The following is a 55,327-nucleotide window of genomic DNA, read 5'->3' as shown; positions in this document are numbered from 1 at the left end:
CGAAGCGGGGAGGGGCTGGCGTCAATTGACGTTGACAAGCCTAGAAAAAATGAGCTCAGCTGCCATCTCACCGAGAGAAATCAGGGGATGATCTTTGTAACCCGCATTTTGTAACCGTGGTCTGACAAGGAGAAACAGAATTTGCTGTCGGTAATTCCCGGGGTTTGCTCCACGCATAGGGAGCGCATCTGCGCTACAATCCCGATCATGACACCACGTAGCAAACAACAGGAAGACGGCTCCGGCAATCAATGCGAGCGCGGGGGGTTTCAGCTCTTTCGTCAGAGACGGGCAAAAGAGCTGGGTCATCTCTTTATGCCATTGTTCGGGTTTGCTTTCGTGCGTGCTTTTAATGGTGCCACGCTGGCGTTTTCCGCTGAGGCGTTTGGGGTTGATGTCTGGCTTGGCCAGGATATTCTGAGCGCAACTATGATCGCCCTCTTTTTTCTGGGCATAGTTTTTGCTCGTAAACTCGCGCCTCTTTGGTCACATCGCCCTCTTGTAGGGGCTGCGACTATGGCTATGGTGATATCGGCTCTGGGGCAAGGATGGGGGGCCGCTCTCTCGCCGAACGTTGCCGCTCTCTTTGTTGTTCTAGGGGCTGCGGGGGGCGCCGTTTCCATTTTGCTGTGGGCTGAATTAGAAAGCTGCCTTAATACGCTGCGCATTGTTCTGTACGTCAGCGGTGCATTTCTCTTCGGAGATGCACTTGGATGGGTGCTGCAAGATTTGGAGGGTTTTCGGCGTGTGTTGGGGGTGGGGGCGCTTCCCCTTCTGTCGCTTGGGTGCCTGATAGCTTCATATCGCTCTATTCCTAACGACGAGAGGCCGCCGAGCGATTGGGGTACGTTGAAGTTTCCTTGGCGTCTCGTTCTGGTTCTCGGGGTCTACGAGTTTGTTTTGGGCTTCAACGAGGCGATGGCGCCAGCAGATGAGGGGGCTGCCTTCCTTTTGGGGGCCTCCGCGGCCGCCGTCCTGGTGTTTCTGACTACGTTCTTCCTTTCTCATCGATTTGACTTCGCCCAGATGTTTCGCACGCCCTTCCTTTTCGTAGCGTGCGGGCTGCTTGCTACGTTTCTTTCGATGGGCTCTCCTGGAACCTTCTCGATGTTTTTGGTTGCCTTGGGCTACAGCTTGATGTTTCTCCTGCTCACTATTCTTCTTTGCGATTTATCCCATCGTTATGGCATTTCCGTCCTTGTGCTTTGTGGTGTGGAAGAGCTGATGGCTATTTTCATGATCGCGGGCCACCGATGCGCGTTGGCTATGGAGGACGGCGCGCTGGTTGGTTTCGTTGACGAGTCTGCGCTTCGTGTAGCGCTGGTGGTTGTGGTTCTATTGGTTAGTGCCTGCACCTTGTTTGGGGAGCGACGCTGGGGATTGACGTTCTTTGGCGTCGGCGGTCTTTCTGCGGAGGCTGATGAGCGCGGTCGCTTTTTGGCGCATTGCGCATCCATGGCGGATGCATATCGTCTTAGTCCGCGTGAGAGCGAGGTGTTTCAGTTGCTTGCGTTGGGCAAGAGTCCGGCATCCATTGAGCATGAGCTTTGCATAGCCAACGGAACGCTTAAATCGCACACGCGGAGGATCTATCAGAAGTTCAATGTGCATAGTCGCGACGAGCTTCGGCGTCTTGTGGGCGAGCCTCCTCGTGGTTAGCGGTTCTCGGTGGTCGCGGGCTTAGAGCAAGGAGGCGACTTCGGTGACGAGTGTTCGGTGGTGCAGGTACTTTTATGGCTTGATGGGTTGCTCTACCCTTCTTCGCGCTCGAGGATGAGGTCGGCCAGGAAGCGGATGATGTCGTCGGATTCGAACATAGGCACACCGTCTACCACCAGGCAGGGCACCTGGCCTTTGCCGGCAATGCGAATGAGGTCGTCTTTCACGCCGGGCTCCAGGGTGTTGCGCATGGGCATGGCGATGTCCTCCTGCTCCATGTAGGCCAGCACTTTGTGGCAGTAGGGGCAGGTGGGCTTGTAGTACAGAACCATATTGTCGAAGTACATTGCGGCTCCTTTCGTGAAGGTGTAACGGCCGCCCGAGGCTGGTCATTTTTGGCTCACGGCGGGGCTTTTGTTTGAAATACGGCGTTTAAGGTCAAAAATGCTTTGAGGCGGTGCTTTTGCAGACGCTTATCAGTGTACTGAGGGTTCTCGAGCGCAAAAAGCGCAGGTCAGTTTTTTTGCTAGAGCGTTTAATTCGCGAATGTGGCCAATGAAGGCGCAGCTTCCATCGCGACTGCTAACCAAACCCCCGCCTCGAACGATTTTCGACCTTAATTGACCTTTTTCGAACCAAACCCCCGCCTCGCGGGGGTTTTGACCAAGATGGGGTGTCTGTGGCTGTTTAGCTGGCAGCATGGGAGGGTAAGGAGTTGAGAGAAGGGGAAAGAGGGAAAGGAGGGAAAGAGGGAAAGGAGGAAACGAGGGAAAGGAGGGAAAGGAGGGAAAGGAGGGAAAGGAGGGAAAGGAGGGAAAGGAGGGGAGAGGGTTTTGGGACGTAGGGTGGGGTGCGGGATGTGCACAGGGCGGGGCGCCGCGTGGGGCACCCCGGGCGGAGCGGCGCCATCCGTGGCAGAGCGGTACCGCCAGTTGCTACAGGGGGCACCGCCGGCCGTCGCTGCAGGGGGTGGCGCCGCTCGGCTCTTACGTTAGGCCTGCTGGTCAGGGTTGGGAGTACAATGGGGCGGTGAATGCAAGCTGCCCGCGGTGGCCGCCCGCCAGGCGCCCGGGGCGCGTTACGAAGGAGAACTGCTCCATGGCTAGGGTTTACAACTTTTCTGCCGGTCCGGCCGTACTTCCCGAGGAGGTGCTGCGCCAGGCAGCTGCCGAGATGCTCGACTACGACGGCACGGGCATGTCCGTCATGGAGATGAGCCATCGCTCTAAGCCCTTCGCGAAGATCATCGAGACCGCCGAGGCCGATCTGCGCGACCTTCTGGCCATCCCCGACAACTACCAGGTGCTGTTCCTGCAGGGCGGCGCCACGCAGCAGTTCGCCGCCATCCCCATGAACCTCATGCAGAACAAGGTGGCTGACTACATCGTGTCCGGCTCCTGGTCGAAGAAGGCCTGGAAGGAAGCGAAGCTCTACGGCACCGCTAATTGCGTGGCATCTTCCGAGGACGAGAACTTCTCCTACGTCCCCGACGTGGACGGCCTGACGTTCTCGCCCGACGCCGACTACGTGTGTATCTGCCAGAACGAGACCATCTACGGCACCACCTATCCGAAGCTGCCCGACACCGGCAACATCCCGCTGGTCACCGACGTCAGCTCCATGTTCCTGTCCGAGCCCATGGATGTGTCGAAGTTCGGCCTCATCTACGGCGGCGTGCAGAAGAACATCGGCCCGGCCGGCGTCACCATCGTCATCGTGCGCGACGACCTGGTGCGCGAGGACGTGCTGCCCTTTACGCCCTCCATCATGCGCTACACCACCCAGGTGGAGGCCAAGTCGCTGTCCAACACTCCGCCGGCCTACGGCATCTACATCTGCGGCCTGGTGTTCAAGTGGCTGAAGAACATGGGAGGCCTGTCCGTCATGAAGGAGCGCAACGTCGAGAAGGCCGCTATCCTCTACGATTATCTGGATCAGTCGAAGCTGTTCAAGGGCACGGCCCGCAAGGAGGATCGTTCGCTCATGAACGTGCCCTTCGTCACGGGCTCCGACGAGCTGGATGCCCTGTTCGTGGCCGAGGCGAAGAGCCACGGCATCGAGTCCATCAAGGGCCATCGCTCTGTGGGCGGCATGCGCGCCTCCATCTACAACGCCATGCCCAAGGCCGGCGTTGAGGCGCTGGTTGCCTTCATGGCCGAGTTTGAAAAGAACAACGGGTAAGGTATCCTGCTTTCAGCGAGAAAAGGGCGGCTTGCGGCTCGAAGAGTGCGCGCCGCCCTTCTTTGATGACCGAGAGGACGGGGTCATCGGCCCTTGCAGGGGGCGCGAGGCTTCTGTTCTGGCAACGGGAGAGCGCTGGAGCGCTCTTTCGGGAAGGCGGCGCATATGACGAAGAAGATCCTGGTCACGGAAGATTTGGTGCAGGAGGGCATCGACGCTCTGCGCGAGCGCGGCTACGAGGTGGACGTGCTGATCGACCCGTCGGCCGAGCAGCTGGTGGCGGCCATCGAGCCCTACGAGGCGCTGATTGTGCACCCAAACACCCGTGTCACGCCCGCATTGCTGGACGCGGCGAAGAACCTCAAGATCATCGGTCGCGCCGGCGTGACGGTGGACAACATCGACATCGACGCGGCCTCCGAGCGCGGTATTATCGTCTGCAACGCACCTACGTCCAATGTCATCAGCGCCGCGGAGCACACCATGGCGCTGCTGCTGTCGGCGGCGCGCCACATCCCCGCTGCCAGCGCCTCCATGCATCGCGGCGAATGGAACCGCGGGCAGTTCATGGGCACCGAGCTCTATGGCAAGACCCTGGCTATCTTCGGTTTGGGCCGCGTGGGCGGTCTGGTGGCCGAGCGCGCGGCGGCCTTCGGCATGAACCTCATTGGCCACGATCCCTACTGCTCGCCGGAGCGTGCGCTGCACCTGGGCGTCACGCTCTACGACGAGGTAGAGCCCGTGCTGGCCATGGCCGACTTCATCACGGTTCACCTGCCCCGCACGGTAGACACGCTGGGCATGTTCGGTGCCGACGAGTTCGCGGCCATGAAAGACGGTGTGGTGGTGGTGAACGCCGCCCGCGGCGGCATCTTCGACGTGAAGGCGCTGGCCGATTTCGTGGCTGCGGGCAAGATCAACGCCGTGGCCCTGGACTCCTTCGAGGTGGAGCCCTGCACCGACTCTCCGCTCCACGAGTTCGAGAACGCCATCCTCACGCCGCACCTGTCGCCCATGACCTTCGAGGCCCAGCGCCGCGCCTCCACGCAGATTGCCGACTACGTCAGCGCCGGCCTGGAGGGGGCCATGGTGGCCACGGCGGTGAACCTGTCGCCGCTGCCGCCCGAGGTGCTCGATTCCGTAGGCCCCTACGTGCCCGCCTGCAAGATGCTGGGGCACATGGTCAGCCAGATCCTCGACGGCACGCCCAAAACCCTGAAGGTAGAGCTGGCCGGCTCCATCCGCGACGCCGATCCGGCGCCCCTGGTGGCAGCCGTGCTCGACGGCGGCCTGTCCTATCGCCGCATCGGTTCCTTCACCGCAGCCAACGCTGAGTCCATCGCCGCGCGCCACGGCATCGCTGTCACCACTTCGGCGGTCCATGACGCCCAGGAGTACGCCTCCGCTGTGCGCATTGTGGCCGACGATGTGGAAGTGGCAGCCACCCTGTACGGCACTGACCATGCTCCGCGTATCGTATCGCTTATGGGCTACAAGATCGACATTGCCCCGGCCAAGTGCTCGCTGGTGTTCGAGTATGTGGACGCTCCCGGTCGCATCGGTGTCATCGGTACCATTTTGGGCGAGGCTGGCGTGAACATCACCACCATGCAAATTGGCACCAAGGCCGGCGAGGGCTGTGCACTGGTGTACATCAACGTTGAGGGCGATGTGGACGACGCGGTGCTGGAGCGCCTGCGCGGCGCCATCGATTTGCGCAACCTGTGGAAGATCGTGCTATAGGCACGGTCGATGGCCCGCTATAGTGCTTTTTTAACGGCGCCCAGGTGAGGGCGCCGTTTTGTTTTGCTATGATGCTTCCAGTCAATTTTAGAGAAAGAAGGAGACCCATGACTCGCAAGATTGCCATTTTTGACACCACCTTGCGCGACGGCGAGCAGTCGCCCGGCGCGTCGATGAATACCGAAGAAAAACTGGTCATCGCTCGTCAGCTCCTTCGCTTGAACGTGGACGTCATCGAGGCGGGTTTCCCCATTTCCAGCCCGGGCGATTTCGAGAGCGTGCGCCGCATTGCCGAACTGGCCGGCGATCAGGCTACGGTCTGCGCCCTCACCCGCGCGGTGGAGAAGGACATCGACTCGGCGGCCGACGCGCTCAAGTACGCCAAGCGGCCCCGCATCCATACGGGCATCGGCGTGTCGCCCTCGCACATGCGCGACAAGCTGCGCATCACCGAGGAGGAGTGCATCGAGCGCGCGGTGAAGTGCGTGAGCTATGCCAAGAAGTTCGTGGGTGACGTGCAGTTCTACGCCGAGGACGCCGGTCGTTCCGACTTCGCGTTTTTGGCCCGCGTCATCGAAGCCGTTATCGGCGCCGGTGCCACTGTGGTGAACATCCCCGATACCACAGGCTACTCGCTGCCCGAGGACTTCGGCGCCCGCATCAAGTACCTGATGGACAACGTGAAGGGCATCGACGACGTCACCGTCTCGGTGCACTGCCACAACGATCTGGGCATGGCCACGGCCCTGTCGCTGGCCGGCGTGCGCAACGGCGCCACGCAGATCGAGTGCACCATCAACGGCCTGGGCGAGCGCGCGGGCAACACGGCCATGGAAGAAGTGGTCATGGCCATGCGCATGCACGGCGACGAGCTGGACGCGCACACCGATATCAACACGCGCGAGTTCATCAAGGCCAGCCGCCTGGTCAGCTCCATCACCGGCATGAACGTCCAGGCCAACAAGGCCATTGTGGGCGCCAACGCCTTTGCGCATTCCTCTGGCATCCATCAGGACGGCGTGCTGAAGAAGCGCGATACCTACGAGATCATCGACCCGGCCGAGGTGGGCGTGGGCGCCAGCCAGATTGTGCTGACGGCCCGCAGCGGCCATGCGGCCCTGAAGCACCGCCTGGAGGAGCTGGGCTACAACTACGAGGGCGAAGAGCTCGATCGCCTGTACACCGCCTTCCTCGACGTGGCCGACAAGAAGAAGGAAGTCTACGACGAGGATCTGGAGGCGCTGGTCAACGAGCGCGACCGCGAGGAGACGGCCATCTACAGCCTGGACGGCGTGCAGGTGAGCTGCGGCTTCCCGCTGAAGCCCACGGCCACCGTTACGCTGAAGGGCCCCGACGGCATCGACAGCACGGTGTGCGAGTGGGGTACCGGCCCCATCGATGCCGTGTACAAGGCCATCGATAAGATCGTCCAGGTGGACAACGACCTGTCCGAGTTCGCCGTCACCGCCGTCACTCGTGGCATCGACGCTTTGGGCGAGGTGACGGTGCGCGTGAAGGCCGCCGGCGGGGAAGTGTACACCGGCCGCGGTGCCGACGGCGACATCATCGTGTCCTCGGCCAAGGCTTATCTGAACGCGCTCAACCGTCTGCTGGGGGAGAAGCGCTAGGGCACCTCCCGAATAACCTACGGGAAACCACCGAAAAGGGCGGCTTAGGCCGCTCTTTTCGTGTATCATGACGCGAAACGCATACCGAAGGGGGTTTCCATGGCAGACGAGAACAAGCTGGGCCGCAAGATCACCACGTTGCGCGAGGCCCATCACCTTACCACGCAGGACCTGGCCGACCGCTGCGGTTTCGAGGTTGAGACCGTGGAGCGTCTGGAGGCCGGCGAGGTGCCGGCGTCGCTGGCGCCGCTCATCAAGCTGACACGCGCCCTGGGCGTGCGTCTGGGCACGCTCATGGACGATGACGAGGCCTTCGGCCCCGCCTATATCGATGCCGAGCAGATGGCGGCCGTGGAGCAGACGCGCTCGCTGCAGACGGCCAAGGATGCCGGCGACTTGTCCTACTTCAGCTTGGCGGCCGGGCGTCCGTCGCGCCATATGGATCCCTTCGTCATTACCGTGACGCCCGCGGGCGAGACCAGCCACAAGCTCGATTCCCACGAGGGCGAGGAATGGCTCTACGGCATGGAGGGCGAAATCGAGATCGAGTACGGCAACGAGGTCTACGTGCTGGGGCCGGGCGAGTCCATCTACTACGACTCCATCGTGCCGCACCAGGTGCGCGCCCACAACGGCCAGAACGCAAAGTTCCTCGCGTGTGTCTACACCCCCTTCTAAGGAGCGGCCATGACTGAAGAAACGAACGCTCCCGTTCCCGGATCGCCAGATTACCCGCTGCACTCGGAGATGACCCTGGGGGCCTACCTGAAGATGCAGACGGAGGTTGACCCGGACCATGAGTTCGTGGTGTATCCGGACCGCGATCTGCGTTGGACCTATGCCGATTTCGACAAGCGCACCGACGACTTGGCCAAGGGATTGCTGGCCGTCGGCATGCGCCCCGGCGATCATCTGGGCGTTTGGGCCCGCAATATTCCCGACTGGCTGACATTCATGTACGCTAGCGCGAAGATAGGCGTGGTCATGGTCACGGTGAACCCCGTGTACAAGAGCCACGAACTGGATTACGTGCTGAAGCAGTCGGACATGAAGGCCCTCTGCGTCATCGACGCCTACCGCGACGTGGACTACCTGGAAATTATCCGCGGCCTGGTACCCGAGTCCACCGAGGTGCAGCGCGGCTTTCTGCGCAGCGCCGAGTACCCCTTCCTGGAGAATCTCATCTACATGGGCCCCGAGAAGCACCGCGGTTTCTACAGCGTGCCCGAGCTTCTGCTGCTGGGTCAGCACAAGCCCGACAGCTCGCTGGAGTGGGCCCAGGGCCAGTTCGACAACAACGACGTGGTCATGATGCAGTACACCTCCGGCACCACGGGCTTCCCCAAGGGCGTCATGCTCACACACCGTAACATCCTGAACAACGGCTTCTACATTGGCGAGGGCCAGAAGTTGGGGCCCGAGGATCGCGTGTGTCTGCCGGTGCCGTTCTTCCACTGCTTCGGCTGCGTGCTGGGCGTCATGGCCTCGCTCACGCACCGCTGCACCATGATTATCGTGGAGGACTTCGACGCGGGACTCGTGCTGCAGGCGTTGCACAAGGAGAAGGCCACGGCGGTCTACGGCGTGCCCACTATGTTCATCGCCGAGCTGAACCACCCTGACTTCGACTCCTTCGACCTGTCGCACCTGCGCACGGGCATCATGGCCGGCAGCCCCTGCCCGCCAGAGACCATGCGCGAGGTGATGGAGCGCATGAACATGCGCGACGTGACCATCTGCTACGGCCTCACGGAAACAAGCCCCGTGTTCACCCAAACCTCGGTGGACGACGACATCCCGCACAAGTGCGAGACCGTGGGCCGCGCCCATCCTCCCGTGGAGGTGCGCATCCTCGACCCCAACGACGGCCACATCTGCGCTCCCGGCGAGCATGGCGAGCTGTGCTGCAAGGGCTACAACGTCATGAAGGGCTACTACAAGATGCCCGAGGAGACGGAGAAGGCCATCGACGAGAACGGCTTCCTGCACTCCGGCGACATGGGCACCGTGGACGAGGACGGCTACTTCCGCGTCACGGGCCGCATCAAGGACATGATCATCCGCGGCGGTGAGAACATCTACCCGCTCGAGGTGGAGAACTTCCTGCTGACCATGCCCGGCGTGCTCGATGCCCAGGTGGTGGGCATCCCCGATGCCAAGTTCGGCGAGATCGTGGGCGCCTTCATCCGCGTGCGCCCCGGCTTCGAGCACCTGACTGAAGAGGCCGTGCGCGAGTACGCCATCCCACGCATCGCCCGCTATAAGGTACCCAAGCGCGTGTTCTTCGTCGATGATTTCCCCATGACCCCTTCTATGAAGGTGCAGAAGTTCAAGCTACGAGAAATGGCCGAAGAGCTGGTGAAGGCAGGGAAGTAGCGTCAACGTTTTCGGAGTTTAGGAAACCCAGCACGAGACCCCGCCGCGCGCTAACGCGGCGGGGTCTCTTTGCGTTCGCTTGCGGCCGGGTGCCGGGAATTGTTCTGGAATAGACGGTTTTGCATGCTAAGCCGTCTATTCCAGAACAGGAGATTCGGCAGGAGGTGCGTTTTCCCAGATGAGCCAGAAGCTGAGAGTAGCAAACGGGGTCATTCACCTGCTAAACCGTGCTTTTCAGAACATTTTTAGCGAACCGAGACACGGGCGCGGCAGCCAGGTTCCAGAATTGAGCGGTTTGGTTCTCCGATGAGCGCCAAAATCGGGCAGTTCGGTATCGGTGCTTGGCAAAACCCCAGGTCGGATATGCACCTCAATATTGAAGAGGGAACCAAACCGCTCAATTCTGGAACCCAAGGATGGATGCGATTGTGAATCCCGAATCCCAATCGCTCCGATTCTAGAGCCCCGAGTAGCCAAGGCAGAGTAGCGGGCGGGGGCGGTATCCCCGGAGGGCACCGTCTGAACACCAAAAAAGAAAAGCGCCCAAAGGGCGCCAGTTGAAAGCATGAGGGAGCGCAGCGCACGAGCGAAGCGAGCAGCGGAGCGGCGCGTGCCCGGAGCGGGATACCGCCCCCGCCCGCGGACCAGTGGAACAACCCGGAACAACCTAGCAACCGCGCGCAAGGCCGAAGGCCGAGCAAGCGGGCGCGGCCCAGATAGGACAGCCCGCTTAAAAGTCGCTGCGCTGCATGTTGAGGTAGTTGATGAGCTCGCTGCGCTTGTGGATTTGCATCTTGTCGTAGATGTGGCGGATGTGGGTGTTCACCGTGTAGGGAGACAGCACCAGCTTGTCGGCGATGGCCTTGGTGGTGTAGCCGCGGGCGATAAGCAGCAGCACGTCTTCCTCGCGGCTCGACAGGCTGAATTCCTTAGCGGCCTCGGCGCAGATCTCCTCGATCTCGCTTCGAGTAGGCGCCAGAGTGGTAAGCGCAATAATGCTGAACTCCTGCCGCACGAGGGGAATGATCAGAGCGGCCAGCAGGCACATGAAAGCAAGGGCTGTTTCGGGCGTGTAGGCAAGGGCGACGTCGGGCATGCTCTCGTAAGAAACCGCCAGAGTGTTGCCAAGGCACTTCCCCAGCCGCGCGAATCCGCAGGAGCAGGCGAAGCCCATCGAGGCGGTGACGTAGCCCTTGGTGATCAGAATGCCGAAGTACATGATCAGCAGGACTTCGAAGATGGAAGAGAGCCCGACGCCGATATCGAAGGCGCCCGCGTAGAAGTAATGGTCAGCCAGAAAAAGGGCGTAGGCGAAGATGACAGCCACGAAGAGCCAGGGATAGATCTTAAAAGCGTTGAGCTTGTCTTTGGCCAGGAATGCTGCGCCGCCAATGACGAGCATGAACAGCGCACCCAAAAGAATGCCGACGGTGAACGAATGGTCGGCGAAGGGCAGCTCTTCCCAGGGAATGATGGCAACCAGGAAGTAGCAGGCGGCCGTGGCGAACAGCGTGAGGAGCCCCACCATGAGCATGTTGCGCACACCGCCCATGGCGGCATTGCGCGGCAGCAGCACAGGGAAGGTTGTGCTGCCGTTGCGGCAGGCGGCGAAGAGCAGAGCGCCCGAGGCTACCAGAAGGAGGCTTGCAAACGGAGCGGTCAGCCAAGCCGGCAAGAAGTGGGCGACGGCGATAGAGCACAGCAGCGTGAGGCCGAAGGTGGTGCCGATGTGGCGGATGGAGAAGTTCGCTTTCTCGCAGGCGAAGCGCTCGCCCCATAGAATCCAGAAGATCGACTCGCAGGCGCCGAGGGCCACGACTAAGGTGTACCACAGAAAGCTGGGAACGTAATCGAAGGGGAGAGCGGCCAACGCAAAAGATCCAAGGGCCAAAGCCAGGGGAGCCGCCACGACGATGGGCATGCAAGACGAAAGGTGGCGCTTGCGTCCCAGAATGAGGGCGAAGGCGAAGGCGAACACGGCGGTCGCAAGCAAGTTGGTGAGCCATGAGTAGGTAACGCGATCATCCATCAGGTTCACGGATGTGAAAATGGAAGGAACGAACCAGAACACGTAGTGCCATGAGAGCAACAGGGCGAACCCTACATATTTGAAGAGGGGTCGGTCGAGGATGGTTCCTTGAAAAACACGGGGCACGGGGGACTGAATAGCAGGTTCGGCGGCGCTGGCATTCATGTATCTTCCTTCACGCTCAAGCTCGTTCGGATGGCTGGGGCGATTTCGGTACGCCAGGATTTCCCAATGCGATCATACCAGCCAAGTCTAGAGTTGAGTATAGGGTGGTGAGCCTCATCGAGGCATCGCACGTTTTTAAGTAGTGGCGGTTTACCCCCGTTTTTGCGATGGAAAAATGCGGTGTAGTTCTTGGAAGAGGGGCTCGCAAGAATTTAGGTAAGTGGGTTTTCGCAGACAACGAGTGATGGCGTCTTATTGACGGGTCGGCAGAATTCTCATCAGTTCAGTCGGTATTGCGGCGGGGGTCGCAAGAACCGGCGAAGCCCGGCGAAGGGCCGGGCGTCCTGAGAGAAAGGAAGCACTGTCATGTCGTTGCTTGCGAAAAGCAAAGGGGAAGTGACGTACAAGGATTTGACGTCGCTCCACAAGTGGGCCCTCGTGGTGCTCATTTCCATGGGCTCGTCGATCATTTACGCGCCTATGTATCTTAAGAATGTGTTCTACGATCCGCTGATGCAGGCCCTCGGCTGCACCAACGCCGACTTGGGCCTCATGGTGTCGGCCTACGGCATTGCCGCCATGATCTGCTACCTGCCCTCGGGCATCGTGGCTGACAAGTTCCGCATGCGCACCTTGGCCACGGGCGGCTTCTTGGCCACGGCCGTGCTGGTGGGCGTGTACGCCATGCTGCCGTCGGTCACCATCTGCCTGGTGCTGTTCGTGCTCATGGGCGTGACCTCCATCCTGGTGTGGTGGGGCACCCGCTTCAAGGTAATCCGTCTGTGCTGCGAGGAAGACGAGTACGCTAGCAAGATCGGTATCAGCTACTCCATCTATGGTGTTACCGGTCTGGTTATCGGCCTCATCAACGCTGGCATCATCGCTGCCATTTCCAACGTAGTGCAGGGCGTGCAGGTCATGCTTATCTTCCTGGCTGTCATCATTGCCGTGCTGGGCGTGGCCTCCATCTTCCTGATCCCCGACTTCAAGGGCGAGATCAACAAGGACGCCAAGCTGTTCAGCCTGAAGGAGGCCGTCGAGGCCATCAAGCACCCGGGCGTTATCTGGGCCTGCATCGCCTACTTCTGCGTGTACGCCGTGTACCAGGGCGCTACCTACACCACCCCGTACCTGACCCAGTGCTTCGACGCCGACGGCAACCTGGTGAACGTCATCGGTCTTATTCGTACCTATGGTATCGGCCTGATCGCCGGCCCCATCGTTGGCTGGCTGGCCACGAAGCTGAAGAGCCCCTCCAAGGTCATCCTCGGCGGCTTCATCCTGTCCATCGCCGTGCTGGTGGGCTTCATTCTCTTCCCGCATGATCCCGGTGCTGCCACCGTGGCCGCTGTGCTGGTTGTTGTGTTCGGCTTCACCACCTACGGCGCCTTCTCCATCGGCTCCTCGCCGCTGTCCGAGATCAAGATCCCGATGCGCATCTTCGGCACCGCTGCCGGTCTGCTCTCCGTCATCGGCTTCTTGCCCGACGTGTTCATCCACACCTGGTACGGCGGCATGATCGACGCCCAGGGCATCGACGCCTACACGAGCATCTTCGGCTTCGAGATCATGTTCGGCGTCATCGGCTGCATCTGCCTGATCATGCTGCTCCGCTCCATCAAGAAGCACTTCGGTACCGGCGAGGCGGGCACCCAGAATGCGGCTGAAGAGGCCGAGGCTGCCCAGATCGCTGGCGGCGAGGCCACCGTCTAGGCCCACCCCTGTATCGGCGCGGCGATCGACTCCAACCCCTCGGTTGCCGCGCCACCTTCCTCGGCAGTCCCTGCGCCTTAACCGCACGGGAGTCGCCTTTCGACCGCGAGCCGGTCGCGCCTCCGGCCCACCGGCTCCGCTTTCTCCGCACCGAGCATCTATTGCAAAGGAGTTGCGCCATGCCCAACAAGATCGACGTCCTTGCCCGCATTTGCCCGCAGATGAAGGCGGTGCTGGCCCGCGAGGACGAGCTGGCCGGCGACGCGAACGACACGAGCGCCGGGTTCGCCCCGATGCGCGAGAACTACGTGGCGGGACGTGCCTGGTGGAACGAGGGAGCGCCGAGCATGGCCGCGGTTACCGACGATGTCGTCGCCGGTCCCTTCGGCGACATTCCCATGCGTCGCTACGATCCGACGGGCGCTGCCACCGCGGCGGCTCACGGGAAGGGCGATGTTCAGCCGGCCATCATCTACGTGCACGGCGGCGGCTTCGTCCTGGGCAACTTGGACACCCATGACCGCATCTGCCGCATTCTGGCCGAGCGCACGGGCGTGCCCGTGGTGGCCGTTGACTACCGTCTGTCGCCTGAGGCCCAGTATCCCAGCGCCGTGCGGGAGGTGGCGGCGGTGGCCGATTTCTTGCATCGCGAGGGCGCGGCTTGGGGCATCGATGGCGAGCGCTTGGCTTTTGCCGGCGACTCGGGCGGGGCTCACTTGAACCTGGCGGCCACGCTGTACCTGCGCAACGAGGGCGGGGGAGCGGCCTTTGTGAAGTGCCTGCTTTTGTTCTACGGCTGGTTCGGTCTGACCGATTCCGCCTCCATGCGCCTTTTGGGCGGTCCCTGGGACGGCCTTGCCGAGGAGGATTGGCAGTTCTATCTGAACCTGTACGCCGCCGACCCGGCCGCTCTGGCCAATGAGCCCTACGCCAACCTGTTCCTGAACGATTTGACCCACGACGTGCCCGCTTGCTACATCGCCGCAGCGGAGTTCGACCCGCTGCGCGACGACTCGGCCTGCCTGGCCGCTATCTGCGAGCAGTACGGCATTCCCTGCCGCCACGAGGTGTTCGAGGGCGTCATCCACGCCTTCCTTCACTACACCAAGATGCTGGACGCCGCCAACGACGCGCTTGAGCACGGCGCCACCTTCTACCGCGAGACCTTGGGCCTGGCCTAAGACGTTCCTCGGGTTTTCCAGCGAGCGGCCCACGCCCCGCTGTAATCAAAGCCACTGACTATCTGAAAAGGAGAAGAACATGGATTTCCGACTCACTGACGAGCAGGAGCTGATTGTCGACAGCTATCGCGAGTACATGGAAAGCGAGAACTGGGAGACTTATTTCCACGAGTGCGACGAGAAACACGAGTATCCGCTTCGTTGGGTGAAGGGCTTGTGCGAGTTGGGCTTCGACCAGATCATGCTGCCCGAGGCCGAGGGCGGCCTGGGCCTTGATCAGCCCTGCGTGACCCTGATGGCCGTCTACGAGGTGCTGGGCCGCTACGGCGCCCCCACCTACGTGCTGTACCAGCTGCCCGGTTTTGAGACCATCATTCGCGAGGGCACGCCCGAGCAGATCGAGGCCGTGATGTGCACCTTGGGCTCTGGTGAGCAGATTTGGAACTCCGCTTGCACCGAGCCGGGCGCCGGCTCCGACGTGGGCGCCCTGTCCACCACCTACAAGCGCGAGAACGGCAAGATCTACCTGAACGGCACCAAGACCTTCATTACCTCCTCGGCTGGCGTGAAGTACCTGGTCATCATGGCGAAGAACGCCGATGACGAGTCGGTGTTCACCGAGTTCTTCGTGGATATGTCCAAGCCCGGCGTGAAGCTTTCGCCGCTGCCGAAGCTGGGTCTGCGCATGGACAGCTGCTGCGAGGTGTACCTGGATAATGTCGAGCTGGAAGAGTCCGACATCTTCGGCCAGGAGGGCAACGGCTTCATGCGCGGCGTGTCCGACTTCAACTTCGAGCGCTGGCTGGTAGGCGCCTGCGACTACGGCACCGCTATCTGCGCTTTCGAGGACGCCATGAAGCATGCCAACACCCGCATCGCCTTCGGCAAGCCCATCAGCCGCTTCCAGCTGAACTCTCTGAAGATCACCGAGATGTGCATCAAGCTGACCAACATGCGCAACATGCTCTACGAGGCCGCTTGGAACGCCGACAACAACGGCGGTAACTTCGACGCTGCGGCCGCCGCCATGTGCAAGTACTACTGCGCCAACGCCTCCTTCGAGGTGACCGATGACGCCATGCAGGTCATGGGCGGCATCGCCGTGGCCAGCGAGCATCGCATCAACCGCATCTGGCGCGACCTGCGCGTCGACCGCGTGTCCGGTGGCACCGACGAGATGATGATTCTGGCCACCGCCAAGGGTGCCTGCAAGAAGTACAAGCAGTAGTGGCGTTTGGCGAAGGGCTCGAAGCTCCTCGCCGGTCGGGGCTAGGGGGTTGAAGCCCTTCGCCCGTCGGGGCCACCGGGTATGCCGATTCGCTCAAACAGTCCTGGGCTCGCGCGAACAGCCCAGTGGGCTGTTCGGCTCGTGCGGAACTCGCTCGGTCGGCACACCCGGTGTCCCCTCTGAACTCTTCTCTTGTTGAACGGTTGCCTATTCGCATGGGCTTCCATCCCTAAGAAAGGAACTACCTATGTCTCTGCCTACTGAAAAGCCTTCGTTTGGCGTTCTCGATGATGTGAAGGTTGTCTTTGCGGCTATGGAGGAGGCTATTCCCCGTGCTTGCAACATCATGGCCGACTGGGGCGCCGATGTGACCTGGCTGGAGAACACCGGCTACGGTGACACCGTGCGCGATGCCAAGAACGCCGCTCAGGCCGAGCGCCGCAACTGCCGCTCTGTGGGTCTGAACCAGTTCACGCCCGAGGGCAAGGAAGTGCTGCTGAAGATGCTGAAGGACACCGACATCTTCTTCGAGTCCTCTAAGGGCGGCACCTGGGATCGCAAGGGCTTTACCGATGAGGATATGTGGGCCGTGAACCCGAAGCTCATCATCGTGCACTGCTCCGGCTTCGGCAAGTTCGGCGACCCCGACCGCGTGAAGCGCCCTGCCTATGACGGCACCGTGGGCCCCTACGCCGGCTTCACCTGCCAGAACGGCACGCCTGAGCAGCCCATGATCACCATGCCCTACTCCGGCGACTACATCAACTCCTACCTGCTCATTGCCGCTTCGCTGGCCGCCCTGCGCAAGGCCGAGCGCACCGGCGAGGGCGAGTCCATCGACTGGGCCATGTACGAGGGCATCATGTACATGAGCCAGTACTACCTGGTGGACTTCTTGAACGAGGGCATCAAGTGGCCGCGCGCCGGCGCCCGCAACCAGAACCTGTGCGGCATCGGCGTGTACAAGTGCGCCGACGGCTTCATCGCGCTCAACCTCTTCGGCATTCGCCAGAACAAGTGGATTATCGAGGAGCTGGGCCTGGGCGATCAGTGGGGAACCCCCGACCTGCCCGAGGACACCGCATCGCTGTGGCTGTCCATGCCCATCGCCGAGGAGTTCGAGAAGCGCTTGGAGGCGTGGCTTGCCGAGCGCACCAAGACCGAGCTGGAGGACATCCTGGCCGAGCATGCCATCGCCGCCCAGAGCGTCTACGAGTTCGAGGACATGGTGGCCGATCCGCACATGGCCGCCCGCGGCAACTTCGTGGAGTGGGAGACCAAGGACGGCGAGACCTTCAAGGGCCTGTCCCCGATGCCCCGCTTCGAGCAGACCCCGGGCCAGATTTGGCGTCCCATGCCCGAGCACGGCGGCGACACCGTGGATGTGCTGACGAAGCTCGGCTACACCCGCGAGCAGATCGACCAGTTGGCCGCTGACGGTGTGGTGAAGGTCGCCGAGTAGCTATTCGCAAACGAGAGCCGAGAGGAGGAGCAGGGCCATGGCCGATATTGTGGGAGACGATAATCTGCGGCTGTTGTGGGAGCGGTTGCGGGAAAGCCGCGGCGACGCCACGTTTCTGGAGTTCCAGAACCGCGACGGAGCGGTGACCACGCACAGCTACCGCGCCTTCGACGACGAGATCAACTGCACGGCCAACCTGTTCCTTTCCCTCGGCGTGCAGCCTGGCGAGACCGTGGCCGTGCAGATGCACACCTGCCCCGAGTTCATGCTGTGCCTGTTCGGTCTGGCGAAGATCGGCGCCATCGCCGTGCCCATGAACGAGCAGTACCTGAAGCCCGAGGCCGCCTTCGTGCTGGAGCGCACGGGCGCCACCTGTGCGGTGGTAGAGGCCGAGTTCGCTGGCTTGTACGCCGAGCTGTCCCAGACGGGCGACTACCTGCCCAAGGGACTGCTGATCGCCCGGGCCTCTCGCGGCAAGGCCGACTGGCCGGCCGCCGCGCGTCGGGCGCACGAGCAGGGAGGGGCCGTGCGCTGCTTCGATGCCGAGCGAGCGGCCCAGCCGGCCGTGCTGCGGGAGGAGCGGCCGCTGTCCTCGAACGACCCGGCCGAGATCATCTTCACCTCGGGTACCACCGCCGACCCCAAGGGCGTGGTGCTCACCCACGCGAACCTGCTGTACTCGGGCCTGTACGGCTGCTGGGAGACGTCGCTGGCTTCGCGCGACCGTCTGCTGACCACCATGCCCGCGTGCCATTCCAACTTCCAGCTGGCCGCGCTTACACCGGTGCTCGTGGCTGGGGCCACGCTCATCGTGGTGGAGAAGTACAGCGCGAGCCGCTTCTGGCAGCAGGTGCGCGATTACCGCGCCACCGTGGCCCAGTGCGTGGCCATGATGCTACGCACCATGATGGTGCAGCCGGTGCAGCCCGGTGAGCAGGACCACTGCCTGCGCGAGATGCTGTACTTCCTTTCCGTCACCGACGAGGAGAAAGAGGCCTTCGAGCGCCGCTTCAACGTGCGCCTCATGAACACCTACGGCTCCACGGAGACGGTGTGCTGGGTGCTGACCGACCCGCCCTTGGGCCCGCGTCGCTGGCCGTCCATCGGCCGGCCCGGCTTGGGCTACGAGGTGCGTATCATGGCCGACGACGGGCGCGAGGCCGCCGTGGGCGAAGCGGGGGAGATCCAGGTGAAGGGCGTGCCCGGCCGCACCATCATGGCCGAGTACTACCACGACCCCGAGGCCACGGCCCGCACGTTCACCGAGGACGGCTGGCTGCGCACAGGGGATCGGGGCTATCGCGATATCGACGGCTGGTTCTTCTTCGTGGACCGCAAGGCCAACATGATCAAGCGCGCCGGCGAGAACATCTCCACCACTGAGATCGAGAACGTGCTGGTGGAGCATCCCGCCATCGAGGAGGCGGCGGTGATCGGGGTGGACGACCCCGTGCGCGACCAGGCCGTGAAGGCCTTCGTGCTGCCGGCCGAGGGTGCCTCACTCGACGCCGAGGAAGTGCGTGCCTGGTGCGCCGAGCGCCTGGCCGCCTTCAAAGTGCCCGAGTTTGTGGAGTTCGTGGCCACCTTCCCGCGCACCTGTTCCCTGAAGATCGAGAAGAAGCTGCTGCGCTAAGCGCGAAGGAGGAGACCCATGAGTATCAGCACCGCTATCGTCGGCAAGGAATTCGGTCCCTTCGTGCGGGAGTATACCTTCCGAGACCTGGAGATTTGCGCGCTCGGCTGCAACGCGGCCTACGACGGCGTCACCGACCTGCAGTATGTGAACGAGCACGATGCGGCTACGCCATCGCTGAAGGTGCTGCCCATCTTCGGTGTGCCGCTGACAGTGCACGAGGAGATGACCCGCACCCTGGACTACGGCTACAACTACGACGGCTCGCTGCACTACGGCTTCGAGCTGCGGGTGCACGCGCCGTTCTTCATGAACGACCGCATTGAGACGTTTGTCACTCAAGATGCTCTGTACGACCGCGGCGAGGGGCGCGGTTGCCTGTCGAAGCAGACGGGCCGCTCCTACCGCTCTGATGGCGTGCTGGCGTGCGAGACCGAGACCTGGGACGTATGCATCTACGACGGCGGCTGGGGCGGCCCGAAGCCGCCGGCCGATCGCGTGGAGATGCCCGAAGGCGCGCCCGATGTCGTGGTGCGCGAGACCATGGCGCTCAACATGCCGCTTATCTACCGCCTCATGGGCGACTGGCACCAGCAGCACATCGACTTTGCCTACACCGAGCAAACGGGCCTGGCGCGGCCCATCGCCCATGGCGTGGCCCTGGGCGGCTTCTCCATGCGCCATGTGATTAGCGCGTTCTTCCCCGGTGAGCCCGAGCGCCTGCGTCGCTTCAAGACGCGCATCACCTCGCCGGTGCTGCCGGGCACGACGCTTGAGACCCGTATGTGGCAAGTGGGGGAGAAGGAAGTTCGCTTCCAGCTGGTGGACGCCGATGCCGACGAGACGGGCGCGAAGCCGCACCTAAACTACGGCATCGTCGAGTGGGAGTAGGGTTGCCGTCCTTTGGGTTTGCGAATCGCGGCGCTCTGGAAGGGCACACCCTTTCTCGCGTGAGCAATTCACGGATTGAAGGATGGTGCTGCCGCAAGAAGGTGGCAGGGTTCAACAAAACGGCTGCCCGATGACGGCAGTCGTAGACAAAGCTGCCATGAGACGTTGGCAGCAAGCGAGGCTGCCGCGATAGGCCGGCAGAAAGGAGCATCCCATGGCTTCGAACGTGAAAGCGGCAACGCAGGTGGTCAGCCCCCCGGCTGGCGAGGCGGGGGAGTGCGTGCGCGAGATGAGCGGCGAGATGGCCCAGCGCGTGAAGCGCACAGCCAAGAAGACCATGGACGACGTGGCCATGACGCCGTTTCTGCGCAAGATCACGCTCTTCTCGAGCGGGGGCGCCTTCCTCGACGGCTATGTCCTGTCGCTTATCGGCGTGGCCCTGACGCAGATTGTTCCGCAGTTCGGCCTTTCCGACGCATGGAGTGCCGCAATCGGTGCTTCGGTGCTGGTGGGCATCTTCGTGGGTACCATCGGGGGAGGTTATTTGACCGACCTTATTGGACGCAAGAAGATGTTCATCATCGATTTGGTGGCCATCGGGTTGTTCTCGCTGCTGAGTGTGTTCTGCACCGAGCCTTGGCAGCTGGTGGCCGCGCGCTTCTTCATCGGCGTGTTTGTGGGCGCCGACTATCCCATCGCTACCTCGCTTATTGCCGAGTTCACGCCCAAGAAGCATCGCTCGGTGTCCATGGGCATGGTGTCGGCGGCGTGGTATCTAGGCGCCACGGCGGCGGCCTTCGTGGGCTTTTTCCTGTACGGCGTCGAGAATGGCTGGCAGTGGATGCTGGGCTCGGCGGTCGTGCCCTGCGTGATCTTGCTGGTGGGGCGTCACGATATCCCCGAGTCGCCGTTATGGCTGCTGTCCAAGGGACGCGTGCGCGAGTCCGAAGAGGTAGTGGAGCGCGTGTTCGGCGAGGGCGTGGTGCTCGAAGTGGAGGCGCCCGAAGCCAAGACGAGCATTCTGGCAGTATTCCGCGGCGGCTACGGCAAGCGCATCGTGTACCTGGGTATTCTCACGCTGTGTCAGGTGGTGCCCATGTATGCTATCTACACCTTCGGCCCAGACATTATGAGTGCCTTCGGTCTGGGCCAGGGCGACGACGCCATCCTAGGCGAGGCCGTGGTGAGCCTCTTCTTCCTCATCGGCACCGTGCCCGCCATGTTCTGGCTGAATTCCCTGGGGCGCCGACCCCTGCTGATCAGGTCGCTGGCCCTGATGGCCGTGGGCCTGGTGATCCTAGGCGTGTTCCCCACGGCGCCGATCTGGGTGATCGTGTTGGCGTTCGGGCTGTACGCGTTCTTTAGCGGTGGCCCGGGCATTCTGCAGTGGCTCTATCCCAACGAGCTGTTTCCCACCGAGGTGCGCGCCACGGCCGTGGGCGTTGCCATCGGCATCTCGCGCATCGGCACCATCGTGTCCACCTACGGCACGCCGCTGTTCCTGGCCGCGTTCGGCGTAGGCCCCACCATGCTGGTGGCCGCCGCCTTGGTACTGCTGGGCCTGGGGCTCTCGGTTGCTATGGCTCCAGAGACCCGCGGCCAGTCCCTCGCCGAGGCCAGCCGCCTATAGGAAAAGGGCGCAAAGGGAAGCAGGGAAGCAGGGAAGCAGGGAAGCAGGGAAGCAGGGAAGCAGGGAAGCAGGGAATCCCCTCTAAGCCCCGAGAGGGGATGGAAGTTGTCGGGGAGGTAACGCGATAGGGGAGAATCCTGCTTGCGAGTGGCCAATCAAGGGCCCTTTTCCATTCTTGCGGGCAAAAAGGGCGCTTGATGGCCAAACAGCGTGCGATTTCCTTCAATTTCGGCAAAATGCAGAAAGCTTCTCTTGGAGCCTAACGTTTTGACCAGGCTTTATGTGTGGGCTGAAAAACACGGATGGAAAACGCCCTGCATTTGGCCAGAGAATTGAAGGAAAATGCGTTGTGCTTGGCCAGAAATCTCTTATTGACGCAAAGGCAATGGAAAACGGTCTCTAATTGGCCAATTTGTCTTCACGGGAATCCCTTGGCTCGGAGCGACTTCTCTACGCGACTTATCGTAGCCCATCAGGAGCGTAGCCGATATCTAGACGCACGTTCTGTCCAAATGAAAAAGTCAGCGCGATTGACCTTTCCATAAAAATAGGACGCTGACCTGCGTCAGCGCCCTAAATCGGACGCACTTTTATCCTATACGCCCTAATGCGCGCATGTTAGACGGGAATAGAGGGGATCCAAACATAAAGAAAGCCCCGCATTGCGGGGCTTTCTTTGCTGGAAGGCGGTGGCTTTTGCGGCGCGCCCTGGATTGCGAGCGCTGATCCGCGAGCATTGAGCATCGACGGATGCTCTGGCCGCAGCGGACGCCTGGTTTAGCGGCCGGTCCAGTGGGGGGCGCGCTTCTCGACGAAAGCGGCCGGGCCCTCGATGCCGTCGTCGGTCTTCTCCAGGAAGCGGTAGGCGGCGTCGGAGAAGCGCATGGCGTCCTCCTCGGACATCTGGTCGGCGGCGTGCACGATGAACTTGGTCCACTTCAGAGCCAGTGGCGCGTTCTTCAGGCACTCCTCGGCCAGCTCGATGGCGCGGTCGAGCACTTCCTCGGCGGGCACCACATAGTTGATGAGGCCGAGGGCCTTGGCCTCCGGGGCCTTGATCTTCTTGCCGGTGAGCAGCAGCTCCATGCAGTCCTTGCGGTTGATGTCGCGGGCCAGGCGCACGATGCCGCCCGTAGAGGCGATGATGCCCAGGCCGACCTCGGTGCAGCCGAACTTCGCGTTCTCGGCGGCCACCACCATGTCGCAGGACAGGGCGATCTCCATGCCGCCGCCGGCAGCCGAGCCGTTGCAGGCGCAGATGACGGGCTTGGAGCACAGGCGCGCGGTCAAGCCGCCGAAGCCGTGCTCGGTAACGGTCTGGCACTCGCCGCCCTCGGAAAGCTCGGAGAGATCCTCGCCGGCGCAGAACACCTTGCCGGTGCCGGTGACGATGATGGCGCGCACGGCGGCATCGGTCTCGGCGTGGTTCATGATGTTCTCCATGGCAGCCGAGGTCACGCCGTTCAGGGCGTTGGCTACATCGGGGCGGTTGATGCGGATGATCAGCAGACCGTCCTCGCGCAGCTCGGATACGACGGTGTCGGTACCAAAGTAATCAGTCATGCGTTCCTCCTTATAGGGCGACAGTTCCTTCTCGGTGCTCCTCTTGCACCGCTTCTTCGATAGTACGGGGACGGTATTGACAGGGCATCACTAGTTGTTGCGTATCGGGTAAATCGCCAGGTAATAAGGGGTCGCATGTTTTTAAGTAGTGAGAGTTTCACGGGGTTTTGGCGATGACGGGGGTCGCTCGGCGGGCGAAGATGGGGGCAACGAAGCGGCGTCGAAGAGAGAGCGGCGCTCCTTCACGAACCAAGGTTGTTTCATTTCGCGAAAGCAAGAAGAGAAAGGTGCGCAGATGAACATTGTCGTAGCATTCAAGGTGGTGCCCGACGACCAGGACATCCAGATCGGTGCCGATCGCTCCCTGGATTTCTCGAAGGCCAAGGGCATTGTGTCCGCCTATGACCTGAATGCCATCGAGGCGGCCGCGGCCCTGGCCGCTGCCAACCCGGGTTCCACGGTGACCGCCTTGACCGTGGGCGACGCCTCTATCGATGACTCCAAGCTGAAGAAGAACGTGCTGGCCCGCGGCGTCGACACGCTGCGCATGGTGGCCGACGACGCCTGCGCCGGCCTGGACGCCCACGGCACTGCCGCTCAGCTGGCTGCCGTGCTGGGCACGATGGACTACGACGTGGTGCTGTGCGGCGACGGCTCGGCCGACGACTACGCGCAGCAGGTGGACGTGCAGCTGGCCGCGGCTCTGGGCGTGCCCTCGGTGAACGCTGTCACCCGCATCGAGGCCGCCGACGACGCCCTTGTGGTGGAGCGCACCTTGGAAGACGTGATCGAGGAAGTGGAAGTGCCGCTGCCTGCCGTGGTGGCCGTGTCTCCCGATGTGGCCGAGCCCCGCATTCCCGGCATGAAGGACATCCTGGCTGCCGGCAAGAAGCCCATGGAGGTGTCCGGCGCTCCCGTGGCCGCCGAGCGCACCATCGAGGTAGTCTCCTGCGCCGCGCCGCAGCAGGCCGAGCGCGCCTGCAACGTGCAGGACGCCTCCGCCGATGGCGCCATCGAGCAGTTCGTGGCCGCCCTGAAGGCCGCCCTCTAAGTCGATTCCCGTTTTCATTCAAGAAGAAAGGCAGAGCTGATTATGAAAGCACTGGTAATTGCCGAGCATTCCGACGCCGCCGTGGAGCTTGCCGCCGGCGCCCGCACCCTGGCCGACGAGGTGGTCCTCGTCACCTTCGGCGCCACCCCCGAGGGCGCTTCTGACAAGACCGTCGTGGTGAACGTGCCCGAGGGCGCGGTGGCCGACGACGCCGCTGCCACGGTGCAGGCCGTCTTCGATGCCGAGCAGCCGCAGGTGGTGCTGGCCGAACCCACCCGCCACGTGAAGTCCGTGGTGGGCCGCGTGGCCGCCGCTGTCGGCGCCTCGGTCATCACCGACGTGAGCGCCATCACCTCCGAGGGCGCCGAGAGCCTGTACTTCGGTGGCGTGGGCGAGCGCGTGCAGAAACCCGCGGGTGCCGTGGCGTTCTATACCGTGGCTCCCGGCACCTTCGCCGAAGCCACCCCGTCCGGTGCCGGCACCGTGGAGGAGGCCGCCTGGGTGGCCCCGGCCAAGCCGCTGCGCCTGAAGTCTTCCCGTGTGCGCGAGAAGGGCGGCGCGGACCTGTTCAAGGCTGACGCCGTGGTGGCCGCTGGCCGTGGCTTCACCGAGGAAGCGCAGCTTGACTGGGCCCGTCAGATGGCCGACAAGCTGGGCGGCGGCGTGGCCTGCTCCCGTCCGCTGACCGAGGGCGTGGACTGGATGCCCCAGAGCACCTACGTGGGCGTGTCTGGCCTCATGCTCACGCCGAAGGTATACGTGGCCTGCGGCATTTCCGGCCAGATGCAGCACATGGTGGGCTGCAACCGCTCCGGCGCGGTGTTCGCCATCAACAAGGACAAGAACGCGCCGGTGTTCAAGCAGTGCGACTACGGCCTGGTGGGCGACATCGCCGACGTGATGCCCGCGGTGATCGCGGCCCTGTAGGCCTTCCAAGGTAAAGGAGAGAGAAGTGGCAGACTTCGACATCATCGTCGTCGGCTCTGGCTGCGCCGGCGCCGTGGCGGCCTACACGGCGGCCTCGGCGGGCAAGAGCGTGCTCGTGGTGGAGCGCGGCAACTTCGCCGGCGCCAAGAACATGACCGGCGGCCGCATCTACAGCCATTCCCTGAAGCCGGTGTTCCCGAACTTCGAGGAAGAGGCGCCGCTCGAGCGCAAGATCACCCACGAGCGCATCGCGCTGATGGACCCCGCCTCATCCATGACCGTTGACTTCACCAGCCCCGAGCTGGCGCGCGAGGGCGCCGACTCCTACGCGGTGCTGCGCGGGCCCTTCGACCAGTGGCTGGCCGAGAAGGCCGAGGAGGCCGGGGCCGAGTACATCTGCGGCATCGCCGTGGAGGAGCTCATCCGCGACGAGTCCGGCAAGGTCGTCGGCGTGCGCGCCGGCGAGGACGAGATCACCGCCGAGGTGGTCATCGTGGCCGAGGGCGTGAACTCGCTCTTGTGCGAGCGCAGCCTGGGCAACCCGCGCCCGAAGGCCAACCAGATGGCCGTGGGCATCAAGGAAGTGTTCGAGCTTCCGGCGAACGTCATCGAGGACCGGTTCCTCGTGCCCGAGGGCGAGGGCGCGGCCATGCTGTTCGTGGGCGACTGCACCCACGGCAAGGTGGGCGGCGGCTTTTTGTACACGAACAAGGACTCCATCAGCCTGGGGCTCGTGGCCACTATCTCCACGGCTGCCGAGGCCGACAACCCCACGCCGGTGTACCAGATGCTCGAGGACTTCAAAAACCACCCGGCCGTGGCGCCCATCATCCGCGGTGCGAAGATGGTGGAGCACTCGGGCCATATGGTGCCCGAGGGCGGCTACAACATGATCCCGCAGTACGTGTTCGACGGGGCCCTGGTTGCCGGCGAGGCCGCGGGCCTGTGCATGAACATGGGCTACCAGGTGCGCGGCATGGACTTCGCCGTGGCCTCCGGCCGCATGGCCGGCGAGGCCGCCGTCGAGGCCCTGGACGCCGGCGACACGAGCGCCGCGGGCCTTAACGGCTACAAGACCCGCATGGAGAACTCCTTCGTCATCAAGGACCTGGAGACCTTCCAGAAGTGGCCCCACGTCATGGAAGAGTGGGACGCCATGTTCACGGACTACCCGGTCATGGTGCGCGAGATCTTCAACGCGATGTTCTGCGTGGATGGCCAGCCCCAGCAGCACCTGACCAAGCGCATCATGCCCATTGTGAAGAAGCGCGGCCTGTTCAAGCTGGCCCGCGACATGAGAGGAGCGGTGAAGGCCCTATGAGTCAGATCGCACCGATCACGGTGAACGTTGACGAGCTCATCGCCGTGAACAAGTACGAGGTGGACGAAGAGAACGCCCACATCGAGCTCGTGGAGGATCCGGACATCGAGGAATTCAAGAAGCTCGTGCGCGTCTGCCCCGCGGCCCTGTACAAGATCGACGAGAACGGCGCCACCAGCTTCGACTACGCCGGTTGCCTCGAGTGCGGCACCTGCCGCATCGCCTGCGAGGACACCATCGTCAAGAAGTGGGAGAACCCCCAGCCCACCATGGGAGTGGAGTACCGCTTCGGGTAAGAGTAAGGACACCCGCGGAACCAAGTGAGGCCCCGTCGCGCAGGCGACGGGGCCTCTATGCAAATATGGCAGAGCAGCGGGCGGGGGCGGCGTCCCCGGAGGGCACCGTCTGAACACTGCCTTGAAAAGGCGGCCGAAGGCCGCAAAGTGAAAGCATGAGGGAGCGCAGCGCCCGAGCGAAGCGAGCAGCGGAGCGGCGCGTGCCCGGAGCGGGACACCGCCCCCGTCCGCGGACTGGTGGAGCAACCCGCAATCGCCTAGCAACCGCGCGCAAGGCCGAAGGCCGAGCAAGCGGGCGCGGTGCTGGTGGAGGCGCCCCTCCTAGGTTCCAGGAATGGCTGGTTTGGTTCCCTGTGGGAAGCCAAAATCGGTCGATTTGGTACTTATTACGAGTAAAACACCAGGTCAGCTTTTACCTTCCATGGCAACGAGGGAACCAAACCGCCCGATTCTGGAACTTAGTTCTGGAGCTTAGGGGGGATGTTGCCTGGATGTTTTGGAACTTGGAGGAATGTCGCCTACGTTTTCTGCCGCACCAACAAGAAATGGCCCCTTTCGGGGCCATTTCGCTTGTCCGGGGGACGTAATGCGGGTTAGAGCGTTGCTCGCGTTGGTAAGACTCGCGCATCCGCGCCAGTTGCGCGGCTGAGCCTATAGGTTCGTGCCCGCAATCCAGTTCTGCTCGGGGTATTCCACGATGCCGTTGTGCTTGTCCATCTCGCGGGCGATGGTGATGCGCTGAATGGTGGGCGCGCCCTCCTCCAGCCACATGGCGCGCACGTCGCGGTACAGGCGCTCGGTGGGGCCGTAAGGGGAGTCCTCGAAGTAGCCGTCGCCGCCGAAGATCTCCAGCATCTCGTCGGACACCACGCGGGTGGTGTCGATGGAGAACAGCTTGCACATGGCGGCCTTCTCGGCGATGTAGGGGCCGTGGGGATCCTTGTCGTACTCGTCGGCGAACTCGATGACCATGCAGCGCAGGGCGTGGATCATGGTAGCCATGTTCGCCAGCTTCATCTTGATGGCCTGGCGCTGCATGATGGGCTTGCCGAAGGTGACGCGATCGCGGGCACGGGCGATGGAAATCTCCAGCATGCGCTGGCACATGCCCAGGTTGGAATCGGCAATGTGCACGCGGGAGACGGCCAGCGAGTGCATGGCCACTTCCATGCCCTGGCCCTCTTTGCCCAGCAGGAACTTGGGCGGCAGCACCACGTTGGTCATCTTGAAGCCGGCATGGCCGGCGCCGCGGCAGCCCATCATGTGGGGCATGGGCACCAGCTCGAAGCCCGGGGCGTCCATGGGCACCCAGAAGGCGGAAAGGCGCTCGTCGCCTTCTTTCTCGGGGTCGGTCTGCGCGATGACGTAGGCGTACTGGGCCACGTCGGTGTGGGAGATGAGCCATTTCTCGCCGTTGAGAACCCAGTTGCCGTTCTCGTCCTTCACGGCGGTGGTGTGTACGTCGGCGCCGGTGCCGCCGGTCTGCTCGGTCAAGGCGAAGCAGGTGAACACGGACTTGTCGGCAAACTGCGGCATGAACTCGGCCTTCAGCTCGTCGCAGCCGTAGTCGTCAAGGATGCGCCAGTTCAGATCGGCCGCGTAGTGCAGATGCATGCGCATGCCGCCGGGGCCGCGGGAGAACTCCTCCTGCACCTGAAGGATTTCCTTTTCGTTGAAGCCCCAGCCGCCGTACTCCTCGGGCAGCGCGTAGCGGTACAGGTTGTTGGCGATGGCCATGTCGATGAATTCCTGGGGGAATTTGTTGGTGACCTCCACCTCTTTCTGCATCTCCTCGAAGGGGCCCTCCGCCAGCTCGCGGACGGTCTTGAGGAATGCGCGGAACTCCTGCTCAGTCAACTTCATAGCTTCTCCTTGTCGTTCTTACCCTCGCTCCGGCGAGCCGACGCGTCCGACGCGCTGCCCGCGTTATGCCTTATCAACAGTTTGCCAGCCTGAGAGGCAAAAAGTCTAATGGGAAACGCGCCCATGTTCGTCCTGTTCCATAGGCGCTTTCTATAATGTGCCCCTCGGCGTCTATGGCCTAGCCGCCTTGGGGCGCTTGAAGATTGCGACGCGCCGGCGCCCGCCCGGAAGGGGGGCGACACGGGTGTTTTAGGTTCTGAATCGCCTAGAGATTACGGCGCATCTGCGCCTCTTTGATCTCGTTTTCCAGGGAGTTGTGAATGATGTTGGCGAAAGGACCGCAGTCGCTGGCCAGATGCTCGACGGAGTTCTGGTCGCAGCGGCGGATGTAGTAGTACAGAAACGCGCAAGTGTAGAACTCGGCCAAAAAGTCGATGTTCTCGCGCGGCAGGTAGCGGTTGGACAAAATGATGTCGATGTCCTTTTTCATGGCGTCAAGATAAAGCGCGTAGAGGTAGTTCCGCAGGGAATAGGGGCCGTTGTCCACCAGCGCCTGGCGGTAGAAGTTGCGGCGTCCCTCCAGCACCTCGGCGAAGCACTCGAAGAACTCAGCGTGGTCCAAAGAGCGCACGCCGGACTTCTGCATAATATAGTAGGGGAAGCGGGCGCAGGGGTTTTCGGCGTCGTCCTCGTAAAGCAGCACCGACTCCGAGAAGTGCTGCTTGAGCACTTGTCCCAGGTCGTACCGGAAGATCCAGATGATGAGCTTGTCCTTGTTCTCGAAGTGATAGTAGAACGTCTTGCGATTCTTGTTGGTGCGCTCGACGATGTCGCTGATGGACACCTTGCGCAGCGGCATCTCATCGCACAGGGACACGAACGCGTCTGAAATAAGAAGCATAGTATTGAGGGCGTTCATCTCGCAGCATCCTTCCTCTCCTCGGAAAGCTTCCGGGCCTATTATACGCAATTTCGCTCAGGTTTAGGACATATTTAATCAAATGTGTAATAGGTTTTGCAATGAACCATTAAAAATGTCCCAATTGATGGGCAAAACCTATTAAATTTGGCGATAAATCCTATAGTTCAACGATAAAAGCCGATACAAGAATACACAGAATTAAAAATCTGTCCATCGTAAAACGAAGTGAAGTGCGTAGAATAAAAGTCACGAGGAGACTTGAGGGAAGAACTCTCAATAACCTTTACATTCTGTGGGGAAGTAATGAAAGGAGTAAGCTGTGGCGAAGTACCAGAAACTTCTGGAGCCGCTCAATATCGGCAACGTGCAGCTGCGCAACCGTTTCGTGATGCTGCCTATGACCATCGAGAAGGTGGACAACTATCACGTTACCGATGACTTGGTGGACTTCTACGAGCAGCGCGCCAAGGGCGGCGTGGGCCTGATCGAGATCGGCTCCTGCTACGTGTGCGATTGCTTCGGCACCGAGCCCAAGTACCATACAACCACCGGTGCTTGCGGCTGCTGGGACGACCAGTTCATCCCGGGTTATCAGAAGATCGCCGAAGTGTGCCACAAGCATGGCGCGAAGGTGGCCGCTCAGCTGCAGCTGTGCTACGAGTGGCGCGCCAACGGCGACGATCCGCTGCTGTCCTACGCTCCGTCCAAGGACGTGCCCTCAGGTCCGTTCGTGGGCATGCCCGAGCGTGAGTACACCAAGGAAGAGATCGCCATCGTGGTGAAGCAGTACGGCGAGGCCGCCAAGCGCTGCAAGGACGCCGGCATCGACATCATCGAGATTCACGCCGGTATCGGCTACATGGTGATGCGCTTCCTGTCCAAGTACTCCAACCATCGTACCGACGAGTACGGCGGAAGCCCGGAGAACCGCGCCCGCCTGCTGACCGAGATCATCGACGAGATCCACAAGACCTGCGGCGACGACATGCCGATCCTGGTCCGCATCTCCGCCGACGACCTCATGCCCGACGGCAACCGCATCGAGGACACCCTCGAGCTCATTCCGATCATCGAGGCTCACGGCGTGGACGCTTGGTCCATCCAGGCCGGCTTCCATGAGGCTCCGCGCCCCGTGGCCAACCAGATCGTCCCCGAGGGCGAGTTCATCGACCTGGCCAAGCAGTGCAAGACCGTGACCAGCAAGCCCGTGTTCCCCGGCACTCGTATCAACACGCTGGACATGTGCGACAAGGTGGTCAACGAGGGCTACGGCGACGCGGTGGGCATGGCCCGTCAGTTCATCGCCGACCCGGCCACGGCCGCCAAGGTGGCTGCCGGCCATCCCGAGCAGGTTCGCCCCTGCATCGTGTGCTCCCGCTGCCTGGACAACATCTTCATCGGCAAGCCGTGCCAGTGCTCCGTCAACGCCAACGTGTGGCAGGGCGTGGAAGTGGGTCTGCCCGAGGATCATCCGGCGACCGAGCAGCAGCACGTGGTTGTCGTGGGCGCCGGCCCCGGCGGCATGGAGGCTGCCCGCGTTGCCGCTCTGCGCGGCCACAAGGTGACCGTGGTGGATCACTCCGATCGCGTGGGCGGTCTGCTGAACATGGCCCAGGTGCTTAATGCCAACATCGAGCCCCTCGTGTCCTACTGGCAGGGCGAGGCCAAGCTGCATGACAACATCAAGGTGGTGCTCAAGCAGGACGTCGACGTGGACTACCTGAAGTCGCTCAACCCCGACCAGGTCATCCTGTCTCCCGGCGGCGGCATCATCCCGCTGGACGTGCCCGGCATCGACGGCAAGAACGTGGTGAAGTCCGAGGATATCAAGGCCATGTGCAACGGCGTGGTTCCTGAGGGCAAGGGCATGATCTGGAAGGCCGCTGTGGCTGCCATCAAGGCTCAGGGCGGTACCGTGGGCTTCATGCGCATGGGTCTGAACATGAAGAGCGGCCCGACTGCCATCGTGGGCAAGAAGGTCGTCGTTGTGGGCGGCGGCTTCGCCGGTCTGGAAGTGGCCGAGGCCATGTGCGACGGCCGTGAGATCACGGTCATCGACGAGGCCAAGAAGATGGGCAACGGCATCGGCATCATCGACAAGAACCCCACCATCAACCTGGTGAAGTCCAAGGGCGTGAAGCTCATGCCGCTCACCAAGCTCATCGAGGTGACCAAGAAGGGCGCCAAGGTGAAGAACATCGAGACCGGCGAGGAGCAGCTGCTCGAGTGCGATACCGTGCTGACCTCCCTGGGCGTCGAGTCCAACACGAAGCTCTACGACGAGGTTGTCAAAGTTTGGCCCCATGCCAAGCTCATCGGCGACGCCACCACCCCCGACGGCAAGGTGTACCGCACCCTCGAGGCCGTCAAGGGCGGCTACGAGGCCTCGATGGCCATCTAGCCAGCAGGTTTCACGGCGGGCGTCGTGAACAAATCCGGTGCCCGCACTTTTCAATGGGTTCAAACGCAGGAGCGTTTTGAATAGAAGGCAAAGGTTCCTTAAGGAGGAAGAAATGGATTTCAGCTATTCCCAGCAGCAGCTCGAGATCAAGCGCGGCATTCGCGAGTGGGGCAAGAAGCACCTGACCGAGGAAGTTATCGCTGCCGGTTACAAGAACCGCGGCATCGCTCCCGAGGTTGCCAAGGCCTGGGTTGACGACGGCTGGGGAATGTACGGTCTGCCCGAGGAGTACGGTGGAAAGCCCGTTGATCATCAGACCATGGCCATGATCATCGAGGAGCTGAACCACTGCGGCGGTAACATCCCCATGGCTCCCAACCTGCTCATCATGTTCGACATGGTCGAGTTCGGCAGCCCTGAGCAGATCCAGTACGCCATCGACTACTACCAGGAGAACGGCTACCCGCCGTACTGCCTGGCCATCTCCGAGCCCGAGGCCGGCTCCGCCAACCAGTACATGACCACCACCGCCACCAAGGACGCCGACGGCAAGATCCACATCAACGGCACGAAGACCTGGGTGACCTCCGGTGAGAACTCCGACGGCTTCATCGTGGTGTGCAAGGACGAGGACCCCTCTCCCGAGAACAAGGAGATGTCCATGTACCTGGTGCCCGCCAACTCCAAGGGCGTCACCATCGAGCCGCTGAACAAGATCGGCATGCAGATCATGCCCTTCTCCAAGATCATCTTCGACGACGTCGTGGTTGACGAGAGCGCTCTGCTGGGCATCAAGGGCAAGGGCTTCCTGCAGCTCATGAAGAACTTCGAGTGGGAGCGCTGCGTGCTGCTGGCCGAGCTCCTCGGCGAGGCTCAGGCTGCCATGGACGACGCTTGCAAGTGGACCAACGAGCGTCAGCAGTTCGGCAAGGGCATCAAGACCTTCCAGCTGGTTCAGGAGCACATCGTTGAGATGCAGATCGCTCTGACCAACACCCGTAACTTCCTGTATCGCACCTGCTGGAAGATGGACAACGGCATTCCGGTCAACAACGACGCCGCTATGCTGAAGCGCTACGGTGCGCCGGCTCTGACCGACGTGTGCTCCCGCGCCCTGCAGCTCATGGGTGGCCTCGGCTTCACCGATGAGACCCGCGTGTCCCGCCTCATGCTCGACTGCCGTGGCTTCCAGATCGGTGGTGGCACCGTCGAGATCATGGTGCACATCTCCGGTCGCGGCATCCTCAAGGAGTACGCCAAGGCCGAGCAGGATCCGGATTACCTCTGGACCATCTAAGTTGGCGCCAGCCGCTTAAGCTCGAGCACTATCGCTCTGCAAGAGAACCCGCTTCGGCGGGTTCTCTTTTTTTGTGCAGCAAGAGGTTCGCGCATCAATTCGACTGAAATTGACCGTTGCACTTGAAACATGTTCGGGGATGGTGCTCTGGCGAGGAAGTCGCTTGTCGAGACAAGCACGAAAAGGGGCCCGCGGATTATCCGCGGGCCCTGCAAGTTCGGGGAGATGGGGGAGGGCGCCGAAGAGGAAGACCTTATTCGCTCTTGGCCTCTTCAGCCTCTTCGATGCGCTTGCGGATTTTCGCCTTGGTGCGACGGCCGTGGCAGGTCATGCCGATCTTGCGGATGGTGCACGTTTTCACGTTGTGGCAGTAGGCGCAGCCGCGGCGCTTCTTCTTGGTCTCGTTGTACAGGCCGATGATGCCGAGGGTGCTCCACTGATCTGATACCGCGCCCTCGTCATCGGAGGTGAGCCCCAGGCGCTTCTCCGCCTGGGTGAAGAACACGAGGGTCTTGTTCATGGTGAGGGGGAAGTCCTCGGTGCCCGACTCCAGGGTGCTGCCGCGATGCAGCCCGCGCTCGTGGGCGTCGTCGGCCACCGCGGCGGCCAGCTTGTCGGCGGCCATCGAGGTGAGGGCCTCCAGGCAGGCGCGGAACAGCAGCTCGTCGAGCTCGTTGTGAACCAGTCGGTCGTGGAGCGCTTCGATTTCCTCGTTGGTGCCCACGGTGGAGACCACCATGGCGGTGTGCTCGGCGTCGCTCATGCGCTCGTAGGCAGCCTCGCCGTAGAGGATGGCCAAGGTGCCCACCAGCTTGATGGCCGGGGTCACATACTTGGGGGGCAGCGTGCAGGTGGCCGGGTTGAACAGCTTGTACACGCCGCGGGGGCGCAGCTGGGCGCACAGGGCGTCGGCCATGGGCGCAATGGAGTCGACCAGCATAGGATCATCGCTTAGTTCCTGGTCGAGGAAGGCCTCGACCACGGCAGGATCGATCTGCTCTACCGAGCAGTCGATTTCGTGGACGGTATGAACCTGCATAGCCCCTCATTTCCTCATTGATGCTTATTTATGGGACTATTTTAGCAATAAATCCAAAATGAAAAGGGGAGAATAGCGCTTTTACGGGTGAAATGTGCCAATTTGAAAGCAATTTAATGGACAAAAATGAATATATGTGTATATACCGTTTTCAGTCGATTTCCTACAATTGCACCAAACGATCTCATCGACGCCCGAGGGCTCTATTACACTGGGATCATCGCTAAGCGCGGGGGACGCAGAGGCCCTCGCAAATGACAGGAGGGTCTTTTGAAGCGCGCACTTACTCCGGGTACCTTCGATCCTATTACCGTGGGTCATATCGATATCATCTCCCGTGCCTCGCAGCTGGTGGACGAAGTCATCGTCTCGGTGGCGGTTTCGGCTAAGAAAAAGCCCCTCTTCTCCTTGGACGAGCGCGTGGAGCTGGTGCGCCAGGCCACGGCCCATCTGCCCAACGTGCGCGTTGAGGCCTTCGACGAGCTGCTCGTCGATTTCGCCCGGCGTATGGACGCCACGGCCGTGGTCAAGGGCCTGCGCGCCATTACCGACTTCGAGTACGAGTTCCAGATGACGGCGCTGAACTATCAGCTTGACAAGGAGCTGGAGACGGTGTTCATCATGTCCACGCCTCAGCACATGTACCTGTCCTCGTCCATTGTGCGCGAGATTGCCTCGCTGGGCGGCGACGTGTCGCAGTTCGTGCCCCCCTGCGCCAACGAGGCGCTCATTCGCAAGTACGCCGAATTGGGAGTCACGCCGCAGAAGTAGGACAAAAGCCTGTGGCTTAGGGGTTGTTCCATCCCAGTATTTCCCCAAGCTATAGGTTTTGTCCCTTTCGCTTTGAAATAATCCAATATTAAATTTACCCAAATGGGCTAATTCGTCCATCACTCACGGTCAAAAGGCCTTGAGTATGTATGTTGCTGCGAATAAGCCTCCCGTACAATAGTCAATAAGCTGAAAAAGAGAGAGCGGGAAGGGTAAAGATGAACATTATTGTGTGCGTGAAGCAAGTGATCGATACCGAAGCGGTCATCGAGCTCGACAGCGCCGGGGATGTGGTCCTGGAGGGGCAGACCCTGGTCATTGATCCCTACAGCGAATTCGCCGTGGAGCGGGCCGTGCAGCTGAAGGAGCAGCTGGGCGGAACCGTTACCCTTGTCTGCCTGGGCACCCAAGATTGCCTGTCCGCCGTGCGCCACGGCTTGGCCATGGGCGCCGACGATGCCGTGCTCATCGAGGACGATCAGTGGCTCGAGCGCGACGCGGCTTTCGTGGCCGCTGCCCTGGCCGCCGCCGTCAAGGATCGCGGGGCCGACCTTATCATGGGCGGTTGGAAGTCGGGCGATACGGCCAGCGCCCAGGTCATGGGCCGTATGGCCGCTCTGCTGGACCTTCCCCTTGCCAACATGGCCACGGGCCTTGAAGTGGCCGATGGTACCGCGACGGTTTCGTGCGAAGTAGACGACGGCGTCGAGGTGGCGTCGCTGCCCCTTCCTGCCGTGGTGGCCGCGCAGCAGGGCCTGGCCGAGCCCCGTTACCCCTCAGTGCGCGATGTCATGCAGGCCCGTCGCAAGAAGAGCGACGTAGTGCCTGTGGCCGATCTGGCCATTGAGGGCGACGGTTTGGACGCCCTGACGGTGGTCGAGCGCACCTTGAAGCCGGCCCGCAGCGGCGGCCGCATCATCGAGGGCGAGTGGAACGAGGCGGTGGCTGAAACGACTCGTTTGCTGGTTGAAGAGGCCAAGGTCTTCTAAGCGCCGCGCGCTGTCTTACAGGAATCTGTTGCTATTCGCTATACATTGAAAGGGCTTACCATGGCTGATATTTGGGTGGGCATCAACGGTGCCGGACAGACGCTTCGTCAAGTGAACAAGGAGATGCTGGGCGCTGCCCGCGCTCTGGCCGACGCTCAGGGAGCGTCCGTTGCGGCAGTGGTATGGAACGACCCCGAGGGCGCGCTCGATGCCGAGGTGGCAGCTTGGGGCGCCGATCGCCTGGTGCGCGTCACGGCTTCCGAGGAGCGCTTGGGCGCCGAGGCGCTCGGTCGCACCTTGGCCGCGCTGGCGGGTGAGGGAGCTCCCGCCGTGTTGCTTATGGCCGACGGCGCTGAGGCGCGCGAAGTGGCGCCGGCCCTGGCTCAGAAGCTGGGGGCGCCACTCGTGTCCGACGTGGTGGCTATCGAGGCGGCCGCGCCGGTGGTGTTCTCGCGTCTGCCCTATACGGCGAAGGTGGTGGAGCGCGTGGCGCTCAAGGACGGCGTGACGGCTCCCGTGGTGGCCACGGTGCGTCCCAAGGCTTTGCCCCTGGGCGAGGCCGTCGAGGGCCGTGCCGTCGAGGTGGTAACGGCCCCGGCCGACGCCGCCGCCTGTGCGAAGGCCATCCAGGACGTGGTGCGCTCGGCTTCTGACCGCGTGGATTTGGGCGAGGCCGACATCGTGGTGTCCGGCGGCCGCGGCTGCAAGGGCCCCGAGGGCTTTGCGGTTATCGAAGCTCTGGCCGACTCCCTGGGGGGTGCCGTGGGCGCCTCGCGTCCCGCCGTGGACGAGGGCTGGGTGGACATCCAGTACCAGGTGGGCCAGACCGGCAAGACCGTGGCCCCCACGCTCTACATTGCCTGCGGCATTTCCGGATCCATTCAGCACATGGCCGGCATGGCCGCTTCCAAGTGCGTGGTGGCCATCAACAAAGACCCCGAGGCCGAGATCTTCGAGCTGGCCGACTACGGCATTGTGGCTGATTTGTTCGACGCCGTGCCCCTGCTCCAGAAGGAGCTGGCGGCCCGCGTTCAATCGTAGGGGAGCAAGCGAGGCAGAGGAGCGTGCGCACCGATGGGCGAGACACCCACCCGTGAGGTACTGTGGAATATCGACAACAGCTGGATCATGTATCCGCTCTTTTTGCTGGCTCTGGGAGCGGCGGTGTTCTTCTTCGTGCGCCGTTGGCGCCTGTGGAAGATCGGCCAGCCCGAGGACCGCACCTCGCATTGGAAAGAGCGCCTGATTGGGGCCGCCAAAGACTCCCTGCTGCAAATTAAAGTGCTCGAGCGCAAGGGCTCGGGCATCATGCACCTGTTCATGTACGTGGCCATGATTATCCTTTTGGTGGCCACGGTAACCGTGGCGGCCCAGGCCGACTTGGGGCTGCCCACGGTGCAGGGCGACTTCTATCTGTACTTCCTGTCCCTGACGGTGGACTTGGCCGGCGCCGCTTTCTGCATGGCCATGATCGGCTGCATCATTCGCCGTCTGGTGAACAAAAGCCTGGACACGAAACCCCAGGACATCATCGTGCTGGTGGCGCTGCTGGTCATTGGCATCACGGGCTTCATCGTCGAGGGCATGCGCATCGAGGCCACGGACGATCCGTGGCGCGCCTGGTCGCCCATTGGCAGTCTTTTCGCTCAGCTGTTCGTTACCTGGACGCCCGAGCAGCTGCATGTGGCTCATCAGCTCTTCTGGTGGTTCCACCTGGCCCTGGCCTTCGGCATCATCGCCTACTGGACCTATTCGAAGCTCGTCCATGTGCTGCTCGTGCCCGCTGCGGCCTTCTATCGCTCGCTGGCGCCGAAGGGGGAACTGCCCTTCATCGACATGGAAGACGAGAACCTGCTGACCATGGGTGTGGGCACCTTGGAGGAGATGACCTGGAAGGACCTCTTCGACACCGAGGCCTGCACGCGCTGCAATCGCTGCCAGGAGGCCTGTCCCGCCTTCAATACCGGCAAGCCGCTCTCGCCGAAGGCCCTGATGCAGGATATGCTGGGCGAACTGGAGCAGCGCGGCCCCATCGTCTACAACGTGCAGCAGAAGGCTCGCAAGGCCCTGGCCGAAGGCGAGGAGATGCCTCCCACGGCCGAGCTTCTGGAGCAGGCCGATCTGTCCGAGGCCGACCGCGCCATCGTCGACCGCACCTTGGTGGGCGACGTGATCAAGCCCGAGGCCCTGTGGTCGTGCACCACCTGCGCCTCGTGCATGGAAGAGTGCCCCGCCCTGCTCGAGCATGTGCCGAAGATTGTGAAAATGCGCACCTACCAGGTGTCCATGGAAAGCGCCTTCCCGCCGGAGGCCCAGGCCACCTTCCGCAACATGGAGAACAACGGCAATCCCTGGGGTCTGGGATGGCAAACCCGGGCGAAGTGGGCCGAGGGCCAGGACGTGCCCACCTTGGCCGAGCATCCCGAGGCCGAGTACCTGTACTGGCCCGGCTGCTCGGGAGCCTTCGACAGCCGTAACCGCAAGGTGACGCTGGCCCTGGTCAAGCTGCTGAAGAAAGCCGGCGTGGACTTCGCCATCCTGGGCAACGAGGAGAAGTGCTGCGGCGATTCGGCCCGACGCATGGGCAACGAGTTCGTCTATTTCATGCTGGCCAGTGAGAACATCGCCACGCTCCAGGCCTATGGGGTGAAGAAGATCATCGTGCAGTGCCCGCACTGCTACCAGTCTTTGGCCCGCGACTATCCGCAGCTGGGCGGAAACTTCGAAGTGATCCACTATAGCGAGCTTTTGGCCCAGTTGGTGCGCGAGGGGCGCCTGGAGGTGCCGCGCACGGTGAACGAGACGGTATGCTTCCACGATTCGTGCTACCTTGGCCGTTATCAGGACGTATACGATGCCCCGCGCCAGGTGATTGCGCAGACCGGTGCCACCGTGGTGGAGATGGAGCGCCATGGCAAGCACAGCTTCTGCTGCGGTGCCGGCGGCGGCCGTATGTGGCTTGAGGAGAATACCGGCGAGCGCATCAACGTGGCCCGCACCGAGCAGGCCTTGGCCACGGGGGCCGATGCCGTGGCGACGGCGTGCCCGTTCTGCCTGACCATGTTGGCCGATGGCATGACGACGCTCGAGGGGAACAAGGATGTCCTGGACATCGCAGAACTTATGGCAGGGGCATGGGATGACGAATCATGAGAGAACGTGCACGGTAAGGGACGCCATTAGTCCCGGCTGCTGGCTTACCTACGACATCGAGGCACCCACGGCCGAGCGCGCGCGGCAATTTCTGGCCGACCCGGCGGCAGTCGAGGTGGTGGAGCCGCGCTATGCGGCCACGGTGCTGCTGGTAAGCGCCGCGCGGCCGCACCATCGCGCCTGGGAGCGCGACGAATTCGGCCGCTTGGGCGAGCCCGTCTTGGAGCCGGCCCAGGGGCCGGTGGACGTGTTCATGCTGCGACGCGCCTCCACCATGGCCTTTGTGCCCGATGCCGTTGTGTTCCCCGGCGGCGGCATGGACCCGTCTGACCGCGAGTTCGACGGCGCCTGGGGAGGTCCGGACCCCGAGACCTGGGCCCAGGCCATGGACTGCACGCCGGATCTGGCCCAGGCGGTGCTGGTGGCGGCGGCGCGCGAACTGTTCGAGGAGAGCGGCGTGCTGCTGGCCTCCACGGCCGACGGCGCCATGGCGCGGGATGCGCGCGGCGATCACTGGGCCTTCGAGCGCGCGGCCATTGCCGAGCGCTCGCTGTTGTTCGGCGAATTCCTGAATCGGGAGGGGCTCGTGCTGCGCAGCGACCTTCTGCACCTGCGCTCCCATTGGGTGACGCCGCCCAGCGAGACGCGCCGTTACAACACCTACTTCTTCCTGGCGCGCCTGCCCGAGGGACAGCATGCCGACGGACGCACTTCCGAGGCCGTCGAGTCCTCCTGGATTACGCCCAACGAGGCGTTTGCCCGGTTTGACGACGGGTATCTCAAGCTGGTGCCTCCCACCATTTCCAACCTGCGCTCTCTGGCCAAGGCAACCTCGGTGGACGATGCCTGCGCGCTGCCCTTCGACGGCCACGTGCGCCCTATGCCCACCGAGACCGCCGACGGCTCCATCGCGATGATGTGCGAGGTGGTCTGATCATGGCTGCTCGTCTTGGCGAAATACCGGCCAACGAGGCCTTTGTCGGTCCCTACGCCCAATGCGTGCGCCACGAGAACGTGTCGCCGCTGACCTATCGGGGCACGAACAGCTGGGTCTTGGCCGAGCCCGGAGAGAAGCGCTGCGTGGTGGTGGATCCCGGCCCTCCCGATGAGAGCTGCGTCGATCGTCTGGCGGCGGCCTGCCGTCGCCGGGGGCTCGAGGTGGCCGCCATTCTGCTGACCCACGACCATTTCGACCACGCCGGCTGCGCCAGCTTGGCCTCGCGGGTGTTCAGCGCGCCCATTCTCTCGGCCAAGCACGGGACGCTTAGCGAGGGGCCCTTGGTCTTCGATGACATGTCGCTGGCGCTGGAAGTGGTACCGCTGCCAGGGCATTCCAGCGACTCGGTGGGTATCTACGTGCCCGATGGCGATCTGGTAGTCACCGGCGACATGCTGTTCGCCCAAAGCTCCACCATGGTCTATTGGCCCGACGGGCGCTTGGAGGCCTACCTGAACAGCTTGGACAAGCTTGCTGCGCTCGTGCGCGATCAGGGCGTGCGGCAGCTGCTGACCGGTCACGGGCCCGTCATCGAGAACCCGGGGATGCGCATCGAGCAGGCGCGCCGCCATCGCATTCAGCGGCTGAACCAGGTGGTGTCGGCGGTGCGCAGCGGCATTCCGGCCGAGGCGGAGCCTTTGGTGGACGCCGTGTACAACGACGTGCCCCCCAATTTGCACGAGGGCGCCCTGCGAAGCGTGAACGCTCAGCTTCGTTACGCATTCGACCAGGGAATTCTCGAGGAGCATCGCGAGCGAGCGCGATAGATGCGCTTCAGGGCCTCAGCGGGTTGGTCCAGGCGCGCGCGTGGGGCGACTGGGGCGGCTGGGGCATGCGACGGTCGGTTCGCGTGGCCGTCCGCGGCGTCAAGGACTTCGCTGAACGTTTCGTCTGTCGATGGTTTCCCATCGCTTTGAGCGTTTTGAAGCATAGAGAAGGATACATGGAGAGGAAGGAAGAGTATGGCCGTTACCATGACCGAAGAGCAGAAGGAGCTTGTCCAACTGGTGCGCGATGTGGCGCGCAACGAGGTGATGCCCCACGTGGCCGCCGCTGATGAGGCGGGGGAGTGCCCGCGAGAGCTGTTCCAGTGGGGCTTCGATATGGGCCTGCATATGGTGGAGATCCCCGAGGAGTTCGGCGGTATGGGCCTGGACTACGAGACCTGCGCCATGATATTCGAGGAGCTGGCCTGGGTGGATGCCGCCTACGCTGACACCTTTGTCACCAACTTCGTGGCCTTCCGCAACATCCATCTCCATGGCACGCCCGAGCAGGCCCAGCACTTCGTGGAACTAACTGAGAACAACGGCTTCGCCGCCTTCTGCCTGTCCGAGGCCTGTGCCGGCTCCGATGTGGCCGCCATGCGCACCACGGCGGTACGCGACGGCGACGAGTACGTGATCAACGGCACGAAGACCTTCATCACCAACGGCTCCATCTCTTCGGCCTATGTGGTGTTCGCCAAGACCGACCCCGAGGCCGGCGGCCGCGGCATTACCGGCTTCCTCATCGACGGCGATACCCCGGGCCTGTCGGCCGGCGCCAAGGAGCACAAGATGGGCTTCCGCCTGTCGGACACCACAGAGGTGGTGCTCGAGAACGTGCGCGTGCCCGCCTCGGCCGTCATTGGCGAGGAGGGCAAGGGCATGAGCATTGCCCTGAACGCCCTCAACCTGTCCCGCGCCTTCATCTCCACCCTGGCCGTGGGCATCATGCAGCGCGCCCTGGACGAGGCCGTGACCTACGCCAAGCAGCGCAAGCAGTTCGGCAAGCGCCTCATCGACATGGAGATGGTGCAGCAGATGCTGGCCGATATGGCCATCAAGACCGAGACCTCCCGTATTCTGGTGAACAACTGCATGCGCCAGATGGATGCTGGGCAGATGGTGCGCAAGGAAGGCGCCATCGTGAAGACCTTCGTCACCGATGCCATGCAGGAAGTGGTGAGCAACGCCGTTCAGGTGTTCGGCGGCTACGGCTACTCCAAGGACTACCCCGTAGAGAAGCTCATGCGCGACGCCAAGATCTTCCAGATCTTCGAAGGCTCCAACCAAATCCAGCGTATGACCATCGCCAAGGAACTCGACCGCGAATACAAATAGCTTGCAACTCCCCGAAGTCGGGGGTGTCGGGTATGCCGATTCGCTCAAACAGTCCTCGCTTTGTGAAACAGCCCACTGGGCTGTTTCAGTCGCTGCGGAACTCGCTCGGTCGGCACACCCGGCACCCCCTCTGCGCCTGCACTCAGCTGAGAAAACGCTAAGCGGGCTATCGGGTATGCCAGGTTCCCAAATTGCCCGCTTTGGTTCCCTTGTTCATTTTCAAGAAAGAATCTGACCTGGTGTTTTGCCAGAAGAGGGAACCAAAGCGGGCTTTCTTGTCGCTTGTTGGGGTACCAAACAGGTTGATCTGGGAACTAACGTCGCAGGGATTTGGGCAGCCCGTCCCCGGGGAGCTTCAAGCGCATACGAGAAAAGGGCCCGCGGGCCCTTTTCTCTTGCTGGTGGATGGTTGTCCGAAGCCTGAGCTAGATCTCGCTTTCCATGCGGGCCTTCAGCTCTTGGGCCAGCACGAAGCGCTTCACCTTGCCCGTGGCGGTGACGGCGATCTCGGCGATGACCTCGACGCGCTCGGGCCACAGACGCTTGGCGATGTGCTTGGTCTGCAGGTAGGCGATGAGGTCCTCCTTGCTGGGCGGGTTCAGCGGATCGGTGGGCACAATGAAGGTGCAGATGCGCTCGCCCAGGCGCTCGTCGGGCATGCCGATGGTGGCGCTGGTGGCCAGACCGGGGCAGCCGATGAGGTCGTCGTCCACCTCGCGGGCCGAGATGTTCTCGCCGCCGCGGATGATGACTTCCTTCTTACGGCCGTTGATGCGGATGCGGCCTTCCTCGTCCTGGTAGCACAAATCGCCGCTGAAGAACCAGCCCTCGTCGTCGAGGGATTCGTCGGTGCGGTCGCGCTCGTTCAGGTAGCCCACGAACATATGGGGGCCGCGGGAGATTTCCTCGCCCTGGACGCCGCGCTCCACCTCGTTGCCGAACTCGTCGACCACGCGCACCTCGATGCCCTCGAAGGGCACGCCGGACCAGGCGCCGTTCCACTCGATGCAGTTCGCTGGCGGCACGTAGACGTGCGGGCAGCTTTCCGTGGAGCCATAGATCTCGCACAGCAGAATGCCGTGCTTGTAGGCCAGCTCGATGAGCGAGGCGGGCAGGGGAGCGCCGCCGCAGCCGAAGAGGTTCAGTGTCTCGAACTTGAGGCTTTCATCGGCCTCCAGCACGTTGAGCATATCGTAGATGAAGGGCGTGGCCGACATGGACCAGGTGACCCCTTCTCGGTTCATCAGCTCGATGGCCTCGCGAGGATGGAAGTCCTGCTGAAGCACGGAGCGGCCGCCCAGAAGCATAGGGGAGATGAGGCCGTGGAAAAAGCCCGTGGCGTGGTTCAGCGGCGAGGGCATAAACATGACATCGTGGCTCGTGCGCAGAAGCTCGCGGGTGAAGACGCGCTCCGAGAACAGGATGTTGTTGTGGGTGAGCATGGCCTGCTTGGGCTTGCCCGTGGTGCCCGAGGTGGGCAGGATGCATGCCACGGAGTCGGCCGAGACGTTCGGGTACTCCGTCAGTGGCTCGCAGGTGGCGAAGATGTCCTCGAAGGTGGGCAAATCGCTGTGGCTCGGGGCCACCTTGGCCAGGACGGCAATGGCCTTCAAAGACGGAATTTGGTCGCGGACCGAGAGAATCTGGGCCTCGTAGTCCACATTGTGAGAGAACGTGGGCGCCAGGTAGGCGCGGGAGCCCACCAGGTTCATGGCGTATTCCAGGTCCACGTCGTTGTAGTTGCGCGGTACCGGGTGCAGCACGCCGCCCGCTTTGAGGACCGCCACGTAGGCAATGCAGAACTCGGCCCAGGTGGGAAACTGCATGGTGATCACATCGCCGGGCTCGATGCCCTGGGCCACCAGCCAGGCAGCAAGACGCGAGGCCTTGTCGTCGATCTCACCGTAGGTGTAGCGGGCGCCTTGGTCGTCGCAGACGTACTCCTGTTCGGCCAGGGCCGCGGCCTGGCGATGCCACACATCGGCGATGGTGTCCTCGGTCCAGTACCCCTGCTCGTAGTACTTCTTCTTCTGGTCTTCGTTGATTTTCAGATCTTCAATCATGCCAGCCCCTTCTGACTTCTCTCTTCTTCGGCTTTCCTCCCCAAGAGCCGAATTACCCTGTTGACACTATGATACCTACGTTTGACCTCCCTGATCATCGTAGGTGAACGTGCTTCGATAGGAATGTTCTATGAGGCTTCCGCGGCCATGCGGCTTGCCAGCTCGTCGGTGAGCACGTTGCGGCGCACCTTGCCCATGAGCGTCTTGGGAATCTCCTCGATGATCTCGATGCGCTCGGGCCACAGGCGCTTCGGAATGCCCTTTTCCGCCAGGTAGCCCGTGACGCTTTCAAGGGTGGGGATCGTGTCGCCCAGAGGCGCTACGAAGGTGCAGATGCGCTCACCCAAACGAACGTCGGGCATGCCGATGGTGGCGGACTCGCCCACGCCGGGGCAGCCTACCAAGTTGTCGTCGATCTCGCGGGCCGACAGGTTCTCACCGCCGCGGATGATGATCTCCTTGCGGCGCCCGTTGATGCGGATACGGCCCTCTTCATCCATGTAACCCAGGTCGCCCGAGAACCACCAGCCGTCGTCGTTCAGGGCGCGATCCGTGCGCTCCGGCTCGTTCAGGTAGCCCACGAACTGGTGCGGCCCGCGGCTGATGTGCTCGCCCTGCACGCCGGGGGCCACGTCGTTGCCCTGCTCGTCCACGTAGCGCACCTCGATGCCCTCGAAGGGCACGCCGGACCAGTCGCCGTTCCATTCCACGCACTTGCTGGGCGGCACGTAGATGTGCGGACAGCTTTCCGTGGAGCCGAAGATCTCGCAGAGGAGAATGTTGTGGCGATGGGCGCGGTCGATGAGGGCGCCGGGCACCGGAGCGCCGCCGCAGGAGTGCAGCACATAGGTCGGGATGGACTCATCGGGATGGGCGTCCAGGTACTTCAGGATGTCGTAGATGAACGGCGTGGAGCACATGGACCAGGTAGCGTTCTCGGCGTTGATGAGCTTGATGGCGCTTTCCACGTCGAAGTCCTGCATGAGCACCGAGCGACCGCCCAGAAGCATGGGGGAGAGCAGGCCGTGGAAGAAGCCCACCGCGTGATTGAGCGGCGCAGGCATCCACATGACGTCGTCTTCCGTGCGCTCGAGGCCCTTCACGAACACGCCCTCGGAGAAGAGGATGTTGTTGTGGGTGAGCATAACCTCCTTGGGCTTGCCCGTGGTGCCCGAAGTGGACAGCAGGCAGGCCACTTCGTCGGACTTGACCGACGGATAGCTGGTCAGAGGATCGGTAGAGGCAACGATCTCGCTTACGGTGGGCAGCGTGCTGCCTTCGGCCTTCGGAGCCTTCTTGTCCACCAGGGCGATGGCCTTCAGCGTGGGAATGTCGTCGGCAATGGAGAGGATCTGCTCCTCGTAGTTCACACCGTGGAAGTAGGTGGGGCCGATGTAGGCCTTCGAGCCCACCAGGTTCATGGCGTAGGTCAAATCGGCGCCGTTGAAGTTGCGGGCCAGGGATTGGATGACCGCGCCGGCCTTGAAGCAGGCCACGTAGGCAATGCAGAACTCGGCCCAGTTGGGGAACTGCAGGGTGACCACGTCGCCCGATTCGATGCCCTGGTCCACAAGCCACGCGGCCAGGCGGCTGGCGGCATCGTCGATCTCGCCATAGGTATAGCGCGCACCCTGGTCGTCGGCGACGTACTCGTCATCTCGATGGGCGGCTGCTTGGCGGTCCCAGACATCGCGGATGGTGTCCTCGGTCCAGTACCCTTTCTCGTAGTACTTCTTCCGCTGCTCCTCGTTGATCTTCAGATCGGTGATCATAGGCTTCCTTCCTAAGAGAACCTTCAATCTAAAAAGCAGCCGGCTGCCGTTCCGCTCGCCTTGGCTCGTACCCCTCCAAGGATTGCTGGGCAAGCCGTCCGCCGATAGCCCACGAGTTGTTGCTTGCTTTCAGCATACAAACTTGTATGTGGGACAAACAGTCTCAAATGAGAAAAGATTATTGGAAGAAGCGATACTTCAATAGAGCCCAGCAATACTAAGGAGAAATTTACCCCACACTTTCTTATAATTGTGTATCTAAAAGGACAAAGATTAATTTTTGTCCGTGGAAATAGCGTTCGAATCCAGGCATGATAAGAGCAAAGCTTGACGGAACGGGAATTCCGATGGGCTAAATCAACCAACTTGAGTAAAGGTTTGAGAAAGGGGTTTTACATGAGCGTGTACCAGGAGGCTTATCATCTTCCCGAGTTCACCTACGACTACGAGAAGCTGAAGATCGAGCAGCGCGGCCCGGTCTACATCTGCTCCTTCAACGACGCGGGTAACCTGAATGCCATGTCCTACGCTCAGATGGCGGAGTTCAACGACTTCCTCATCAAGGTGCGCATGGACAAGGATTGCCGTGTGATCGTGCTGACCGGCGAGGGCAAGTCCTTCTGCGCCGGCTTCAACCTGAACGACCTCGCGCTCGAGCCCCCCGAGGACATGGGCCGTATCCAGCGTGACTTCTACATCATGCAGCGTATGTGCTCCGACCAGATCGTGAACATGCGTCGCTGCGAGCAGCCCATCATCGGCGCCCTGAAGGGCTTCGCCGTGGGCGGCGGTCTGTCCATCTCCTGCGCTTGCGACATGCGCATCCTGGGCGAGTCCTACAAGATGAACGCCGGCTACCTGTCCATCGGCTACACCGGTACCGACATGGGCGGCGCCTTCTTCCTCCCGAAGATCGTGGGCTACGCTCGCGCCTGCGAGATCCTCATGAACCCCCGTCGCTTCGACGCTCAGAAGCTCTACGAGTGGGGCTTCGCCAACCAGGTCGTGGCCGACGACGACGTGCTTGAGACCGCCGTGGCCCTGGCCGAGGAGATCTGCCGCGAGACCGCTCCGTTCGGCCTGCGCCTGACCAAGGAGTGCCTGCAGTCCTCGCTCGACGGCACCTCCTTCGAGAACGTCATCAAGATGGAGAACCGCAACCAGGTTCTGGCCTCCAACACCAACGACGGCATCATGGGCACCCTGAAGATGAACCCGAAGAACCGCGAGGACGTGAAGGCCAACCCCGAGAAGTACGCCTTCCACAACATGTAATCTGTTCCGTTCGCCCTGACGGGACGAACGGGAACGTCGATGCTGCGGATCCGACAGGCACCTGGCCTTGCCCCTTGTTTGGGGCACGGCGTGGCACAAAGGCCACTTGGCCCCAAGGCGGGGCAATTCCAGGCACCTGTCGGATCCTCGCTGACTTCCTTGGGCGAACCTCGGAGTCGATAGAAGCCCCCTTGTGGGGCTTCTTGTGTATGAAAGGAACGCTATGAAAGTACTGGGCATTAATGGGAGCCATCGACCGGGAAAGGGCACGGCGGCGCTGCTGCAGGCGGCGCTGGACGCAGCGGCCGAGGCGGGCGCGTCGACCGAGCTGGTGGAGCTGGCGCAGCTCGATATCCAGTTCTGCATCGGCTGCAATGCCTGTTTGGGGCGCACCAGCTGCACGCTGTCCGATGACATGAACGATCTGTACGAGAAGATGCGCGATGCCGATGCCATTTTGCTAGCCTCACCGGACTACTTCGGCACGGTCAGTGCGCGCATGAAGAACTTCATGGACCGCACCCGCCCCTTCCATATGGTGGAGAACGTGCTCAAGGGGAAGCTGGGCGGCGGCTTGGCCACGGCCGGTCTGAACAACTGCGGCGCCGAGGGCGCCCTGGAGCTGATCGATCACTGGCTAGCCACCCATGAGATGATCGCCGTGCATCCGCGCCCCAAGGGCCCGGTGCTGGCGCCGGGCGCCATTGCCACGGGCTTTGCCGGCCTGGACGACGAGGGACGCCCGCAGTGGCGCTCGGTAAAGGCCGATCCCATCGGCTTCGATCTGGCCCGTCAGATGGGCCTTGATATCGTCGAACTGGGAGGCCGCCTGGGGATGTAGCGCCTCTTCTTGGGTAGTCTGTTCGGGCCCCTCTCGCTTTTATGGCGAGAGGGGCTTTTTTCTGCATAAGGAAACCCCCTCCGAAGAGGGGGTTTCGAGAGATAGGAGCCTGGTTGTCGTTCCTGCCAGGTGCAGGTTGGGTTGGTGAGGCTTACCAGTTGCAGACAGCTTCGCCCTTGGCCTGGCGCTCGGACTTGAAGATGGTGTCCGGCACTTCCTCGCCGTGGTAGCACTTCACAGCGCCCTTCTCCTCCAGCTCGGCAATCTGCTCGGGGGTGTAGCCGTACTTCTCGAGGTACTCGGCGGTGTGGTAGCCGATGGGCTTGGACAGGATGATCGGCGGGTCACCGAAGCCGGCGTAACGGATCGGCGTGGTGGGCAGCGCGTGCTCACCGAAGGCCTCGTAGTTCACCTTGCGGATGGCGTCGTTGACGTAGGCCTCGTCGTCCTTCAGGATGTCGGTGAAGCGGAAGACCTTCTGGCTGGGCACATCCCACTCGGCCAGAATCTTCAGCCACTCTTCCAGGTCCTTCTTGGAGAAGCCCTCGTCGAGGATGGTGATGAGCTCCGGCTGCAGATGATGCTCTTTGACGTTCTCGATGGTGGCAAAGCGGGGGTCGTCCACCAAGTCGTCGCGACCGATGATCTTCATCATGTCGTTGTAGTAGCGGTTGTGCTGCGGCTGGCAGATGTACAGCCACTTGTCGTCCGCCGTTTTGTAGGTGTTGTTGAAGGGGTTCGGCACGTCGGTGCGGGACTTCGGATAGTCGGCACCGAACTGCTGGGCGCACAGGCCGATGGAGCCGCCCCAGATGGCGGAGTGGTACAGGTTGACGACAACCTTCTCGCCCTGACCGGTGCGCAGCTTGTTCACCAGCGCGCCGAGCAGGCCGGCAGCCATCATGATGGCGGTGTTGTAGTCGCCGAAGGCCTGAGGCGGAATGGCCGGGGAGGTGTCCTTCTCGGGGAAGGTACCGGCAACGCCACCGCGGGCAGCCCAGCACACCGCGTCGTATCCGGGGGAGTGGGCGAACTCGCCGAACTCGCCGTAGCCGCGCATCTGGCCCCAGATCAGGCCCGGGAACTCGGCATGCAGGGTCTCGTAGTCAAGACCGAGCTTCTGCAGAGCGGCCGTGCGCATGTTGTTCATGAAGATGTCGGCCTCACCGATCATCTTCTTGGCGATGGCCAAGCCCTCGGGGTCCTTGAGGTTCAGGGACACCCAGTTCTTGTTGGTGTTGTTCAGGTCGATGGTGGGGTCTTCCGTGTCGGTCAGCTCGCAGCCGAAGCCCGGGCCCTGGGTACGCTGGGTGTCGCCAGCGAAGGACTCGATCTTGATAACCTCGGCGCCCATCTCGGACAGAACGCGGACGGTGGCGGGAGCGGCCACGTAGGTGCACATCTCCACTACTTTAATGCCGGCGAGCGGTCCGTAGCCATTGAGTTTCTCAGTGACGGTCATGGAACGACTCTCCTTCCTCTCTTTGGTGTCGGTCGGGCGGTTCGTTTGTTTGCAGTTATATATTCGCAGGATTACTGACATCCAACTATGGACAATATGAAAGATATGAGTAAAAAAGGCTTCTATTTCTATAAAAATTAGCTATATTGAATGAGCAATAAAGGAAACAAAGGGGACAAGATTAATTTTATGTTTCACATTAAGTAAGAAAATGGGGCAGACTCGCGGCGCCGTTAGACAATTTTTCGGGAATGATCCTTGCGCTTCGCTCCCATCACTATTTTAATGGGAGGCAACTCTTATATATATGAAAGGGGAGAGACGGTGGACTTCACTTTAAGCGATGAGCAGAAGAAGCTCGTCGGCGCTTTTCGAAATTTCGGCATGGAAACCTTTGCGCCCGAGCGCGTAAGCCGCTGGTGCCGCGATCAGGGCCTCCCCGATACGGTGATGAAGGAATTCGTCGATTTGTATTACGAGACCTCCGAGGACGACGTGCCCGCCGATGTGGCCCATACGCTGTTCTCCCAGGTGCTTATCGTCGAGGAGCTTTCGCGCTGCGCCGGTACGGTGCTGCCTTTCCAGAACGATTTGTTCAACCTTCATATTATGCAGGGGTTCGCCCAGGGCGGCGAGGCGGCCAGCATCACCGCCGATTATCGTCAGACAGGGCGCCTCATGTTCGCCCTGGCCATCTCCGAGCCCGACGGCGGCTCCGACACCATGGCCATGAAGACCTCCTGCCAAACCGTGGACGGCAAGATCCTGCTCAACGGCCGCAAGTCCTACGTGAACAACGGCGAGTACGCTCCCTATATCCTGACCGCCGCCATCGACCGCGACGAGAAGGAAACTGGTGCGCATCCCTCGCTCTCGTTCTGGCTCGTGCCGCGCAACGTGCCGGGCATCAACGCTGTGCCCATTAGCAAGATCGGCCAGTCCATGCTGCCCTTCGCCCTTATCTCCTTCGATGATGTGGAGCTTAAGCCCGAATGGCGCCTCGACGACGCCGAGGGCGGCTTCCGTCGCCTGTTCCATTTGCTGGAATACGGCCGTGTGCTTCTGTGCGCCTCTTCCTTGGGCATTGCCCAAGCGGCCATGGACGATGCCGTGGCCCATGCGCGCAGCCGCAAGGCCTTCGGTGTGCAGGTGGGGCGCTTCCAGCAAATTGAGACCATGCTCACTGACATGGAGGTGCGCCTGCAGAACATGCGCTCCATGGTGTACCGTGCTGCCTGCGAAATCGAGGACGCCGGGGAAGAGGAGCGCCTCATGGTGGCGCTCATGAAGCGCTACGTGCCCCGGGCGGCGGTGGAGGTCGCCTCCGACGCCATGCAGATCCTCGGCGGTTTGGGCTATACGGAGGGCTCGCGCGTCAGCCGCATCTGGGAGGACAGCCGCGGCAATCAAATTGCCGAGGGCACCGACCAGGTGATGGTCTATATCGCTGCACCGCTCATTATGGAGAAGTATCGGAGCTTCTAAAGAAATACTCAAGCTGCAAAATGTGTCCAGTTACTATCGGAATGATTCGGGGATATATTGGCGTTGACTATAAGTAAATGAATATAATTATTATCAATAATGGGACAACAAATTAATGTTGTCCCATTTTTCTATCTAAATATGGTCAAACCCATCAACATTGACCGTCAAAATACCGCGACGAGTTCGCTAGACTGGACAGTGCGGGTGCAATGCCCGTGAACTTTCGTTCAACAGGGGTTCGAAGTTTGCGCAAGTTTTTCTGTTTCGCTACTAGAGGAGGTTCATTTTGAGCGCGACCGCTACCAAAGAGAAGATGAGCGTGCGTCACCTTCTTGTCGTTCTGACCGGCATCATGATCACGTTCGGTTGTTCGGCGCTGTGCTTTTCCACGTGGGGTATGTTCCAGCCCGTCGTCGCCGAGAGCCTGGGGGTTCCCACCACGGCTTTTGCCATGTACGTGACCGTTATGTACCTGACCATGACCATTGCCTCGCCGTTCGCGGGCAAGCTGCTGCAAACCATGGACATCCGCATCCTGCTGTCCATCTCCGCCGCCCTTGTGGGCTGCGCCTTCCTGCTGATGAGCTTCTCGGACACCATCGTGCTGTTCTACGTGGCTGCCGTTATGCTGGGCCTCGGCGAGATCACCATCCTGTGGCTGGCCATCCCCACGCTCATCAACCGTTGGTTCGTTGAGCGCGCCGGTTTCTTCATCGGCCTGTGCATGGCCTTCACCGGCATCGGCGGCGCCATCTGGAACGCCGTGTTCACCGCTCTGATCACGAACGGCTACGACTTCCACACCTTGTACCTGATCTGGGGCGTTATTGCCCTGGTCACTTCGTTGCCCTTCACGCTGTTCTGCGTGCGCAACTCTCCCGAGGACTGCGGCCTGGCTCCCTACGGCGCCTCCATGCATCAGAACGCCTCTGGTGCTGAAGTGGCTGCCAAGCCCTCCGGCCTGGACGCTTCCTTCGTGATGAAGACCCCGATGTTCTACGCCATCTGCGTGTTCGCCGGCCTTATCAACATCGCCATCCTCATCGCCATGCAGTTCCCCACCTACACCAAGTCGCTGACCGACGTGGCCTTCGACGTGGTTATCGTCGGCGGCGTTATGTCCACGGTTATGATGGTGGGCCAGGCTATCTTCAAGGTGGTCCTGGGCGCTGTGGCCGACAAGAACGCCAAGGGCGCTCTGATCTTCGCCTTCGCCGCTGGCATCATCGGCATCCTGCTCTGCTGGCTGTGCACCTTCAGCGAGTACGCCATGTACGCCGGCGCCTTCATCTTCGGCGGCTGCTACGCCACCGCCGTGGTGCTGGTTCCCGTTATCTGCCGTCAGTCCTTCGGCACCCGCGAGTACTCCATCATCTACTCCCGCGTGTCCACCGTGTTCAACCTGATCGCCGCCTTCGCGGCCATGATCTGGGCTTGGATCGGCTCTTCCTTCGGCTTCACCGTGGCCTTCATCGTGGCCATGGTCATGCTGGTGGTCATCCTGCTGCTGGGCCTGTACATCTTCAAGGCCGCTGCCGGCTACAAGAAGGACTGGACGACCGAGTAACCTTGCCTTTGCGCAAACCTCTGTCGATCTAGAAAGCGGGGAGTGGAAGCTCCCCGCTTTTCGGCGTTCTCGGCTCCCTTCCTCCTCGGGAGCACGGGATTGTCTGTGGCGTTAACGCCCCGCTTAAAGTATACTTAAGGGGTCTGAGCGACATTGATCGATGCAACGAAGGGGTCTTCGGGCCCCAGCCGAGGGAGGGCGGTTTCCGTTGCGTTTCGTCCGTCCAATGCCTGCAAGGGGAAAGCATGAATCTGTCTCAGCTCAAGTACTTCAAGAAGCTCGCCGAGGTGCTGCACTATACGCGCGCCGCCCAAGAACTCTTCATCACCCAGCCCACGCTCTCCGGGGCTATTCTCTCGCTTGAAAAGGAGCTCGACGCTCCCTTGTTCGAGCGCAAGGGGCGCCTCGTTTCGCTGACTCCCTATGGCGAGGTGTTCTACGAGCATGTTTGCTTGGCCCTGCGCGCCATTGATGACGGCGTGGCGGCGGTGAGCGCTCGCTCGAACGCCAGTTTAGGCACGGTGAACCTGGGCACCACGTTCACGACGCAGGATCATTATCTCCCCGCGCTTATCCACGATTTTGAGAGCGCGTTCGACAACCGGGTCATCGTGAAGGTGTCTCAGGGCTTTACCAACTACTTGACCGAGCAGCTTCGCCACGGCACCCTCGATGTGGCCTTCTGCGGAAAGCGGCCCAACGAGTCCGAGATCGAGTATTTCCCCGTGAAGCTGTGCGAGCTGGCGCTCTACGTGCGCGACGACCATCCGCTGGCTCATAGCGAGGTGGTCGATTTTGCGACGCTGAACACCGTGGATCTTCACACGTACCGCCGGGGCACCCCTATCGGCGACCGCGTCGCTGCCATGCTCGAGGAGCACGAGGTGCACAGCGCCTCGCTCAACTACGACGACGATGTGTCCATGGGCTCGTTCCTGTCTTACAACGGCGGCAATGCTGGCGCTCTCATGCTCGATTCTCTCGGGGCCCAGCTTTTCTCCAATCTGCGGCAGGTGCGCGTCGAGGGCGTGCCCGAGCATTTCTACACGGTGTACCTGGCCTATCACAAAAAGCACGTGCACTCTCGCACTGTGGCCGATTTCATCGAGTTCGTGAAAAGCTACCGGGGCAACGATGTCGTCGAAGAGGTGGAGGAATCTGCTGTGGAGGAGGACGGCGCTACTGTCTAGGCATGCGCCCCTGGGGCCACGGAGGATGCCGTCGGCGCCCCGTTTGTGCCGTCGGCGTGCTCTCAAGGGCAAGGACGGGGCAAAACCCGTGAAAACCCTGGCATGATCGAACAAACTGTGATATAAAGAAAAAGCTGCACACTCAGGTGTGCGGACATACTTTCGCATCATGAGAAAGTGGGCTCGTTCCCGCTTTCTTTTGTTGTTAGGGCAAAACGGCCGCAAGTATGGCAGACGGAAGGCGAGAAGGAGGTTGAAATGCTGACGGGCAAAGAGAAGGCGCTTTTGGCGGCGTTGGAGCCTCGCGCGGCTTCCGAGGGAGTCGAAATTGTCACCGTCGAGGTCGTCGGGGCGAAGAAGGCTCCTACCATTCGCGTCTACATCGACACCGAAGAGGGCATCGGCTTCGATGAGCTGATGGCCACCCAGGCCTGGGTGGGCGAGCTCATGGACGAGCTGGACCCGTTCCCGGGCGCCTATATGCTCGAGGTGTCGTCGCCGGGTATCGACCGCCCCCTGCGCACGCCGGAGCATTTCCAGCGCTTCGCCGGGGAAGAGGCGGTGGTGAAAACGCGCGGTCCGCTGGACGGGCGCAGCTCGTTTACCGGCACGCTGAAGGGTTTTGAGAACGACGAGGTGCTGATCGAGGTGGATGGCAACACGGTTGCCATTCCCTTCGACCAGATCAAGCGAGCCCGCATCAAGGGCACCGTAGATTTCAGCGCTTAGGGAAAGGAAGCACAGAAGTGGCAAGTTCTGAATTGATCGAGGCATTGCAGGCGCTGGCTCACGAGCGCAAGATCGATGAGTTCTACCTCATCGAGCGCTTGGAGCAGTCGCTGGCGAAAAGCTACGAGCGCATTCTGGATCTGGAATGGGACGCCCGCGTGACCATCGATCGCCAGACGGGCAAGATCTACGTGTACGAGCTGGTGCCCGTAGGCGAGCCCGATGAGGAAACCGGCGAGTACGCCGAGTTCGAGGAGCGCGACGTCACCCCCGACGACGTGAGCCGCATCGCCGCTCAGAACGCCAAGGGCGTCATCGCCTCCATCGTGCGCGAAGCGGGCCGCCAGTCCATTTACGAGGAGTTCTCCGGGCGCGTGGGCGATCTGGTCACGGGCACGGTGCTCCAGGGCACGCCCGACTTCACCATCATTAAAATTCGCGACGGCGTCGAGGCCGAGCTGCCCCATTACGATGCCAAGCGCAATCCCGGCGAGCGCAACGAGCGTCCGGCCAACGAGCACTACCGTCACAACCAGCGCCTGAAGGTGCTCATCATCGATGTGCGCGATCCTAATTCCGATGCGCCCCGTCTGCGCGGCGAGCAGGCCCGCCCGGCCATCATCGTGTCCCGCACCCACCCCGACCTCATCCGCCGCCTCTTCGAAATCGAAGTGCCGGAAATCTACGAGGGCGTGGTGGAGATCAAGTCCGTGGCCCGCGAGCCCG

Annotated in this window: 42 protein-coding genes; 33 read left to right on the top strand and 9 right to left on the bottom strand. The window is 62.0% G+C overall.

The window, feature by feature from the left end; all coding sequences use genetic code 11:
* Positions 1-141: 141 nt before the first annotated feature.
* Positions 142-1,659: a LuxR family transcriptional regulator gene (locus QZ307_RS02550; RefSeq protein ID WP_295995375.1), complete on the top strand. Its 1,518-nt coding sequence runs from the start codon at positions 142-144 to the stop codon at positions 1,657-1,659.
* A gap of 92 nt (positions 1,660-1,751) precedes the next feature.
* On the opposite strand, the gene QZ307_RS02545 is transcribed toward QZ307_RS02550, so the two are convergent.
* Positions 1,752-2,006, bottom strand: a complete 255-nt coding sequence (locus QZ307_RS02545; RefSeq protein WP_275207630.1) for a glutathione S-transferase N-terminal domain-containing protein — start codon at positions 2,004-2,006, stop codon at positions 1,752-1,754.
* A 751-nt stretch (positions 2,007-2,757) separates the two neighbouring features.
* On the opposite strand from QZ307_RS02545, the gene serC reads away from it, so the two are divergent.
* From serC to QZ307_RS02520, 5 genes are all read left to right on the top strand, one after another.
* On the top strand, positions 2,758-3,840 hold the full coding sequence (gene serC, locus QZ307_RS02540) for a 3-phosphoserine/phosphohydroxythreonine transaminase (RefSeq protein ID WP_295995368.1): 1,083 nt from the start codon (positions 2,758-2,760) through the stop codon (positions 3,838-3,840).
* A gap of 165 nt (positions 3,841-4,005) precedes the next feature.
* Complete coding sequence (serA, locus tag QZ307_RS02535; protein WP_295995365.1) at positions 4,006-5,583, top strand: phosphoglycerate dehydrogenase; 1,578 nt, start codon at positions 4,006-4,008, stop codon at positions 5,581-5,583.
* 107 nt (positions 5,584-5,690) lie between these two features.
* Positions 5,691-7,211 carry a 2-isopropylmalate synthase gene (locus tag QZ307_RS02530; RefSeq protein ID WP_295995363.1) on the top strand — a complete coding sequence of 507 codons (1,521 nt, stop codon included), beginning with the start codon at positions 5,691-5,693 and terminating at the stop codon, positions 7,209-7,211.
* A 99-nt stretch (positions 7,212-7,310) separates the two neighbouring features.
* A complete protein-coding gene (locus tag QZ307_RS02525; protein ID WP_295995361.1) occupies positions 7,311-7,889 on the top strand; it encodes a cupin domain-containing protein in 579 nt (192 codons plus the stop codon).
* Between the two features lie 9 nt (positions 7,890-7,898).
* Positions 7,899-9,587: an AMP-binding protein gene (locus QZ307_RS02520; protein ID WP_295995358.1), complete on the top strand. Its 1,689-nt coding sequence runs from the start codon at positions 7,899-7,901 to the stop codon at positions 9,585-9,587.
* A 730-nt stretch (positions 9,588-10,317) separates the two neighbouring features.
* Here the strand turns inward: QZ307_RS02520 and QZ307_RS02515 are convergent.
* A complete protein-coding gene (locus tag QZ307_RS02515; protein WP_295995355.1) occupies positions 10,318-11,781 on the bottom strand; it encodes a LuxR C-terminal-related transcriptional regulator in 1,464 nt (487 codons plus the stop codon).
* A gap of 366 nt (positions 11,782-12,147) precedes the next feature.
* Between QZ307_RS02515 and QZ307_RS02510 the strand changes: the two genes are divergently transcribed.
* The 7 genes from QZ307_RS02510 to QZ307_RS02480 all read left to right on the top strand — a co-directional run bounded on the left by QZ307_RS02510 (position 12,148) and on the right by QZ307_RS02480 (position 21,519).
* Positions 12,148-13,494 (top strand): MFS transporter, encoded by a 1,347-nt coding sequence (locus QZ307_RS02510; RefSeq protein ID WP_295995352.1) that lies wholly within the window; start codon positions 12,148-12,150, stop codon positions 13,492-13,494.
* Between the two features lie 179 nt (positions 13,495-13,673).
* Positions 13,674-14,675: an acetyl esterase gene (gene aes, locus QZ307_RS02505; RefSeq protein WP_295995348.1), complete on the top strand. Its 1,002-nt coding sequence runs from the start codon at positions 13,674-13,676 to the stop codon at positions 14,673-14,675.
* Between the two features lie 79 nt (positions 14,676-14,754).
* Positions 14,755-15,903: a crotonobetainyl-CoA dehydrogenase gene (gene caiA, locus QZ307_RS02500; protein ID WP_295995346.1), complete on the top strand. Its 1,149-nt coding sequence runs from the start codon at positions 14,755-14,757 to the stop codon at positions 15,901-15,903.
* A gap of 247 nt (positions 15,904-16,150) precedes the next feature.
* Positions 16,151-17,365, top strand: a complete 1,215-nt coding sequence (gene caiB, locus QZ307_RS02495; RefSeq protein ID WP_295995343.1) for an L-carnitine CoA-transferase — start codon at positions 16,151-16,153, stop codon at positions 17,363-17,365.
* Positions 17,366-17,402: 37 nt separating this feature from the next.
* Entirely contained in the window at positions 17,403-18,998 is a 1,596-nt protein-coding gene (gene caiC / locus QZ307_RS02490) for a crotonobetaine/carnitine-CoA ligase (protein ID WP_295995340.1), read from the top strand.
* Positions 18,999-19,016: 18 nt separating this feature from the next.
* Positions 19,017-19,889 carry a MaoC/PaaZ C-terminal domain-containing protein gene (locus QZ307_RS02485; protein ID WP_295995337.1) on the top strand — a complete coding sequence of 291 codons (873 nt, stop codon included), beginning with the start codon at positions 19,017-19,019 and terminating at the stop codon, positions 19,887-19,889.
* Positions 19,890-20,103: 214 nt separating this feature from the next.
* A complete protein-coding gene (locus QZ307_RS02480) occupies positions 20,104-21,519 on the top strand; it encodes an MFS transporter (RefSeq protein WP_295995334.1) in 1,416 nt (471 codons plus the stop codon).
* Between the two features lie 777 nt (positions 21,520-22,296).
* Here QZ307_RS02480 and QZ307_RS02475 read toward each other — a convergent pair.
* Positions 22,297-23,082, bottom strand: coding sequence for an enoyl-CoA hydratase-related protein (locus QZ307_RS02475; RefSeq protein WP_275207651.1), 786 nt, complete (start codon positions 23,080-23,082; stop codon positions 22,297-22,299).
* Positions 23,083-23,377: 295 nt separating this feature from the next.
* Between QZ307_RS02475 and fixA the strand changes: the two genes are divergently transcribed.
* The 4 genes from fixA to QZ307_RS02455 are packed head-to-tail and all read left to right on the top strand — an operon-like array spanning position 23,378 to position 26,677.
* Positions 23,378-24,133, top strand: a complete 756-nt coding sequence (gene fixA / locus QZ307_RS02470) for a putative electron transfer flavoprotein FixA (RefSeq protein WP_295995330.1) — start codon at positions 23,378-23,380, stop codon at positions 24,131-24,133.
* A gap of 42 nt (positions 24,134-24,175) precedes the next feature.
* Positions 24,176-25,060: an electron transfer flavoprotein subunit alpha/FixB family protein gene (locus tag QZ307_RS02465; protein WP_295995328.1), complete on the top strand. Its 885-nt coding sequence runs from the start codon at positions 24,176-24,178 to the stop codon at positions 25,058-25,060.
* A gap of 25 nt (positions 25,061-25,085) precedes the next feature.
* Entirely contained in the window at positions 25,086-26,381 is a 1,296-nt protein-coding gene (locus QZ307_RS02460; RefSeq protein WP_295995326.1) for an FAD-dependent oxidoreductase, read from the top strand.
* Entirely contained in the window at positions 26,378-26,677 is a 300-nt protein-coding gene (locus tag QZ307_RS02455) for a 4Fe-4S dicluster domain-containing protein (protein ID WP_295995324.1), read from the top strand. Before QZ307_RS02460 ends, QZ307_RS02455 begins: the two co-directional genes overlap by 4 nt.
* Before the next feature lie 651 nt (positions 26,678-27,328).
* On the opposite strand, the gene QZ307_RS02450 is transcribed toward QZ307_RS02455, so the two are convergent.
* Both QZ307_RS02450 and QZ307_RS02445 read right to left on the bottom strand, forming a co-directional pair.
* Positions 27,329-28,540, bottom strand: coding sequence for an acyl-CoA dehydrogenase family protein (locus tag QZ307_RS02450; protein ID WP_295995321.1), 1,212 nt, complete (start codon positions 28,538-28,540; stop codon positions 27,329-27,331).
* A 265-nt stretch (positions 28,541-28,805) separates the two neighbouring features.
* Complete coding sequence (locus QZ307_RS02445; protein WP_295995317.1) at positions 28,806-29,441, bottom strand: TetR/AcrR family transcriptional regulator C-terminal domain-containing protein; 636 nt, start codon at positions 29,439-29,441, stop codon at positions 28,806-28,808.
* A 340-nt stretch (positions 29,442-29,781) separates the two neighbouring features.
* On the opposite strand from QZ307_RS02445, the gene QZ307_RS02440 reads away from it, so the two are divergent.
* Both QZ307_RS02440 and QZ307_RS02435 read left to right on the top strand, forming a co-directional pair.
* A complete protein-coding gene (locus tag QZ307_RS02440; protein ID WP_295995314.1) occupies positions 29,782-31,863 on the top strand; it encodes an FAD-dependent oxidoreductase in 2,082 nt (693 codons plus the stop codon).
* Between the two features lie 112 nt (positions 31,864-31,975).
* Positions 31,976-33,160 (top strand): acyl-CoA dehydrogenase family protein, encoded by a 1,185-nt coding sequence (locus QZ307_RS02435; RefSeq protein ID WP_275207663.1) that lies wholly within the window; start codon positions 31,976-31,978, stop codon positions 33,158-33,160.
* Positions 33,161-33,413: 253 nt separating this feature from the next.
* Here QZ307_RS02435 and QZ307_RS02430 read toward each other — a convergent pair whose 3' ends face one another.
* On the bottom strand, positions 33,414-34,199 hold the full coding sequence (locus tag QZ307_RS02430; protein WP_295995307.1) for a phage tail protein: 786 nt from the start codon (positions 34,197-34,199) through the stop codon (positions 33,414-33,416).
* A 270-nt stretch (positions 34,200-34,469) separates the two neighbouring features.
* Between QZ307_RS02430 and coaD the strand changes: the two genes are divergently transcribed.
* The 7 genes from coaD to QZ307_RS02395 all read left to right on the top strand — a co-directional run bounded on the left by coaD (position 34,470) and on the right by QZ307_RS02395 (position 42,214).
* The gene (gene coaD, locus QZ307_RS02425) at positions 34,470-34,970 is read left to right on the top strand and encodes a pantetheine-phosphate adenylyltransferase (RefSeq protein ID WP_295995304.1); all 501 of its coding nucleotides are present in this window, start codon (positions 34,470-34,472) and stop codon (positions 34,968-34,970) included.
* Positions 34,971-35,188: 218 nt separating this feature from the next.
* Positions 35,189-35,959 (top strand): electron transfer flavoprotein subunit beta/FixA family protein, encoded by a 771-nt coding sequence (locus QZ307_RS02420; RefSeq protein ID WP_295995301.1) that lies wholly within the window; start codon positions 35,189-35,191, stop codon positions 35,957-35,959.
* 60 nt (positions 35,960-36,019) lie between these two features.
* Entirely contained in the window at positions 36,020-37,000 is a 981-nt protein-coding gene (locus QZ307_RS02415; protein WP_295995297.1) for an electron transfer flavoprotein subunit alpha/FixB family protein, read from the top strand.
* A gap of 33 nt (positions 37,001-37,033) precedes the next feature.
* Positions 37,034-39,112 (top strand): heterodisulfide reductase-related iron-sulfur binding cluster, encoded by a 2,079-nt coding sequence (locus tag QZ307_RS02410; RefSeq protein ID WP_295995294.1) that lies wholly within the window; start codon positions 37,034-37,036, stop codon positions 39,110-39,112.
* Complete coding sequence (locus tag QZ307_RS02405; protein WP_295995291.1) at positions 39,099-40,046, top strand: NUDIX domain-containing protein; 948 nt, start codon at positions 39,099-39,101, stop codon at positions 40,044-40,046. Before QZ307_RS02410 ends, QZ307_RS02405 begins: the two co-directional genes overlap by 14 nt.
* 2 nt (positions 40,047-40,048) lie before the next feature.
* Positions 40,049-40,876, top strand: coding sequence for an MBL fold metallo-hydrolase (locus QZ307_RS02400; protein WP_295995288.1), 828 nt, complete (start codon positions 40,049-40,051; stop codon positions 40,874-40,876).
* A gap of 195 nt (positions 40,877-41,071) precedes the next feature.
* The gene (locus QZ307_RS02395; protein WP_295995285.1) at positions 41,072-42,214 is read left to right on the top strand and encodes an acyl-CoA dehydrogenase family protein; all 1,143 of its coding nucleotides are present in this window, start codon (positions 41,072-41,074) and stop codon (positions 42,212-42,214) included.
* Positions 42,215-42,639: 425 nt separating this feature from the next.
* Here the strand turns inward: QZ307_RS02395 and fadK (QZ307_RS02390) are convergent, their stop codons facing one another.
* Together fadK (QZ307_RS02390) and fadK (QZ307_RS02385) are read right to left on the bottom strand one after the other, a co-directional pair.
* Positions 42,640-44,277, bottom strand: coding sequence for a medium-chain fatty-acid--CoA ligase (fadK, locus tag QZ307_RS02390; protein WP_295995283.1), 1,638 nt, complete (start codon positions 44,275-44,277; stop codon positions 42,640-42,642).
* A gap of 128 nt (positions 44,278-44,405) precedes the next feature.
* Entirely contained in the window at positions 44,406-46,049 is a 1,644-nt protein-coding gene (gene fadK, locus QZ307_RS02385; protein WP_295995280.1) for a medium-chain fatty-acid--CoA ligase, read from the bottom strand.
* A gap of 396 nt (positions 46,050-46,445) precedes the next feature.
* On the opposite strand from fadK (QZ307_RS02385), the gene QZ307_RS02380 reads away from it, so the two are divergent.
* The gene (locus QZ307_RS02380; protein WP_295995277.1) at positions 46,446-47,324 is read left to right on the top strand and encodes an enoyl-CoA hydratase/isomerase family protein; all 879 of its coding nucleotides are present in this window, start codon (positions 46,446-46,448) and stop codon (positions 47,322-47,324) included.
* A 223-nt stretch (positions 47,325-47,547) separates the two neighbouring features.
* Entirely contained in the window at positions 47,548-48,165 is a 618-nt protein-coding gene (locus QZ307_RS02375) for a flavodoxin family protein (RefSeq protein WP_295995275.1), read from the top strand.
* A 151-nt stretch (positions 48,166-48,316) separates the two neighbouring features.
* On the opposite strand, the gene QZ307_RS02370 is transcribed toward QZ307_RS02375, so the two are convergent.
* Complete coding sequence (locus tag QZ307_RS02370; RefSeq protein WP_295995273.1) at positions 48,317-49,627, bottom strand: CoA transferase; 1,311 nt, start codon at positions 49,625-49,627, stop codon at positions 48,317-48,319.
* Positions 49,628-49,951: 324 nt separating this feature from the next.
* On the opposite strand from QZ307_RS02370, the gene QZ307_RS02365 reads away from it, so the two are divergent.
* The 5 genes from QZ307_RS02365 to QZ307_RS02345 all read left to right on the top strand — a co-directional run.
* Positions 49,952-51,112, top strand: a complete 1,161-nt coding sequence (locus QZ307_RS02365; RefSeq protein ID WP_295995268.1) for an acyl-CoA dehydrogenase family protein — start codon at positions 49,952-49,954, stop codon at positions 51,110-51,112.
* A 289-nt stretch (positions 51,113-51,401) separates the two neighbouring features.
* Positions 51,402-52,682: an MFS transporter gene (locus tag QZ307_RS02360; protein ID WP_295995265.1), complete on the top strand. Its 1,281-nt coding sequence runs from the start codon at positions 51,402-51,404 to the stop codon at positions 52,680-52,682.
* 245 nt (positions 52,683-52,927) lie between these two features.
* Positions 52,928-53,872 (top strand): LysR family transcriptional regulator, encoded by a 945-nt coding sequence (locus QZ307_RS02355; protein ID WP_295995262.1) that lies wholly within the window; start codon positions 52,928-52,930, stop codon positions 53,870-53,872.
* Between the two features lie 258 nt (positions 53,873-54,130).
* Complete coding sequence (gene rimP / locus QZ307_RS02350; RefSeq protein ID WP_295995259.1) at positions 54,131-54,601, top strand: ribosome maturation factor RimP; 471 nt, start codon at positions 54,131-54,133, stop codon at positions 54,599-54,601.
* 17 nt (positions 54,602-54,618) lie between these two features.
* Positions 54,619-55,327: NusA N-terminal domain-containing protein (locus QZ307_RS02345; RefSeq protein ID WP_295995256.1), on the top strand; the 709-nt coding region annotated here is incomplete at its 3' end.

It is taken from the genome of uncultured Adlercreutzia sp. (assembly GCA_910585575.1).
Lineage (GTDB): Bacteria > Actinomycetota > Coriobacteriia > Coriobacteriales > Eggerthellaceae > Adlercreutzia.
Note: the sequence above shows the minus strand (reverse complement) of the source record. Positions and strands in the feature narration are given on the sequence as shown.

What these genes read in the sequence shown, in the direction of transcription:
- QZ307_RS02545 (WP_275207630.1), bottom strand. Translation starts at nt 2,006, where the DNA reads ATGTACTTCGACAATATGGTTCTGTACTACAAGCCCACCTGCCCCTAC.
- serC (WP_295995368.1), top strand. Translation starts at nt 2,758, where the DNA reads ATGGCTAGGGTTTACAACTTTTCTGCCGGTCCGGCCGTACTTCCCGAG.
- serA (WP_295995365.1), top strand. Translation starts at nt 4,006, where the DNA reads ATGACGAAGAAGATCCTGGTCACGGAAGATTTGGTGCAGGAGGGCATC.
- QZ307_RS02530 (WP_295995363.1), top strand. Translation starts at nt 5,691, where the DNA reads ATGACTCGCAAGATTGCCATTTTTGACACCACCTTGCGCGACGGCGAG.
- QZ307_RS02525 (WP_295995361.1), top strand. Translation starts at nt 7,311, where the DNA reads ATGGCAGACGAGAACAAGCTGGGCCGCAAGATCACCACGTTGCGCGAG.
- QZ307_RS02520 (WP_295995358.1), top strand. Translation starts at nt 7,899, where the DNA reads ATGACTGAAGAAACGAACGCTCCCGTTCCCGGATCGCCAGATTACCCG.
- QZ307_RS02515 (WP_295995355.1), bottom strand. Translation starts at nt 11,781, where the DNA reads ATGAATGCCAGCGCCGCCGAACCTGCTATTCAGTCCCCCGTGCCCCGT.
- QZ307_RS02510 (WP_295995352.1), top strand. Translation starts at nt 12,148, where the DNA reads ATGTCGTTGCTTGCGAAAAGCAAAGGGGAAGTGACGTACAAGGATTTG.
- aes (WP_295995348.1), top strand. Translation starts at nt 13,674, where the DNA reads ATGCCCAACAAGATCGACGTCCTTGCCCGCATTTGCCCGCAGATGAAG.
- caiA (WP_295995346.1), top strand. Translation starts at nt 14,755, where the DNA reads ATGGATTTCCGACTCACTGACGAGCAGGAGCTGATTGTCGACAGCTAT.
- caiB (WP_295995343.1), top strand. Translation starts at nt 16,151, where the DNA reads ATGTCTCTGCCTACTGAAAAGCCTTCGTTTGGCGTTCTCGATGATGTG.
- caiC (WP_295995340.1), top strand. Translation starts at nt 17,403, where the DNA reads ATGGCCGATATTGTGGGAGACGATAATCTGCGGCTGTTGTGGGAGCGG.
- QZ307_RS02485 (WP_295995337.1), top strand. Translation starts at nt 19,017, where the DNA reads ATGAGTATCAGCACCGCTATCGTCGGCAAGGAATTCGGTCCCTTCGTG.
- QZ307_RS02480 (WP_295995334.1), top strand. Translation starts at nt 20,104, where the DNA reads ATGGCTTCGAACGTGAAAGCGGCAACGCAGGTGGTCAGCCCCCCGGCT.
- QZ307_RS02475 (WP_275207651.1), bottom strand. Translation starts at nt 23,082, where the DNA reads ATGACTGATTACTTTGGTACCGACACCGTCGTATCCGAGCTGCGCGAG.
- fixA (WP_295995330.1), top strand. Translation starts at nt 23,378, where the DNA reads ATGAACATTGTCGTAGCATTCAAGGTGGTGCCCGACGACCAGGACATC.
- QZ307_RS02465 (WP_295995328.1), top strand. Translation starts at nt 24,176, where the DNA reads ATGAAAGCACTGGTAATTGCCGAGCATTCCGACGCCGCCGTGGAGCTT.
- QZ307_RS02455 (WP_295995324.1), top strand. Translation starts at nt 26,378, where the DNA reads ATGAGTCAGATCGCACCGATCACGGTGAACGTTGACGAGCTCATCGCC.
- QZ307_RS02450 (WP_295995321.1), bottom strand. Translation starts at nt 28,540, where the DNA reads ATGAAGTTGACTGAGCAGGAGTTCCGCGCATTCCTCAAGACCGTCCGC.
- QZ307_RS02445 (WP_295995317.1), bottom strand. Translation starts at nt 29,441, where the DNA reads ATGCTTCTTATTTCAGACGCGTTCGTGTCCCTGTGCGATGAGATGCCG.
- QZ307_RS02435 (WP_275207663.1), top strand. Translation starts at nt 31,976, where the DNA reads ATGGATTTCAGCTATTCCCAGCAGCAGCTCGAGATCAAGCGCGGCATT.
- QZ307_RS02430 (WP_295995307.1), bottom strand. Translation starts at nt 34,199, where the DNA reads ATGCAGGTTCATACCGTCCACGAAATCGACTGCTCGGTAGAGCAGATC.
- QZ307_RS02420 (WP_295995301.1), top strand. Translation starts at nt 35,189, where the DNA reads ATGAACATTATTGTGTGCGTGAAGCAAGTGATCGATACCGAAGCGGTC.
- QZ307_RS02415 (WP_295995297.1), top strand. Translation starts at nt 36,020, where the DNA reads ATGGCTGATATTTGGGTGGGCATCAACGGTGCCGGACAGACGCTTCGT.
- QZ307_RS02410 (WP_295995294.1), top strand. Translation starts at nt 37,034, where the DNA reads ATGGGCGAGACACCCACCCGTGAGGTACTGTGGAATATCGACAACAGC.
- QZ307_RS02405 (WP_295995291.1), top strand. Translation starts at nt 39,099, where the DNA reads ATGACGAATCATGAGAGAACGTGCACGGTAAGGGACGCCATTAGTCCC.
- QZ307_RS02400 (WP_295995288.1), top strand. Translation starts at nt 40,049, where the DNA reads ATGGCTGCTCGTCTTGGCGAAATACCGGCCAACGAGGCCTTTGTCGGT.
- QZ307_RS02395 (WP_295995285.1), top strand. Translation starts at nt 41,072, where the DNA reads ATGGCCGTTACCATGACCGAAGAGCAGAAGGAGCTTGTCCAACTGGTG.
- fadK (WP_295995283.1), bottom strand. Translation starts at nt 44,277, where the DNA reads ATGATTGAAGATCTGAAAATCAACGAAGACCAGAAGAAGAAGTACTAC.
- fadK (WP_295995280.1), bottom strand. Translation starts at nt 46,049, where the DNA reads ATGATCACCGATCTGAAGATCAACGAGGAGCAGCGGAAGAAGTACTAC.
- QZ307_RS02380 (WP_295995277.1), top strand. Translation starts at nt 46,446, where the DNA reads ATGAGCGTGTACCAGGAGGCTTATCATCTTCCCGAGTTCACCTACGAC.
- QZ307_RS02375 (WP_295995275.1), top strand. Translation starts at nt 47,548, where the DNA reads ATGAAAGTACTGGGCATTAATGGGAGCCATCGACCGGGAAAGGGCACG.
- QZ307_RS02370 (WP_295995273.1), bottom strand. Translation starts at nt 49,627, where the DNA reads ATGACCGTCACTGAGAAACTCAATGGCTACGGACCGCTCGCCGGCATT.
- QZ307_RS02355 (WP_295995262.1), top strand. Translation starts at nt 52,928, where the DNA reads ATGAATCTGTCTCAGCTCAAGTACTTCAAGAAGCTCGCCGAGGTGCTG.
- rimP (WP_295995259.1), top strand. Translation starts at nt 54,131, where the DNA reads ATGCTGACGGGCAAAGAGAAGGCGCTTTTGGCGGCGTTGGAGCCTCGC.